At 70.0% G+C, this 55,724-nt stretch carries 55 protein-coding genes, 1 tRNA gene and 1 pseudogene (2 of these 57 cut by a window edge); 37 read left to right on the forward strand and 20 right to left on the reverse strand.

Translation table 11 applies throughout. From position 1 onward, the window contains the following. The 4 genes from sufD to AC4D2C_RS05460 form a co-directional block, all read left to right on the forward strand. Positions 1-588 carry the final stretch of a Fe-S cluster assembly protein SufD gene (gene sufD, locus AC4D2C_RS05445; RefSeq protein ID WP_490913241.1) on the forward strand. It extends 747 nt beyond the left edge of the window, so 588 of the gene's 1,335 nt are visible here — the last part of the coding sequence; its start codon lies off the left edge, out of view; its stop codon occupies positions 586-588. Continuing rightward, complete coding sequence (locus tag AC4D2C_RS05450) at positions 588-947, forward strand: non-heme iron oxygenase ferredoxin subunit (RefSeq protein ID WP_334209816.1); 360 nt, start codon at positions 588-590, stop codon at positions 945-947. Before sufD ends, AC4D2C_RS05450 begins: the two co-directional genes overlap by 1 nt. A 55-nt stretch (positions 948-1,002) precedes the next feature. Then, the gene (gene sufC, locus AC4D2C_RS05455) at positions 1,003-1,770 is read left to right on the forward strand and encodes a Fe-S cluster assembly ATPase SufC (RefSeq protein WP_490913243.1); all 768 of its coding nucleotides are present in this window, start codon (positions 1,003-1,005) and stop codon (positions 1,768-1,770) included. Positions 1,771-1,844: 74 nt separating this feature from the next. Then, a complete protein-coding gene (locus AC4D2C_RS05460; protein WP_334209818.1) occupies positions 1,845-2,174 on the forward strand; it encodes a metal-sulfur cluster assembly factor in 330 nt (109 codons plus the stop codon). A 100-nt stretch (positions 2,175-2,274) separates the two neighbouring features. Here AC4D2C_RS05460 and AC4D2C_RS05465 read toward each other — a convergent pair whose 3' ends face one another. The 3 genes from AC4D2C_RS05465 to AC4D2C_RS05475 are packed head-to-tail and all read right to left on the reverse strand — an operon-like array spanning position 2,275 to position 4,300. Continuing rightward, complete coding sequence (locus AC4D2C_RS05465; protein WP_490913245.1) at positions 2,275-2,961, reverse strand: energy-coupling factor transporter transmembrane component T family protein; 687 nt, start codon at positions 2,959-2,961, stop codon at positions 2,275-2,277. After that, positions 2,958-3,668, reverse strand: a complete 711-nt coding sequence (locus AC4D2C_RS05470) for an energy-coupling factor ABC transporter ATP-binding protein (protein ID WP_490913246.1) — start codon at positions 3,666-3,668, stop codon at positions 2,958-2,960. Before AC4D2C_RS05470 ends, AC4D2C_RS05465 begins: the two co-directional genes overlap by 4 nt. Beyond that, complete coding sequence (locus AC4D2C_RS05475) at positions 3,665-4,300, reverse strand: biotin transporter BioY (RefSeq protein WP_490913248.1); 636 nt, start codon at positions 4,298-4,300, stop codon at positions 3,665-3,667. The genes AC4D2C_RS05470 and AC4D2C_RS05475 overlap by 4 nt, the downstream gene beginning before the upstream one ends. Positions 4,301-4,467: 167 nt before the next feature. On the opposite strand from AC4D2C_RS05475, the gene AC4D2C_RS05480 reads away from it, so the two are divergent. Both AC4D2C_RS05480 and AC4D2C_RS05485 read left to right on the forward strand, forming a co-directional pair. Further along, the gene (locus tag AC4D2C_RS05480) at positions 4,468-6,066 is read left to right on the forward strand and encodes an ABC-F family ATP-binding cassette domain-containing protein (RefSeq protein ID WP_490906054.1); all 1,599 of its coding nucleotides are present in this window, start codon (positions 4,468-4,470) and stop codon (positions 6,064-6,066) included. Between the two features lie 71 nt (positions 6,067-6,137). Next, positions 6,138-6,536: an MmcQ/YjbR family DNA-binding protein gene (locus AC4D2C_RS05485; protein WP_490913250.1), complete on the forward strand. Its 399-nt coding sequence runs from the start codon at positions 6,138-6,140 to the stop codon at positions 6,534-6,536. A 13-nt stretch (positions 6,537-6,549) separates the two neighbouring features. Here the strand turns inward: AC4D2C_RS05485 and AC4D2C_RS05490 are convergent, their stop codons facing one another. From AC4D2C_RS05490 to AC4D2C_RS05500, 3 genes are read right to left on the reverse strand one after another with little or no spacing between them, the layout of a single operon-like run. Continuing rightward, on the reverse strand, positions 6,550-7,377 hold the full coding sequence (locus tag AC4D2C_RS05490; protein ID WP_490913251.1) for an SURF1 family cytochrome oxidase biogenesis protein: 828 nt from the start codon (positions 7,375-7,377) through the stop codon (positions 6,550-6,552). Beyond that, positions 7,378-7,668 carry a hypothetical protein gene (locus AC4D2C_RS05495; protein ID WP_490913252.1) on the reverse strand — a complete coding sequence of 97 codons (291 nt, stop codon included), beginning with the start codon at positions 7,666-7,668 and terminating at the stop codon, positions 7,378-7,380. It abuts the gene before it with no gap. Continuing rightward, positions 7,661-8,080: a DUF3099 domain-containing protein gene (locus tag AC4D2C_RS05500; RefSeq protein WP_490913254.1), complete on the reverse strand. Its 420-nt coding sequence runs from the start codon at positions 8,078-8,080 to the stop codon at positions 7,661-7,663. The genes AC4D2C_RS05495 and AC4D2C_RS05500 overlap by 8 nt, the downstream gene beginning before the upstream one ends. A 140-nt stretch (positions 8,081-8,220) precedes the next feature. Here AC4D2C_RS05500 and fabG point away from each other — a divergent pair, with 140 nt between their 5' ends. Together fabG and AC4D2C_RS05510 are read left to right on the forward strand one after the other, a co-directional pair. Next, positions 8,221-8,958 carry a 3-oxoacyl-ACP reductase FabG gene (fabG, locus tag AC4D2C_RS05505; protein ID WP_490913256.1) on the forward strand — a complete coding sequence of 246 codons (738 nt, stop codon included), beginning with the start codon at positions 8,221-8,223 and terminating at the stop codon, positions 8,956-8,958. A 79-nt stretch (positions 8,959-9,037) separates the two neighbouring features. Further along, complete coding sequence (locus tag AC4D2C_RS05510) at positions 9,038-9,787, forward strand: SDR family oxidoreductase (protein WP_490913258.1); 750 nt, start codon at positions 9,038-9,040, stop codon at positions 9,785-9,787. A 92-nt stretch (positions 9,788-9,879) separates the two neighbouring features. Here AC4D2C_RS05510 and serB read toward each other — a convergent pair whose 3' ends face one another. Then, entirely contained in the window at positions 9,880-10,767 is an 888-nt protein-coding gene (serB, locus tag AC4D2C_RS05515; protein ID WP_490914010.1) for a phosphoserine phosphatase SerB, read from the reverse strand. Positions 10,768-10,939: 172 nt separating this feature from the next. Between serB and AC4D2C_RS05520 the strand changes: the two genes are divergently transcribed. The 4 genes from AC4D2C_RS05520 (at position 10,940) to lplAB (ending at position 14,214) form a co-directional block, all read left to right on the forward strand. Further along, positions 10,940-11,725, forward strand: coding sequence for an ABC transporter ATP-binding protein (locus AC4D2C_RS05520; protein WP_490906047.1), 786 nt, complete (start codon positions 10,940-10,942; stop codon positions 11,723-11,725). A 43-nt stretch (positions 11,726-11,768) separates the two neighbouring features. After that, positions 11,769-12,608, forward strand: coding sequence for a TrmH family RNA methyltransferase (locus tag AC4D2C_RS05525; protein WP_490913259.1), 840 nt, complete (start codon positions 11,769-11,771; stop codon positions 12,606-12,608). A 101-nt stretch (positions 12,609-12,709) separates the two neighbouring features. Further along, a complete protein-coding gene (locus AC4D2C_RS05530) occupies positions 12,710-12,967 on the forward strand; it encodes a type B 50S ribosomal protein L31 (protein ID WP_104051131.1) in 258 nt (85 codons plus the stop codon). Between the two features lie 170 nt (positions 12,968-13,137). After that, positions 13,138-14,214, forward strand: a complete 1,077-nt coding sequence (gene lplAB, locus AC4D2C_RS05535; protein ID WP_490913261.1) for a lipoate-protein ligase LplAB — start codon at positions 13,138-13,140, stop codon at positions 14,212-14,214. Here the strand turns inward: lplAB and pepN are convergent. Continuing rightward, positions 14,199-16,847 carry an aminopeptidase N gene (gene pepN, locus AC4D2C_RS05540; RefSeq protein WP_490913262.1) on the reverse strand — a complete coding sequence of 883 codons (2,649 nt, stop codon included), beginning with the start codon at positions 16,845-16,847 and terminating at the stop codon, positions 14,199-14,201. The two genes, lplAB and pepN, sit on opposite strands and share 16 nt — an antisense overlap. Positions 16,848-16,956: 109 nt before the next feature. On the opposite strand from pepN, the gene AC4D2C_RS05545 reads away from it, so the two are divergent. From AC4D2C_RS05545 to AC4D2C_RS05555, 3 genes are read left to right on the forward strand one after another with little or no spacing between them, the layout of a single operon-like run. Next, positions 16,957-18,522, forward strand: a complete 1,566-nt coding sequence (locus AC4D2C_RS05545; RefSeq protein ID WP_490913264.1) for a circularly permuted type 2 ATP-grasp protein — start codon at positions 16,957-16,959, stop codon at positions 18,520-18,522. 36 nt (positions 18,523-18,558) lie between these two features. Further along, positions 18,559-19,485, forward strand: coding sequence for an alpha-E domain-containing protein (locus AC4D2C_RS05550; RefSeq protein ID WP_490913266.1), 927 nt, complete (start codon positions 18,559-18,561; stop codon positions 19,483-19,485). Beyond that, entirely contained in the window at positions 19,482-20,333 is an 852-nt protein-coding gene (locus tag AC4D2C_RS05555) for a transglutaminase family protein (protein WP_490913268.1), read from the forward strand. Before AC4D2C_RS05550 ends, AC4D2C_RS05555 begins: the two co-directional genes overlap by 4 nt. Positions 20,334-20,455: 122 nt before the next feature. On the opposite strand, the gene glgC is transcribed toward AC4D2C_RS05555, so the two are convergent. Next, complete coding sequence (glgC, locus tag AC4D2C_RS05560; RefSeq protein ID WP_490913269.1) at positions 20,456-21,700, reverse strand: glucose-1-phosphate adenylyltransferase; 1,245 nt, start codon at positions 21,698-21,700, stop codon at positions 20,456-20,458. Positions 21,701-21,834: 134 nt separating this feature from the next. Here glgC and glgA point away from each other — a divergent pair, with 134 nt between their 5' ends. Then, positions 21,835-23,028: a glycogen synthase gene (glgA, locus tag AC4D2C_RS05565; protein ID WP_490913271.1), complete on the forward strand. Its 1,194-nt coding sequence runs from the start codon at positions 21,835-21,837 to the stop codon at positions 23,026-23,028. A 96-nt stretch (positions 23,029-23,124) separates the two neighbouring features. Here glgA and AC4D2C_RS05570 read toward each other — a convergent pair whose 3' ends face one another. After that, the gene (locus AC4D2C_RS05570) at positions 23,125-25,245 is read right to left on the reverse strand and encodes an acyl-CoA dehydrogenase family protein (protein WP_490913273.1); all 2,121 of its coding nucleotides are present in this window, start codon (positions 25,243-25,245) and stop codon (positions 23,125-23,127) included. Next, positions 25,242-25,985 carry a TetR/AcrR family transcriptional regulator gene (locus AC4D2C_RS05575; RefSeq protein ID WP_490913275.1) on the reverse strand — a complete coding sequence of 248 codons (744 nt, stop codon included), beginning with the start codon at positions 25,983-25,985 and terminating at the stop codon, positions 25,242-25,244. The genes AC4D2C_RS05570 and AC4D2C_RS05575 overlap by 4 nt, the downstream gene beginning before the upstream one ends. 64 nt (positions 25,986-26,049) lie before the next feature. Here AC4D2C_RS05575 and AC4D2C_RS05580 point away from each other — a divergent pair, with 64 nt between their 5' ends. The 6 genes and pseudogenes from AC4D2C_RS05580 to AC4D2C_RS05605 all read left to right on the forward strand — a co-directional run bounded on the left by AC4D2C_RS05580 (position 26,050) and on the right by AC4D2C_RS05605 (position 32,972). Beyond that, entirely contained in the window at positions 26,050-27,363 is a 1,314-nt protein-coding gene (locus AC4D2C_RS05580) for an acetyl-CoA C-acetyltransferase (RefSeq protein ID WP_490913277.1), read from the forward strand. After that, positions 27,363-28,739 (forward strand): 3-oxoacyl-ACP reductase, encoded by a 1,377-nt coding sequence (locus AC4D2C_RS05585; RefSeq protein WP_490913279.1) that lies wholly within the window; start codon positions 27,363-27,365, stop codon positions 28,737-28,739. Before AC4D2C_RS05580 ends, AC4D2C_RS05585 begins: the two co-directional genes overlap by 1 nt. After that, positions 28,736-29,680: a MaoC/PaaZ C-terminal domain-containing protein gene (locus tag AC4D2C_RS05590; RefSeq protein WP_490913280.1), complete on the forward strand. Its 945-nt coding sequence runs from the start codon at positions 28,736-28,738 to the stop codon at positions 29,678-29,680. The genes AC4D2C_RS05585 and AC4D2C_RS05590 overlap by 4 nt, the downstream gene beginning before the upstream one ends. Positions 29,681-29,833: 153 nt before the next feature. Next, positions 29,834-30,811, forward strand: coding sequence for a trypsin-like serine peptidase (locus tag AC4D2C_RS05595; protein ID WP_490913281.1), 978 nt, complete (start codon positions 29,834-29,836; stop codon positions 30,809-30,811). A gap of 119 nt (positions 30,812-30,930) precedes the next feature. Further along, positions 30,931-32,217, forward strand: coding sequence for a kynureninase (locus AC4D2C_RS05600; RefSeq protein WP_490913282.1), 1,287 nt, complete (start codon positions 30,931-30,933; stop codon positions 32,215-32,217). A 110-nt stretch (positions 32,218-32,327) separates the two neighbouring features. Then, positions 32,328-32,972: pseudogene (locus tag AC4D2C_RS05605) on the forward strand (M50 family metallopeptidase). A gap of 39 nt (positions 32,973-33,011) precedes the next feature. Here the strand turns inward: AC4D2C_RS05605 and AC4D2C_RS05610 are convergent. Then, positions 33,012-33,284 (reverse strand): hypothetical protein, encoded by a 273-nt coding sequence (locus tag AC4D2C_RS05610; protein WP_490913283.1) that lies wholly within the window; start codon positions 33,282-33,284, stop codon positions 33,012-33,014. A 232-nt stretch (positions 33,285-33,516) separates the two neighbouring features. Here AC4D2C_RS05610 and AC4D2C_RS05615 point away from each other — a divergent pair. After that, positions 33,517-33,600, forward strand: a tRNA-Leu gene (locus tag AC4D2C_RS05615). Positions 33,601-33,952: 352 nt separating this feature from the next. Here the strand turns inward: AC4D2C_RS05615 and AC4D2C_RS05620 are convergent. Both AC4D2C_RS05620 and AC4D2C_RS05625 read right to left on the reverse strand, forming a co-directional pair. Continuing rightward, entirely contained in the window at positions 33,953-35,137 is a 1,185-nt protein-coding gene (locus AC4D2C_RS05620; protein WP_490913285.1) for an NtaA/DmoA family FMN-dependent monooxygenase, read from the reverse strand. Beyond that, entirely contained in the window at positions 35,101-35,286 is a 186-nt protein-coding gene (locus tag AC4D2C_RS05625) for a hypothetical protein (RefSeq protein WP_490913287.1), read from the reverse strand. Before AC4D2C_RS05625 ends, AC4D2C_RS05620 begins: the two co-directional genes overlap by 37 nt. Before the next feature lie 158 nt (positions 35,287-35,444). On the opposite strand from AC4D2C_RS05625, the gene AC4D2C_RS05630 reads away from it, so the two are divergent. Then, a complete protein-coding gene (locus tag AC4D2C_RS05630) occupies positions 35,445-35,837 on the forward strand; it encodes a MerR family transcriptional regulator (protein WP_490913288.1) in 393 nt (130 codons plus the stop codon). Here the strand turns inward: AC4D2C_RS05630 and AC4D2C_RS05635 are convergent. After that, the gene (locus AC4D2C_RS05635; RefSeq protein WP_490913289.1) at positions 35,834-37,330 is read right to left on the reverse strand and encodes a DHA2 family efflux MFS transporter permease subunit; all 1,497 of its coding nucleotides are present in this window, start codon (positions 37,328-37,330) and stop codon (positions 35,834-35,836) included. The two genes, AC4D2C_RS05630 and AC4D2C_RS05635, sit on opposite strands and share 4 nt — an antisense overlap. 123 nt (positions 37,331-37,453) lie before the next feature. Here AC4D2C_RS05635 and AC4D2C_RS05640 point away from each other — a divergent pair, with 123 nt between their 5' ends. From AC4D2C_RS05640 to AC4D2C_RS05650, 3 genes are all read left to right on the forward strand, one after another. After that, positions 37,454-38,272 (forward strand): NADPH-dependent F420 reductase, encoded by an 819-nt coding sequence (locus AC4D2C_RS05640; protein WP_490913291.1) that lies wholly within the window; start codon positions 37,454-37,456, stop codon positions 38,270-38,272. 271 nt (positions 38,273-38,543) lie between these two features. Then, positions 38,544-39,884: an NADP-specific glutamate dehydrogenase gene (gene gdhA / locus AC4D2C_RS05645; RefSeq protein ID WP_490913292.1), complete on the forward strand. Its 1,341-nt coding sequence runs from the start codon at positions 38,544-38,546 to the stop codon at positions 39,882-39,884. A gap of 175 nt (positions 39,885-40,059) precedes the next feature. Beyond that, positions 40,060-41,625 carry an alanine/glycine:cation symporter family protein gene (locus AC4D2C_RS05650; protein ID WP_490913294.1) on the forward strand — a complete coding sequence of 522 codons (1,566 nt, stop codon included), beginning with the start codon at positions 40,060-40,062 and terminating at the stop codon, positions 41,623-41,625. A gap of 102 nt (positions 41,626-41,727) precedes the next feature. Here the strand turns inward: AC4D2C_RS05650 and AC4D2C_RS05655 are convergent, their stop codons facing one another. After that, on the reverse strand, positions 41,728-42,393 hold the full coding sequence (locus AC4D2C_RS05655) for a GAP family protein (protein ID WP_490913296.1): 666 nt from the start codon (positions 42,391-42,393) through the stop codon (positions 41,728-41,730). 217 nt (positions 42,394-42,610) lie between these two features. On the opposite strand from AC4D2C_RS05655, the gene AC4D2C_RS05660 reads away from it, so the two are divergent. From AC4D2C_RS05660 to AC4D2C_RS05670, 3 genes are all read left to right on the forward strand, one after another. Then, positions 42,611-42,745, forward strand: coding sequence for a hypothetical protein (locus AC4D2C_RS05660; protein ID WP_490913298.1), 135 nt, complete (start codon positions 42,611-42,613; stop codon positions 42,743-42,745). 228 nt (positions 42,746-42,973) lie between these two features. Further along, positions 42,974-44,275, forward strand: coding sequence for a M20/M25/M40 family metallo-hydrolase (locus tag AC4D2C_RS05665; RefSeq protein ID WP_490913301.1), 1,302 nt, complete (start codon positions 42,974-42,976; stop codon positions 44,273-44,275). Positions 44,276-44,285: 10 nt separating this feature from the next. Beyond that, positions 44,286-45,449, forward strand: coding sequence for an acyl-CoA dehydrogenase family protein (locus tag AC4D2C_RS05670; protein ID WP_490913303.1), 1,164 nt, complete (start codon positions 44,286-44,288; stop codon positions 45,447-45,449). Between the two features lie 46 nt (positions 45,450-45,495). On the opposite strand, the gene AC4D2C_RS05675 is transcribed toward AC4D2C_RS05670, so the two are convergent. Further along, positions 45,496-45,729, reverse strand: a complete 234-nt coding sequence (locus AC4D2C_RS05675) for a DUF5703 family protein (protein WP_104051116.1) — start codon at positions 45,727-45,729, stop codon at positions 45,496-45,498. 41 nt (positions 45,730-45,770) lie between these two features. On the opposite strand from AC4D2C_RS05675, the gene AC4D2C_RS05680 reads away from it, so the two are divergent. After that, positions 45,771-46,070, forward strand: a complete 300-nt coding sequence (locus AC4D2C_RS05680; RefSeq protein WP_490913304.1) for a hypothetical protein — start codon at positions 45,771-45,773, stop codon at positions 46,068-46,070. 53 nt (positions 46,071-46,123) lie between these two features. On the opposite strand, the gene AC4D2C_RS05685 is transcribed toward AC4D2C_RS05680, so the two are convergent. Then, positions 46,124-47,056 (reverse strand): aldo/keto reductase, encoded by a 933-nt coding sequence (locus AC4D2C_RS05685; protein ID WP_490913306.1) that lies wholly within the window; start codon positions 47,054-47,056, stop codon positions 46,124-46,126. Between the two features lie 50 nt (positions 47,057-47,106). On the opposite strand from AC4D2C_RS05685, the gene AC4D2C_RS05690 reads away from it, so the two are divergent. Both AC4D2C_RS05690 and mshC read left to right on the forward strand, forming a co-directional pair. After that, complete coding sequence (locus tag AC4D2C_RS05690; RefSeq protein WP_490913307.1) at positions 47,107-47,931, forward strand: undecaprenyl-diphosphate phosphatase; 825 nt, start codon at positions 47,107-47,109, stop codon at positions 47,929-47,931. A 23-nt stretch (positions 47,932-47,954) separates the two neighbouring features. Continuing rightward, on the forward strand, positions 47,955-49,256 hold the full coding sequence (mshC, locus tag AC4D2C_RS05695) for a cysteine--1-D-myo-inosityl 2-amino-2-deoxy-alpha-D-glucopyranoside ligase (RefSeq protein WP_490913309.1): 1,302 nt from the start codon (positions 47,955-47,957) through the stop codon (positions 49,254-49,256). An 80-nt stretch (positions 49,257-49,336) separates the two neighbouring features. On the opposite strand, the gene AC4D2C_RS05700 is transcribed toward mshC, so the two are convergent. Together AC4D2C_RS05700 and AC4D2C_RS05705 are read right to left on the reverse strand one after the other, a co-directional pair. Further along, on the reverse strand, positions 49,337-49,600 hold the full coding sequence (locus AC4D2C_RS05700; RefSeq protein ID WP_490913310.1) for a hypothetical protein: 264 nt from the start codon (positions 49,598-49,600) through the stop codon (positions 49,337-49,339). Between the two features lie 150 nt (positions 49,601-49,750). Next, positions 49,751-50,641: a PAC2 family protein gene (locus tag AC4D2C_RS05705; protein WP_490905999.1), complete on the reverse strand. Its 891-nt coding sequence runs from the start codon at positions 50,639-50,641 to the stop codon at positions 49,751-49,753. A 105-nt stretch (positions 50,642-50,746) separates the two neighbouring features. Here AC4D2C_RS05705 and AC4D2C_RS05710 point away from each other — a divergent pair, with 105 nt between their 5' ends. From AC4D2C_RS05710 to arc, 4 genes are all read left to right on the forward strand, one after another. Beyond that, the gene (locus AC4D2C_RS05710) at positions 50,747-51,577 is read left to right on the forward strand and encodes an HAD family hydrolase (RefSeq protein WP_490913312.1); all 831 of its coding nucleotides are present in this window, start codon (positions 50,747-50,749) and stop codon (positions 51,575-51,577) included. Further along, entirely contained in the window at positions 51,570-52,724 is a 1,155-nt protein-coding gene (locus AC4D2C_RS05715) for a site-2 protease family protein (protein WP_490913314.1), read from the forward strand. Before AC4D2C_RS05710 ends, AC4D2C_RS05715 begins: the two co-directional genes overlap by 8 nt. Positions 52,725-52,850: 126 nt before the next feature. Beyond that, a complete protein-coding gene (locus tag AC4D2C_RS05720) occupies positions 52,851-53,930 on the forward strand; it encodes a tRNA (adenine-N1)-methyltransferase (RefSeq protein ID WP_490905996.1) in 1,080 nt (359 codons plus the stop codon). Between the two features lie 225 nt (positions 53,931-54,155). After that, positions 54,156-55,724, forward strand: the 5' portion of a protein-coding gene (gene arc / locus AC4D2C_RS05725) for a proteasome ATPase (RefSeq protein ID WP_490913316.1). Its footprint extends 201 nt past the window's final position; the window shows 1,569 of its 1,770 coding nt (coding positions 1-1,569); the start codon lies at positions 54,156-54,158; its stop codon lies off the right edge, out of view.

Consider the following 55,724-nt stretch of genomic DNA (forward strand, 5'->3'; position numbering starts at 1 on the left):
CAGCAGGCCAAGGTGGGCCGCGACGCCCGCTACAAGCACGTGGTCGTCAGCCTCGGCGGTGACCTCGTGCGGCTCACGCCGTCGTCGATCTTCACCGCCACCGGCGCCGAGGTCGAGATGTACGGGCTGTACTTCGCCGACGCCGGCCAGCACCTCGAGCAGCGCCTCCTCGTGGACCACGCCGTCCCCAACTGCAAGTCGCGCGTCACCTACAAGGGCGCGCTGCAGGGCGCCGACGCGCACACCGTCTGGGTCGGCGACGTGCTGATCCGCAAGGCCGCCGAGGGCACCGACACCTACGAGACGAACCGCAACCTGATCCTCACGGACGGTGCGCGCTCGGACTCCGTGCCGAACCTCGAGATCGAGACGGGCCTCATCGAGGGTGCCGGCCATGCCAGCGCCACCGGCCGCTTCGACGACGAGCACCTGTTCTACCTGATGGCCCGCGGCATCCCCGAGAAGGCCGCCCGCCGCCTCGTGGTCCGCGGCTTCCTCACCGAGGTCATCCAGCAGATCAAGGTCCCCGCCCTCGAGGAGCGCCTCTCCGAGTCAGTGGAGCGCGAGCTCGCGGCAGGTAACCTCTGATGGCCGACGCGCCCCGTGGCGAGCTGATCTGCAGTGTCGACGACATCCAGGTCAAGCAGGCGCTGCGCGTCCTGATCGACGACTACCCCGTGGTCGTCGTCCGCGACTCCGACGGCGAGATCCACGCGCTGGGCGACACGTGCTCCCACGCGGACATCTCCCTCTCCGAGGGCGACGTCGAGGGGTGCGCCATCGAATGCTGGGGCCACGGCTCCCAGTTCGACCTGCGCAGCGGCGCCCCGCTGCAGCTCCCGGCCTACGAGCCCGTCCCGGTGTTCGCCCTCGAGATCCACGACGGCGACGTCTACGTGGACGTCGCGACGGTCACCAACGGAGCACCCGCCCCGCAGCTCGGCTAGCAGCCGCCCCCTCCCGTCCCCCTCCCTGCCCAGCAGGCGACGAAGAAAGAACACCATGAGCACACTTGAAATCAAGGACCTGCACGTCAGCATCGACACCGAGCAGGGCAACGTCCCGATTCTCCGGGGCGTCACGCTGACCATCAACACCGGCGAGACCCACGCCATCATGGGCCCGAACGGCTCCGGCAAGTCGACCCTGGCGTCGACCATCGCCGGCCACCCGCGCTACAAGGTGGACAGCGGTTCCATCACGCTCGACGGCGAGGACGTCCTGTCCATGAGCGTCGACGAGCGGGCCCGCGCGGGTCTCTTCCTCGCCATGCAGTACCCCGTCGAGGTCCCCGGCGTGACCATGACCAACTTCCTGCGCACCGCGAAGACCGCGCTCGACGGCGAGGCCCCGAGCCTCCGCCACTGGACCAAGGACGTCAAGACCGCCATGGCGCAGCTGCGCATCGACGCGGATTTCGCCCAGCGCAACGTCAACGAGGGCTTCTCGGGCGGCGAGAAGAAGCGGGTGGAGATCCTCCAGCTCGAGCTCTTCCGCCCCAGGTTCGCCATCCTCGACGAGACCGACTCCGGCCTCGACGTCGACGCCCTCAAGGTCGTCTCCGAGGGAGTCAACCGCGAGCACTCCAAGGGTGGGATGGGCACGCTGCTCATCACCCACTACACGCGGATCCTGCGCTACATCAAGCCGGACTTCGTGCACGTCTTCGTCGCCGGGCGCATCGCCGAGGAGGGCGGACCGGAACTCGCGGACCGTCTCGAGGAAGAGGGCTACGATCGTTTCACGGCGCAGTCCGCGGTCGAGGCCTAGGACCACGTTCTCCGGCGTGGACGCGCGCCGACAGTTTGAAGATGGCTTGACCATCGCCTGAAAGGAAGAGTCGCATGAGTGATGTGCAGCAGGCGCCGACCGCGCTGGATGACATCGAGGAAGCGCTGCGGGACGTGATCGACCCGGAGCTCGGCGTGAACATTGTCGACCTCGGTCTCCTGTACGGCCTGAACTACGCGGAGGACGGCGCCCTCCTGATCGACATGACCCTCACCACCGCCGCCTGCCCGTTGACCGACGTGCTCGAGGAGCAGGTGGGCCAGGCGCTGGACGGCGTCGTCGACGAGTGGCGGCTCAACTGGGTGTGGATGCCGCCGTGGGGTCCCGAGCGGATCACCGAGGACGGCCGCGACCAGATGCGGGCCCTCGGCTTCAACATCTAAGCACCAGCACCAATAGCAGCACCAACGGTCGAAGGGCGGTTCCGGCATGCGCCGGGGCCGCCCTTCGGTCATCCCGGGAGAGCTGACTCCCGGCGGGCGGTCAGGGCCGGCTCCCGCCCCCCGCGTCCTGCCCGTGGTCATGCCCGTGGTCCTGCCCGTCGTCGTGCCCGTCGTCGCCCAGACCCCGCGCCGCGAGGGCCTCGCCCGTACGGTGCGCGTACGCCACGGCGCCGACCACCAGCGGCGTCACCGCGACGCGCGGATTGCGCTCCAGTCCCCGCGCGCGCGCCGCGTCGCGGACGTCGACGAACAGACCCGCGAGGTACGGGGTGCTGCGCAGCATGATGGACAGCGCGAGAGCGAACCGCTCCGGGTCGGCACCCACCGCGCGGAAAGGCTCCGCGAGGCGCGCCACGCCGTCGAGCAGGTCCTGCAGGGGCGTCGTGAGGGTCACGGCCCGCGCCGCGAGCAGGCACGCCGCGATACCGCCCACCACGGCCACCGCCTGCGGCCAGCCCTGGGTCACGCCCTGGTACACCGCGAGGATCCCCAGCACGGGGAGCGCCGGCAGGAGCATCCGGAGGACGCGTGCGGGGGAGCGGCGCGCGCCGACGGTCAGGGCCCCGAGCGCGAGCACGAGGGCGACGGCGCTCGTCGCGGGTGAGCGCCACGCGATCACGACGACGGCGCACGCGAGGGACACGACCGCCTTCGGCCACAGTGGCACCCGGTACAGGAAGCCCGAGCCGGGCCGGTACAGCCCGAGCGTGCTGCCGAAGCCCCTCACGTCGCGTCCGCTCCCGACGCCGGCGCGGATGCTGCAGCGACCGCGCGGTAGCGGGCCACCGCATCGGCCGGCGGCCCGTCGAAGACGATCCGGCCGTCGTCGACCACGAGCGTCCTGTCGCTCTCCAGGGCGAAGTCGAGGTTGTGCGTGGTGAACACCACCTGCTGGTCGAGGCCCGCGATGAGCGACCGTACGCGGGCGTCGTTCCGGAGGTCCAGCAGGGTGGTGGGCTCGTCGGCCACGAGGATGCGCGGCTCCACGGCCAGGACCACGGCGAGGGCGAGGATCTGCCGTTCCCCGCCCGAGAGGTCGTAGATGCTGCGGTCGGCCAGGTGCTCCACGCCGAAGCGGCGCAGGACGGCCTCACCCTGCCGCCGGCGCTCCGCCGCCGGCAGCTTCCGGGATCGCAGGGACAGCTCCACGTCCTCGCGCCCCGTGGGCAGAACGAGCTGCGAGAGCGGATCGGTGAACACGAAGCCGACGCTGCGCCGGACGGCGTGCCCCTCGGACCGGGTGTCCCGGCCGAGGACGGCGACGGACCCCCCGGAGGGCACGAGGAGGCCGTTGACGAGGCGGAGGAGTGTCGACTTGCCGGACCCGTTGGCCCCGATCACCGAGATCCGGTGCTCGGTCAGGGTCAGGCTGAGCGGGTGGAGGAGCGTCCTTCCGCCGTCGGCGCGGACGCTCGCGCCCCGGAACTCGATCACGCGTCCGCGCGCCGCCCGCCGAGCAGGCGCGGGAACGCCCGGTGGACGGACACGGCGAGCACCGCCGCCAGGAGGTTCTTCAGGACATCCCCGGGGAGGTAGGCGGCGTCGACGACGATCGCGTCCCGCAGGGGCAGCCCCGCGTTCACGACGAGTCCCGCGATGCCGAGCGGATGGACAGTCGTCAGGCTCGCAGCGAGGCAGGCGAGGAACAACAGGACCGTGCGGAAGCGCTCGGCCCTGCGCAGGACGAGGACGGCCAGCGACCCGGCGACGAGGGCGGCCAGCGGGAACGCCAGGAGGTACCCGGCCGACGGCCCGGCGAGGACGCCGAAGCCTCCGCTGAAGCCGCTGAACACCGGCAGGCCGATCAGCCCCGCGACGAGGTAGAGCAGGACGGCGGCCGTGCCGCGGCCCGGCCCGAGCACCACGCCGGCGAGCATCACGCCGAGGGTCTGGAGTGTGATGGGCACCCCGAGCGGGCCCACCGGTATTCCGGGTAGGATTGCCAGGGCGGCGATGAGGGCGGCGAAGACCGCGACCAGCGAGAGATCGGTGGTATCCCACCTCCGGCGGGACGACGGCCGGCGGCTGCGGGCCGGTCCTGCATCGGCTGTTCCGGCTGGCTGCATGGGACATCCTCCTTCAGCGGGCCGGAGTCGCACCGGCCACTCCGGTGATATGTCGGTTCCCTCCAGCCGCACCTGCTTCTGTACCGAGACTAGCGCCGGTCATCCGGGACTCCCTTGTGGGATTCCTACAACAAACGCCGTCTCCGGCACCATCGAAAGGCCCACCCGTGATTAGCGTATCGAACCTGGAGCTCCGGGCCGGAGCCCGCCTGCTCATGGACGAGGTCTCCTTCCGTGTGGACAGGGGCGACAAGATCGGGCTCGTGGGGCGCAACGGCGCCGGCAAGACGACGCTCACGAAGGTGCTGGCGGGCGAGTCGCTGCCCGCCGGCGGCACGGTGACCCGCTCGGGGGAGATCGGGTACCTGCCCCAGGACCCCCGGACGCCGAACATGGAACAGCTCGCCCGGGACCGCATCCTCTCGGCCCGCAACCTCGATGCCGTCGTCGGTGAACTGCGCCAGGCGCAGGAGGACATGGCGAGCGAGAAGACGTCCGTGCGCAACAAGGCGATGGCGCGCTACGACCGCATCGAGGCGGCCTTCCTCGCCGGCGGCGGCTACGCGGCGGAGGCCGAGGCCGCGTCCATCTCCTCGAACCTCTCGCTGCCCGAGCGCATCCTCAACCAGCCGCTCAAGACTCTCTCCGGCGGCCAGCGGCGACGCGTCGAGCTGGCCCGCATCCTGTTCTCCGGGGCCGAGACGATGCTCCTCGACGAGCCCACGAACCACCTCGACGCGGACTCCATCGCGTGGCTCCGCGACTTCCTCAAGAACCACCAGGGCGGGCTGATCGTCATCAGCCACGACGTCGAACTCCTCGAGGCCACCGTGAACAAGGTGTTCCAGCTCGACGCCAACCGCGGGACGATCGACATCTACAACATGGGCTGGAAGCGCTACCAGCTCCAGCGCGAGACGGACGAGCGGGCCCGCAAGCGCGAGCGCGCCAACGCGGAGAAGAAGGCCCAGGTCCTCATGGACCAGGCGAACAGGATGCGGGCGAAGGCGTCCAAGGCCGTCGCCGCCCAGAACATGGCCAAGCGTGCCGAGCGGCTGCTGGGCGGGCTCGACGCCGTGCGCGCGTCGGACCGTGTCGCGGCCCTGCGCTTCCCGGAACCGTCGCCGTGCGGCAAGACCCCCATGACGGCCGAGGGCCTCAGCAAGTCCTACGGTTCGCTCGAGATCTTCACCGACGTGGACCTGGCGATCGACCGTGGCTCGAAGGTGGTGATCCTCGGGCTCAACGGCGCGGGGAAGACGACCCTGCTGCGCATGCTCGCCGGGGTGGACAAGCCCGACACGGGGCAGGTCATCGCCGGCCACGGCCTGAAGGTCGGCTACTACGCGCAGGAGCACGAGACGCTCGACACCGAGCGGACCGTCCTCGAGAACATGAAGTCCTCGGCGCCGGACATGCAGGACGCCGAGGTGCGCGGCATCCTCGGGTCGTTCCTGTTCTCCGGCGACGACGTCGACAAGCCGGCCGGGGTGCTCTCCGGCGGCGAGAAGACCCGGCTCGCCCTCGCCACGATCGTCGCCTCCTCGGCGAACGTGCTGCTGCTCGACGAGCCGACGAACAACCTCGACCCCGCCAGCCGCGCCGAGATCCTCGGGGCGCTCAAGAACTACAGCGGGGCCGTGGTGATGGTCAGCCACGACGAGGGCGCGGTCGACGCCCTCGACCCGGAGCGCGTGGTCCTGCTTCCCGACGGCGTCGAGGACCTCTGGAACCAGGACTACCTGGAGCTCGTCACCCTGGCCTAGCCTCGACGGGACGGAGCGGCCGCCATCCCCGAGGCTGCTCGTGGCCGGCCGGCTGCCGCTAGGGTGATGACGTGGACTTCGACTGGCTGCGGACCTCGTGCCTGTCCTTCCGCGGCGCCTACGAGGACTACCCCTTCGGCCCGGACATCGCGGTGTTCCGGGTTCGGGCGGACCGGTGGAAGGGCTCCGGCATTCCGGGCAAGATCTTCGCCCTCGTCCCGGTGGACGCCGACCCGCCGTCGGTCTCGCTCAAATGCGAGCCGGCGCTGGCCCAGCAGCTGCGCGCCGCCCACCCCGAGGTCACGGGTGCCTGGCACCTGAACAAGAGGCACTGGAACGGGGTACGCCTCGACGGGGATCTTCCGGACGGGACCGTGCGCGACCTGATCGAGGACTCCTACGACCTGGTGGTCGCGTCGCTGCCCGCCGCGCACCGCCATGCGTTGGGCTGGCCGGGAGGCGCCCCGTGAGGGTTACGTGCGGTCAGCGGATGCCCTGCGAGTCGAGGATGGCGTCCTCCTCCTCCTCGGAGGAGGGTCGACGGCGCGGGCGGACAGGCCGGTCGGGAGCCGTGCCGTCCCGCTCCGCATCGCTCCTGCGCTGCATGCGCGCGGCATACCCGAGCCCCACGAACGCCAGCACACCGAACGCGAACCACTGCATGGAGTAGGAGAGGTGCGCGCCCTCGTCGATCGAGGGTTTGGGCGCCGCGACGGGCGTCTCGGCTGCCGCCGGCCGCTCCAGGGCGAGGAGGCCGTACGCCGCGTCCTGCACCGGGTAGTCGAGCCTCCCGGCGAGGGCGGGCAGGTCGATGGAGGCCACCTGGCCCTCGGGGGCGCCGCGGTTGACGGCGGGCTCGCCCGGCTTCGTCCTGGCCGTGACCTCGACCCGGCCGGGAGGCGGGGCGGGGATGGTGTCCGGGCGTCCCGCCTCGGCGTTGCCGATGGGCAGCCAGCCGCGGTCGATGATGACCGCCGTGCCGTCGTCGAGCCGCAGTGGTGTCAGGACCTCGTAGCCCGGCTGCCCGTTCAGCGGGCGGTTGCGGACCACCACCTGGTTCCCGACGTCGTAGGTCCCGGTGAACGTGACGGGCGTCCACTCACGGCTCGGGTCGTAGCTGTCGAAACCGTTCGTCCCGGGCACGTAGCGCTCGGGGGCGGCGTCGTAGTTCGCCTCGATCCGCTGGATGTTCTGCACGACCTCTTCGCGCCGGTCGAGCTGCCAGCGGCCGAGGCCCACGCAGCCCGCAGCGATCACGGCCACCACGGCGAGCCAGCCGAGCCAGCGCGCGGAGAAGAGGAAGCGGTACACCTATCGGGTCTCCATCGGTCGATCTGCGGTCAGGGGGAGGGTCTGCTTCCAGAGGCCGCGGTCCCGCAGGTACTCCTCGAACCATGCCACGTGGTCCGGGCACGACGCCCACGCCTTCCGGCGCTCGGGCGTGTGGATGCGCGGGTTGTTCCAGAGCAGCTGCCACTCGGCATCGTTCCGGCAGCCCTTGCGTGAGCACACCGGGGCTTCGCCGGCCGTCCGCCGGGGTGCGGCGAACAGCGCGAGACCGGCCGTCGATGCGGGTCCCGGAAGCGGCGATGCGTCACGCATCGGGCGTGCCGCGGCCGGCGGCGTGGGAGCCGTGCTGCGCCGGGTTCGGCGCGTCGTCGATGATCTCGCCGCTCAGGACGGTCTCGCCGTCGTCCGGGTCGGAGGCGAGGACCTTCGCCTCGATCTCGCGGACGGGGGCGCGGTCGATCAGCGCGTCGCTGTGCCGGATGTTGCTCGTGTCACTGCCGCCATTGGCCACGATCACGGCGAAGTACGGCAGGAACACCGCTCCGGCGATCATGACCCACTGCAGCCACACGTAGGGGACCACGAAGACCAGGACGAAGCAGACGAGACGGATGCTCATCGACACCGTGTACCTGATCATGCGCGTGCGCATCTCGTCGCTGTGACCGACACGAGCGTCGGAGATGCTGTGGACGTCTGTGTTGTGCTTCGATTTGTTGCTCATCACACTCCAAAAAGACTCCCTCAATTGTCTCACTCCGGGTCCCGTTCCCGAAGTCGAGGGATGCGCCGCTAGGATCGTCTTCGATAGTTTGACGGGAATGGCGTGGGCCGGTCCCGGCCCACAGACAGAGGAGTTTCCCCTTGGCACCTGGTGCAGACAGCACACCGACGGCGACCGGTCGGAGCGTCCTGATCACGGGCGGCAACCGGGGCATCGGCCTTGCTATCGCAAAGGTATTCGTAGCCAACGGCGACAAGGTTGCCATCACGTATCGAAGTGGCGAAGTGCCCGAGGGGATGCTCGGCGTCAGGGCCGACGTGACGAGCGAGGAGCAGATCGACGCGGCCTTCACGCAGGTGGAGGCGGAGCACGGCCCGGTGGAGGTCCTCGTCGCCAACGCCGGCATCACGCGGGACGTCCTGCTCCTGCGCATGACCGAGAGCGACTTCACCGACGTCATCGACACCAACCTCACCGGGGCGTTCCGGGTGGTCAGACGCGCGTCCCGAGGCATGATCCGACTCCGCCGCGGCCGTGTGATCCTGATCTCCAGCGTCACGGGGCTGTACGGCGCCCCGGGCCAGATCAACTACTCCGCCTCGAAGGCCGGCCTCGTCGGCATCGCGCGCTCCCTCACGCGGGAGCTGGGCTCGCGGGGGATCACCGCGAACGTGGTCGCCCCCGGCTTCATCGACACCGACATGACGGCGGAGCTCCCGGAAGAGACCCGCAAGAGCTACCTCGCCACCATCCCGGCCGGCCGCTTCGCGTCGCCGGACGAGGTGGCCGGCGTCGTTTCCTGGCTTGCCGGCGACGCCGCCGCGTACATCTCCGGCGCGGTCATCCCCGTCGACGGCGGCCTCGGCATGGGCCACTGACGCCCCGCCCGATCCGGCACCAGTACCGACACCAGTACCAGTACCAGCACCAGTCCTGATTCTGAGCAGAAGGAGCACCATGGCCACCCTCGAGGGAACCACAGCGATCGTCACCGGATCGTCCCGCGGCATCGGCGCCGACGTCGCGCAGCTGCTCGCCGGGCAGGGCACGGCAGTCGTCGTGAACTACCGGCAGAAGGCGCCGCGCGCGAACAAGGTGGTGGCCGGCATCGAGGCGTCCGGCGGCAGGGCCGTCGCCGTCGGCGCGGACCTGACCACGCCCGAGGGGCCGGCGGCGCTGGTCGACGCCGCGGTCACGACCTTCGGCGGGCTCGACCTGCTGGTGCTCAACGCCTCGGGCGGCATGGAGACGTCGATGGGGGAGGACTACGCCCTCCGCCTCAACCGCGACGCGCAGGTCGCCATGCTCACGGCCGCCGTCGAGGTCATGCCCGCGGGTTCCCGCGTGGTCTTCATCACGAGCCACCAGGCGCACTTCATCGAGAAGGTGGAGACGATGGACGCCTACGAGCCGGTGGCCCGCAGCAAGCGGGCCGGTGAGGACGCGCTGCGTGCCCTCATCCCGCAGCTCGACGAGAAGGGCATCACGCTCGTCGTCGTCTCCGGCGACATGATCGAGGGCACCGTCACAGCGACCCTGCTCGACCGCGCGACCCCGGGCGCCCTCGAGGCCCGCCGCCAGGAGGCCGGGCGCCTCTACTCGGTCGCCGAGTTCGCCGCCGAGATCGTCCGCATGGCGACCGCCGATGTCCCCACCGGACACACCGAGTACGTGGGCGGCGCCCAGGACTTCCTGGCCAAGGGCTGAACCGCCGGCGCCGTCGGGCGACGACGGCGCCTGCGGGCCCGGTGGAGGGGTTCGCCAGGGCAGCGGCGCCGTGTGCGCCACCTGGACGATGCTCAGAGGCCGGAGAAGTAGCGCACCACGTCGAGGTCGGGCAGGTCCAGCGCGGCGTCGGACGCGGCCCTCACGGCGGGTTTCGCCCTGAACGCCACACCGAGTCCCGCCGCCGCGAGCATGTCGAGGTCGTTCGCGCCGTCGCCCACGGCGATCGTCGCCACCAGCGGCACACCGGCGCTCCCGGCCTCGGCGCGGAGGACGCGTTCCTTCTCGCGGCGGTCGACGACGGCGCCGGCCACGCGGCCGGTGAGCACACCGCCATCGATCTCCAGGTCGTTCGCCCGCGCGAAGGAGAGGCGGAGGCGGGCGGCGAGAGGCGCCAGGACCTGGGAGAAGCCGCCCGAGACGACGCCCACCCGGTGGCCCGCGTCCAGGTACGCCGAGACGAGCTGCTCCGCGCCGTCGCTGAGTTCGATCCGCGCGACGACGTCGTCGATCACCGATGCGGGCAGGCCCGCGAGGGCGCGGACGCGGTGGTGCAGGGACTGGGCGAAATCGAGGTCGCCGCGCATCGCGGCCTCCGTCACGGCTGCCACCTCGGCCTCGCGCCCGGCGTGCGCGGCGAGCAGTTCGATGACCTCCTGCCTGATGAGCGTGGAGTCGACGTCCATGATCAGCAGCTTCGGGCCGGGTGCGTACACCGCAGCCGGGACGAGGGCCGCGCCGATTCCGGTCGCCGCGCTCCAGCGGGCGAGACCTACGCGCACCGGGGAGGACGCCCCGAAGGGGAGATCGACGTCGAGGGTCAGGACGTCATAGGTCGCCGCCTCCGCCGCGGACGCATCCCGCAAATCGGCCCCGAGCCCGCCTAGGGCCGCCGCCAGGTCGTCGCGGTGCCCGTCGTCGAGGTGCCGCGAGTAGGCGACCACCCTGGCCTGGTCCGGCATGTGCCACTCCTGTCCGCGCCGTGTCCGCGCTGTGTCCGCTCCGTGATCGGCGTCGTCGTCCCGTACCCGCGCGGCCGCCGCCGGGGTGGGGACGGCCGGGGCAAGGCGGCCACCGCCCGCAAGGCCCCACGGTTTCGCCACGGGGCCGTTCCTTAGCCTAGTGTCTAGGACCATGTGCAACGTTCTGGAACTGGCGGGAGTGAGCCTCGTCAGGGGCGGCAAGACCCTGCTCGATGACATCGACTGGCAGGTACGGGAGGGCGAGCGCTGGGTGGTCATGGGCCCCAACGGAGCGGGCAAGACCACGCTGCTCCAGCTCGCCGGAGCGCGCCTGCATCCCACGCGCGGCGTCGTCGGGATCCTCGACGAGGTCATGGGCGCCGTCGACGTCTTCGAGCTGCGGCCGCGGATCGGCCTCGCCTCCGCAGCCCTCGCATCCCAGGTGCCGGACCACGAGACCGTCCTCGACGTCGTCGTCACCGCCTCCTACGGCGTGACCGGGCGCTGGCGCGAACAGTACGAGCGCCTCGACGAGCGCCGGGCCTTCCGCCTGCTCGACGCCTGGGGCGTGTCCCGCTTCCTGAACCGCCGCTTCGGCTCCCTCAGCGAGGGGGAGCGCAAGCGCGTGCAGATCGCCCGGGCCCTCATGGCCGACCCGGAGCTGCTGCTCCTCGACGAACCCGCCGCGGGCCTCGACCTCGCCGGCCGCGAGGATCTGGTGAAGCGGCTCACCGAGTTCGCCCGCGACGAGGACGCGCCCGCGATGGTGCTCGTCACGCACCACCTCGAGGAGGTCCCGCCCGGATTCACGCACGCGCTGCTGCTCCGCGACGGCGCCGTCGTCTCCGCCGGACCGATCGGCGAGGTGCTGACCGAGGAGAACCTGGGGACCGCCTTCGACGTCGCCCTGAAAGTCACCGAGGAGAACGGCCGCTACAGCGCCGTCGCCCGGGCGTGAGCACGGTCACCTGCGCCCGCGCGGCGGACCAGGCCGGCCGCTGATGCCGCTCGTCGAGCTCCACGCGGCCGAGGATCCGCGGATCGCCGACTACCGGAACCTGACCGACGTGCAGCTGCGCCTGGCACGCGAGCCCGCCGAGGGCCTGTACATCGCGGAGAGTTCCAAGGTACTGCGCCGCGCCGTCGACGCCGGCCACACACCACGCTCCTTCCTCCTGGCGCCGAAATGGCTGCCGGACCTCGAGGACGTCCTCGGGCGGTTCCCGTCGGTGCCCGCCTTCGTCGCGCCGGAGGCGGTGCTCGAGGCCATCACGGGGTTCCACCTCCACCGCGGCGCCCTGGCCGCGATGCAGCGTCCCGCACCGCTGTCGCTGGAGGAGATCCTGGCGTCCGCCCGGCGCGTCGCGGTCATCGAGGACATGGTGGACCACACCAATCTCGGCGCCGTGTTCCGGTCCGCCGCCGCGCTCGGGATCGATGCCGTGCTGATCAGCCCGCGCAGCGCCGATCCGCTCTACCGTCGCGCCGTGCGCGTCAGCATGGGCAGTGTCTTCCAGGTTCCGTGGGCTCGGCTCCGCTCCTGGCCGGAGGACCTCGCCGCCGTCCGCGCCGCGGGGTTCACGCTCGCGGCCCTCGCCCTAACGCCCGGCGCGGTGGCGCTCGGCGCGTTCCCCGCCCGGGACCACGAGCGGCTCGCCCTGCTGCTCGGCACCGAGGGGGACGGCCTCACGGACGCGGCCCTCGCCGAGGCCGACGTCGCCCTGACCATCCCGATGCACGGGGGCGTGGACTCCCTGAACGTCGCGGCGGCTGCCGCCGTCGCCTTCTGGGAGTGCCGGTACGACAGCACGGCAGGAACGAGGGGCACCGCCGCGGTTTAGCGGCGGTGCGGCTCCTGGGCTAGTATTGGTAGCTGGCGCTGACGCCAACCTTTCCATCCCCCGTGCCTGGCAAAATCCAGGCAACCAGAGAAGGTAGTCCCGTGAAGTCTGATATCCACCCCAAGTACCAGTCCGTCGTGTTCCGCGACCTGGCCTCCGACAAGGCGTTCCTGACCAAGTCCACGGTCGGCTCCGCCAAGACCATCGAGTGGGAAGACGGCAACACCTACCCCCTCATCGAGGTCGAGATCTCCTCGGAGTCCCACCCGTTCTACACGGGCAAGCAGCGCATCATGGACTCCGCCGGTCGCGTCGAGCGCTTCAACGCCCGCTTCAAGGGCTTCGGCGCCAAGAAGTAGTCCAGCTCCGCACGGGGCACGAGCCTGTTCTCGAGGAAAAGCCACGCCCACCCGGCGTGGCTTTTCCCGCTTAAGGCAGCCCCTGACGACATTCGGTACGACACCCGGCAAGACATCACCCATCACGACACCGATGCACCCGGCGGCGGGCGGCACGGAGAGGTCCGGCAATGACCCAGGAACGCGGCACGTCCCGCCTGCACGGTGAGTTCAAGACGCCCGGCGGCAAGCTCACGGCCGTGGATCTCTCGGTCCGCGACGGGCGCCTCGCCGACGTCTCCGTCAACGGCGACTTCTTCCTCGAACCCGACGAGGCCCTCCTAGACATCAACGCGGCCCTCGAGGGGCTGCCCGCCGACACGGCCCCCGGGGAACTCGCCGCAGCCGTCACGGCGCGCCTGGACCCGTCCGCCGTCCTGTTCGGGTTCTCGCCCGAGGCGATCACCACCGCCGTCCGTCGCGCGCTGGGCCGGGCCACCGGCTTCGCCGACCACGTGTGGGAGATCATCCCGCCCACCCCGCTGTCCACGGCGATGCACGTCGCCATGGACGAGGTCCTCACGCACGACGTCGGCACGGGCGCCCGCAACCCCGTCCTGCGGTTCTGGGAATGGCAGTCGCCCTCCGTGGTGATCGGCAGCTTCCAGTCCATGCGAAACGAGGTGGATCCCGACGGCGCTGCCCGTCACGGCGTCACGGTGGTCCGGCGGATCAGCGGCGGGGGAGCGATGTTCATGGAGCACGGCAACGCCATCACCTACTCCCTCTACGTGCCCCAGTCCCTCGTGGACGGCATGAGCTTCGCCGACTCCTACCCCTTCCTCGACGCGTGGGTGATGGAGGCCCTGCAGGAGCTCGGCATCTCGGCCTGGTACCAGCCCCTCAACGACATCGCCACCGAGCTCGGGAAGATCGGCGGTGCCGCGCAGAAGCGGCTCGCCAACGGCGGCATGCTGCACCACGTGACCATGAGCTACGACATCGACGCGGACAAGATGCTCGAGGTACTGCGCATCGGCAAGGAGAAGATGTCGGACAAGGGGACGCGGAGTGCGAAGAAGCGCGTGGATCCGCTGCGCCGCCAGACCGGGCGGACCCGCGAGGAGATCATCGACGTCCTGATGTCCACCTTCCGCCGGCGCTACGGTGCCGTGGACACCACCCTGTCCGAGGACGAGCTCCGCCGGGCCGGGGAGCTCGTGGAGACCAAGTTCGGCACCGACGAGTGGCTCTACCGGGTGCCCTGAGCCTGGGCCCTCAGCGACCGCACCAGGTGGTCGCGTTCCTCGACGATGATGCGGCGCAGCGCCGCGGGTGCGTCGGCGTGCTCGGCGAGCCATGCGTCCGTCCGCACGACGACGGGGTGCCGGTCGGGTGCGCCGTCGAGGTCCTGGTGCCCCGGATACAGCCCGCGGACGATCCTGCTGGCCATCTCGATGCCGCGCGTGGCCCAGACCCCGCGCACGGCCTCGAAGTAGGGCTCCTCGTACCGCCCCAGGAGATCACGCGGACCGATCATGAAGCCCTCGATCGCGGCGCCGAGCAGTTCGTTGGACAGCCGCTCGCCCCGGACGGCCTCCGCCCAGGTGGCCTGCTTGATGGCGGCGTCGGGGACGGCGGCCGAGGCCAGGGTGAAGCCCACGCGCCCCGACGCCGTCGGGTCCTCGCTGCGCTGCGCCTCCAGCTCCCCGGGGCGTACCCGCTGCTGCGCGGCGAGGCCCTGGAGCAGGAACCAGCGCAGCTCGGCGTCGAGGCGCAGGCCGCCGATCACCTCGTCGCCGTCGAGGATGGACCGTGAGACGTCGGCCGCGCGCGGAGCGGTCCGGGCGGAGTCCGCGAGGGCACGGGCCCACGCGAGCTGCAGGTCGGACCCGGCCTCCGCGGCCCGGAGGCCGGCGGCGAGGAAGTCGCTCAGGCGGTCGCGGAGCCCGGCCCGTCCCTCCGCGGGGGCGAAGCGCTCCACCGCGGTCCGCGCGTTGGCCAGCAGGACCTGCAGCACGCCGACGCCGGTCTCCGCCGGGGCCGCGAGCATCACGGCGTCGAGGTAGGACGCTGCCGGCATGCCCGCGTCCCGGGTCGAGGACCACAGGGCGGTGAGGCAGGTAGCGCGGGCGAGGGGGTCGCGCAGGCGGTGGATCGACGCCAGGAGGGTCGCGAGGGACCGGTCGTCGAAGGAGACCTTCGCGTAGGTCAGGTCGTCGTCGTTGACCAGCAGCAGGTCGGGCTGCGCGGCACCGGCGAGCCCCGGCACCGGCGTGCGGCCGCCCTCGACGGTCACGGCCTCGGTCGCCGAGCGGACCAGCCAGCCGTCGTCGTCGAACGAGTACAGGCCCAGCCGGATCCGGTGCGGCCGGGGCTCGTCCCGCCCGGTCACCGGGTCGACGGCGTCCTGCACGATGGTCACCCCGCGGAGGACACCGTCCTCCGCGGTCACCTCAGGGCGCAGCGAGGGGACACCCGAGGTCTCCAGCCAGGCGCGGGACCAGCCCGCGAGGTCCTGGCCCGTCGCGTCCACGAGGACGTCGAGGAGATCGGCGAGCGTCGTGTTCCCGTACTCGTGCCTCCGGAAGTACTGCCGCGCGGCGGAGGTGAAGGCGTCCCTGCCCACGAAGGCCACCAGCTGCTTCAGTACCGAGGCGCCCTTGGCGTAGGTGATGCCGTCGAAGTTCTGCTTCGCCGCCTCGAGGTCCGGGATGTCGGCGACGATCGGGTGCGTCGTCGGGAGTTGGTCCTGCACGTACGCCCAGGTCTTCCGGCGGTTCGCGAAGCTCACCCACGAGGTCTCCCACCGCGTGGCCTCGGCCACCGCGAGGGCACCCATGTAGTCGGCGAAGGACTCCTTGAGCCACAGGTCGTCCCACCAGGACATCGTCACGAGGTCCCCGAACCACATGTGCGCCATCTCGTGCATGATCGTGTTCGCGCGTGCCTCGCGCTGTGCCTCGGTGGCGGCGGACTGGAACACGTAGTTCTCCGTGAACGTCACGAGTCCCGGGTTCTCCATGGCCCCGAGGTTGTACTCGGGCACGAACGCCTGGTCGTACTTGCCGAACGGGTAGGGGTAGTCGAAGAGGTCGTGGAAGAAGCCGAGGCCGCGCCGGGTGGTGTCGAAGATCTCCGGGGCGTCGAACGACGGCGCCAGGGACCGGCGGCAGTAGAGGGCGAGCGGGACGACGAGCCCCTCCGCCGACGTCCCGGGCGCCCCGGTCCACACGTCCGTCTCCCGGTGGTACGGGCCGGCGAGCACCGTGGTGATGTAGGTCGAGATGCGCTCGGTCGGCGCGAACGTCCACCGCGCGATGCCGGCGGCCCCGTCAGTGGCGCCCGTGGCATCCCTGGCGTCCGTGGCCGCGGCGGCCTCCACGGCCTCGACCGCTTCTTCAGTGCCGTTCGAGGCGACCGTCCAGTCGGCGGGTGCGAGGACGCTGAAGGAGAAGGACGCCTTGAGGTCGGGCTGCTCGAAGCACGCGAAGACACGGCGGGCATCGGCGGGCTCGAACTGCGTGTAGAGGTAGGTCTCGCCGTCCGCGGGATCCACGAACCGGTGGAGCCCCTCACCGCTCGAACTGTAGCGGGCCAGCCCCTCCACCCTCACCGTGTTGCGTGCGGCGAGGTCGTGCAGCGCCACCCGGGCGCCGTCGGCCGCCGCAGGGTCCAGCGCCTGCCCGTTGAGTTCCAGCGCCGTGACGTCCCCGATGAAATCGAGGAACGTGGAGCTGCCCGGCTGCCGGCAGGAGAAGACCACGGTGGTCACCGTGCGATAGGTGGCGGCCTCCGGGTCGCGCGCCGCGGAGAGGTCCAGTTCGACGGCGTAGCTCTCGGTCCGCAGCAGTGCGGACCGGGCGGCCGCCTCGTCGCGGCGCAGATTCTCGTTCTCCATCCGGCCATTCAATCACGCAGCCGGGACGCGATGTTTCCGGCGGATTAACTGCGCGTGTACCGGTGTGTGCGCGTGTGTACCGAGGGGTGATCCATGGCACTGTTGTCCCATGTCCGAGCTTTTCGCTGACTATGCAGCCGCCGCCCGCAAGACGCCCGCGTTCGATGAGATGTTCGGCGCCGGGCAGCTGCCGCGCACCGAGTACGGCCAGGTCGCCGCAGCGCTGGACGAGCTCAACCTCGCGGCCGTCACGGCGCGGGCCGACTCGATGGCCCGCACGTTCCTGGACCGCGGCGTCACCTTCGACTTCGCCGGGGAGGAGCGGCCCTTCCCGCTCGACATCGTGCCGCGGGTCATCGCCGGGGACGACTGGGACGTCCTCGAGCGCGGTGTCGCCCAGCGCGTGAGGGCGCTCGAGGCGTTCCTGGACGATGTCTACGACAGGATGGCGGTCGTGTCCGACGGCGTCATCCCCCGCCGGCTGGTCACCTCCAGCGCACACTTCCACCGCGAGGTCGCCGGCTTCGCGCCCGCCGGCGGGGTCCGCGTCCACATCTCCGGGATCGACGTGGTCCGCGACCAGCAGGGCACCTTCCGCGTGCTCGAGGACAACGTCCGCGTCCCCAGCGGCGTCAGCTACGTGCTCGAGAACCGCCGAGCCATGGCCAAGGGCCTGCCCGAGGCGTTCGGCCAGCAGCGCATCCGTCCCGTCGAGGAGTACCCGCGCCGCCTGCTCGCCGCCCTCCGGAAGACCGCACCTCCCGGTGTCGAGGACCCCACCGTCGTCGTGCTGACGCCGGGCGTGTTCAACTCCGCGTACTTCGAGCACACGCTGCTCGCCGGTCTCATGGGCGTGGAGCTCGTCGAGGGCCGGGACCTGATCGTCCGCGGGAACCGCGTCTACATGCGGACGACGGCGGGGGAGCAGCGCGTCGACGTCATCTACAAGCGCATCGACGACGAGTTCCTCGACCCGCTGCAGTTCCGCGCGGACTCGGTGCTCGGGTGCCCTGGGATCGTCAACGCGGCGCGCGCGGGCATGGTGACCATCGCGAACGCCGTCGGCAACGGCGTCGCCGACGACAAGCTCGTGTACACCTACGTGCCCGACCTCATCCGGTACTACCTGGGCGAGGACCCGATCATCGCGAACGTGGACACCTACCGGCTCGAGGACGCCCCGGCCCGCGAGGAGGTCCTCGACCGCCTCGACGAGCTGGTCGTCAAGCCCGTCGACGGCTCCGGCGGGAAGGGTCTCGTCATCGGCCCGGACGCCACGAGGGCCGAGCTCGAGACGCTCCGCGCGAAGATCCTCGAGGACCCGCGCGGCTGGATCGCGCAGCCCGTCCTGCAACTCTCCACCGTGCCCACGATGTCCGGCGGGCAGTTCAGCCCCCGCCACGTGGACCTGCGCCCCTTCGCCGTGAACGACGGCGAGGACGTCTGGGTGCTGCCCGGCGGCCTCACCCGCGTCGCCATGAAGGAGGGTTCCCTGATCGTGAACTCCAGCCAGGGCGGGGGGTCCAAGGACACGTGGGTGGTCGACGGGGAGGTCCGCGCGCCGGTGGAGGGCGCAGCGCCCCCGGAGCGCCCTGTCGTGACGGTCCGCGAGCGCACCAGCGTCTGGCCGATCGAGACCAACTGGCAGGACAAGCAGTCGGAGCAGCAGCAATGACGACCCCCACCACCGACCTACGGGAAGGCAGCACCCATGCTCAGCCGCATCGCTGAATCCCTCTTCTGGATCGGCCGCTACGTCGAACGGGCCGACGGCACGGCGCGCATCCTCGACGTCCACCTCGAACGGCTCAACCAGATGCCCCTGCCCCAGCAGCGGGAGACCTCCCGCCAGCTCATGGGGGTGATGGGCAGCAGGCCCGAGAAGGAGGACGCCGAACTGTCGGATCTCCTGCAGGCCCTCGCCTACGACCGCACGAGCGCCACCTCCATCGCCGGCGCCCTGGGGGCCGCGCGGGAGAACGCGCGGCGGGCCCGCGAGACCGTCTCGAGCAGCGTCTGGGAATCCCTGAACACCACCTGGTACGGGCTGACCCAGCACCGCAAGGACGTCGTCGGCACCTACCGGTTCTGCCACTGGGTGGTGGAGCGCACCGCCATGGTGCGCGGGCTCTCGGACACCACCATGAGCCACGACGAGTCCTGGCAGTTCCTCGTGCTCGGACGCAGCCTGGAACGGGCCGACATGACCGCCCGGATGCTCTCCACCCACGACGTGCATGCGGCGGGACTCTCCTGGGTCAACATGCTGCGCTGCGCGGGCGCCTACGAATCCTTCCTGCGGACGCGCCGGGCGTCCTTCGGCGACCAGCAGGCCGCCGAGTTCCTGCTGCTGGACCGCCTGTTCCCGCGCTCGATCGTCTACGCGCTGAGCGACGCCGAGAAGTGCCTGACGCAGCTGAACCCCGCGTACCAGCGCGTCGGCTTCATCAACGACGCGAGCCGCATCGTCGGGCAGGCGCGGACGTTCCTGGAGTTCCACCAGACCCGGGACCTGATGTCCGAGCTGCCCGAGCACATGGACCGCGTCCAGAAGGCCTGCGCCAGGGCCTCCGATGCCGTCTCCCGCACCTATTTCTCCCAGGCCGACGAGCTGTCCTGGGTCGGAGAGGTCTCATGACACGCCTGCTGATCGAACACCGCACCGGCTACGACTACCTGCGCCGCGTCTCGCTGTCCTACAACGAGGCGCGCATGACGCCGCTCACCGATCCGCAGCAGGTGGTCCTCGAGTCCACGCTGAAGGTCAGTCCCTCGAGCGCGGCCGTCGCCGCCTACCGGGACTATTGGGGCACCCGTGTCACGTCCTTCGACGTCCACGTGCCGCACGAGCACCTCGAGGTCACCGCCGTCTCCACCGTGGAGGTGAGCCGGATCGAGCGTGTGCCCGGTGAGGGTGACATCCTCTCGTGGCAGGACCTCGCCTCCCCGGAGATCTCCGACGCGCTCGCGGACTGGCTCGGCCAGACCTCCCTCAGCGAACCGGGCGAGGAGGTACGGGACCTCGTAGCGGGTGTGGCACGCGGCCTCGACCCCCACGAGGCCGCACGGGCCGTGTTCGGCTGGCTGCGCACGCAGATGGACTACGTCCAGGGCGCCACGGGCGTGCAGACGAATGCCCAGGACGCCTGGGCGGAGCGCAAGGGCGTGTGCCAGGACCTGGCCCACGTGGCCATCGGGGCCCTGCGCAGCCTCGGCATACCCGCCCGCTACATCTCCGGCTACCTGCACCCGCGGCGCAGCGCCGGGATCGGGGAGACCGTCGCCGGCCAGTCGCACGCCTGGGTGGAGTGGTACGACGGCGAGTGGCGGGGCTGGGACCCGACCAACAGCGGACCGGTCAGCGACTTCCACGTCTCCGTGGCGCGCGGCCGCGACTACCGCGACGTCTCACCGCTCAAGGGCATCCTGTCCGGCGGCGGAGGCTCCACGCTCAACGTGACCGTCTCGATCACGCGCGTCGCGTAGCAGCGCTGCCGGGCCTGCCCGGCAGTGTGTCAGGCGGCGCCTCAGCTGACGTCTCCCGGACGGACAGGAGGCCCCGGCGCACCGCCGGGGCCTCCTGTCCGTCCCCTGGAACGTGGTCCCCGTCAGTCAGGGGCGACGGTCTGGCCCTTGCTGACGATCGTCAGTCCCGAATCCGTCACGGAGAACCCGCGGCGGCGGTCGAGTTCCGGGTCCACCCCGATGGTCGCCCCCGCAGGGATCCGCACGTTCTTGTCGATGATGGCGCGCCGCACCACGGCCCCGGGTCCCACGTTGACCTTGTCGAGGAGGACGGACCCGGTGACCTCGGCGGATTCCGCGATGTAGACGTCGGTGGCCAGCACGGACTTCCGGACCGCTCCACCGGTGATGACCGCGCCCGCCGAGACGATCGAGTCGTGGGCCTCGCCCGGCTGCCCCGAGGAGCTGCGGACGAACTTGGCCGGTGGTGAGACGCTCTGCCGCGTGTAGATGGGCCACTGCAGGTTGTAGAGGTTGAACAGCGGCAGGGGTGAGATGAGGTCCATGTTGGCGTCGTAGTACGAGTCCATGGTGCCGACGTCGCGCCAGTACTGGCGGTCGCGGTCGGTGGCTCCCGGGATGTCGTTCGTCGTGAAGTCGTACACCGCGGCGTCGTTGCGCTCCACGAAGTAGGGGATGATGTCCCCGCCCATGTCGTGCTTCGTGTCGAGCCGCGCGGCGTCGTCCTCGAGCGCCTTGACGAGGGCGTCCGTCGTGAACACGTAGTTGCCCATCGACGCGAGGAAGCTGTTCGGATCGTCGGGCAGGCCGGGTGTCGTCGCCGGCTTCTCGACGAACGCGGCGATCCGGCCGGGGTCGTCCTGCGCCGTCTCGATCACACCGAACTGGTCCACGAGGTTCATCGGCTGGCGGACGGCGGCGACGCTGACGGACGCCCCGCTCTTCACGTGTGCGTCCACCATCTGTTCGAAGTCCATGCGGTAGACGTGGTCCGCGCCGATCACGACCACGATGTCCGGCTGGGCGTCGTGGATGAGGTTCAGGGACTGGTAGATGGCGTTCGCGCTGCCGAGGAACCAGCTCTTGCCCCGGCGCTGCTGCGCCGGCACGGAGGCGATGTAGTTCTGCAGCTGCGTGGACATCCTCCACGTCTCGGAGATGTGCCGGTCGAGGCTGTGGGACTTGTACTGGGTGAGCACCACGATCTGCAGGTACCCCGAGTTGACGAGGTTGGACAGCGCGAAGTCGATGAGGCGGTAACTTCCGGCGAACGGTACAGCCGGTTTGGCCCTGTCCGCGGTCAACGGCATCAGCCGTTTGCCTTCTCCGCCTGCCAACACCACGGCAAGTACTTTCTTCGGTGCCACTTCTGACCCCCCGCTCTTCCTTGAGTGTTCTGCGTTCCCGATGGACGGTCGATCACGCGTGGATCCACGTATCCCGGAACCCTTCCGGTTTCCTCACACTAGAGGACTCCGACGCACTGCACTACGTTGGGGTGGTGCGAATAGACATTGTGACCAAGGAGTTCCCGCCCGAGATCTACGGTGGCGCAGGAGTGCACGTCGCCGAGCTGAGCCGGGTTCTCGCCCCGCAGGTCGACCTGCGCGTCCACGCGTTCGGCGCTCCCCGCCCGGAGGACTACCACGGCGCCTCGGTGCTCTCCTACGGCGTGCCCGCGGGCCTCACGGCGGCGAACGCCGCGGTGCAGACACTCGGCACGGACCTGCAGATGCTGGAGGGGATCGGCGGCGCCGACCTCGTGCATTCGCACACCTGGTACGCCAACATGGCCGGGCACCTGGCCTCGCTCCTGCACGGCATCCCGCACGTCCTGAGCGCCCACAGCCTCGAGCCGCTGCGCCCGTGGAAGGCCGAGCAGCTCGGCGGCGGGTACGCGCTCTCCTCCTGGGTGGAGAAGACCTCCTACGAGGCGGCCGCCGCCGTCATCGCCGTCTCCGCGGGCATGCGCGCGGACATCCTGCGCAGCTATCCGGATGTGGACCCCGGGCGGGTGCACGTGGTGCACAACGGCATCGACGTGTCCCTGTGGTCGCGCGACGAGGACGACGACGCCCTCCGCGCCCACGGCATCGACCCGGATCGGCCGAGCGTGGTGTTTGTGGGGCGCAACACCCGGCAGAAGGGCGTGCCCTACCTCCTGCGGGCGGCCGCGCACCTGCCGGCCGACGTGCAGCTGGTCCTCTGCCTGGGCGCCGCCGACACCCCGGAGCTCGCGGCGGAGACGGAGGTGCTGATCTCGGACCTGCGGGAGAAGCGGGGCTCGGTGGTGCTCATCGAGAAGATGCTGCCGCGCCGCGAGGTCGTCCAGATCCTCAGCCATGCCACGGTGTTCGCCTGCCCGTCCATCTACGAGCCGCTCGGCATCGTGAACCTCGAGGCCATGGCGTGCGGCGCCGCCGTCGTCGCCTCCGCGACCGGCGGCATCCCCGAGGTGATCGACGACGGCGTGACCGGCACCCTCGTGCCCCTCGAGCAGGTCCAGGACGGCACGGGCACGCCACTGGACCCGGAGAGGTTCGTCGCCGATTTCGCGGCGGCCGTGAACGCCCTCGTCGCGGATCCGGCCAGGGCCGCCGCCATGGGCGCGGCCGGGCGGGAGCGGGCGGAGCGGCACTTCGGCTGGGACTCGATCGCCGAGACGACCCTCGGCGTGTACCGCAGCGTCCTCTAGCAGCACCCATCGCCGCCTCGACGTCCACCTCGAGGCGGACGGGAACAGGAACGGGAGCCGGGACGCTTGTCCCGGCTCCCGCTCCTGCGTGGACGATTAGCGCTGCGCGCGTACCTTGGCGGCCTTCTTCGCCTTCTTCTCCTTGGCCTGGCGGGCCAGGAGCGTCTTCTCGTCGATCGGGGCGTCCCCGCTCGCGCGACGGCGGCGCAGGTACTCCGCCGCCTCCTCCTGGCGCTGCTGCTCGGCACCGCTGGCGACGACGGACCGCAGGTGTTCCGGACCGTAGCCGAACGCCTCCACCAGGTCGAGCGCGTGCGGGCGGATCTTCACCAGCAGCCGGTTGATGTAGCCGTCGAGGGTCCGGGCCCGCTGCGAGGACAGCCGCCCGTTCATCAGGAACCAGGCCAGGTCCTTCTCGATCAGGCACAGGCCGAACAGGTCACGGAGGCGCGTGAGGACCTCGCGCGTGCCCGGATCCTGGAGCTTCCGCAGGCCGCGCGTGAACGCCTCCCACTGCAGCAGCTCGGCGTGGGCGTGGGCCACCTCGATGAGCTCGTTCTGGTGCTCGTTGAAGAGCGCGGCGGACCGCTCCTGCGACATGCCCTTCGCGCCCCGCAGCACGGCGGCGACGTCGGCAACGCGCGCCTGCACGCGGTCGGTCAGCAGCTCGCGCTGCGTGTCCTCGTCACGGAGGGCGATCGCGGACTTCTTGCCCGATCCCGTGTCCGCCACCGTCTGCGCGACACGGCGGAGCCCGGAGCGGTGCAGGGTCTTCCCCGCGGCCTGGGAGACGGCATAGCGGGCGAGCACGCCGAAGTCCACGCCCTTGAACTCCTTGGCGTAGTCGGTGAGCAGGCGCTTGGCGACGAGCTGCAGCAGGACGGTGTTGTCGCCCTCGAACGTCACATACACGTCGAGGTCCGCGCGGAGCGAGGCGAACCGGTTCTCGATGAGGAACCCCTGACCGCCGGTCGCCTCGCGGCATTCCTGCAGCGTGTCGAGGGCCAGCCACGTGCTGAGGGGCTTGAGGGCCGCGGCCAGGGTCTCGAGGTCCTGGCGGTCCTCGTCGGTGTCGAGCTCGCCCGAGAACACGCCGTCGAGCTTCTCGAGGAGTTCCTCGTGCGCGAAGGCGGCCGCGTAGGTTGCGGCCAGGCGGGGCAGGAGCCGGCGCTGGTGCCGCTGGTAGTCCATCAGCACCTCCTCGCGGAGGTTCGAGGACGCGTTGAACTGGCGGCGCTGGGTCGCGTAGGTGATGGCGGCGGTGAGGGCCAGCTTGCTCGCGGCCACGGCTGCCCCGTCGAGGGAGACGCGCCCCTGGACGAGGGTGCCGAGCATCGTGAAGAAGCGGCGGCCGGGGGAGGCGATGGACGAGCTGTAGGTGCCGTCCGCGGCGACGGCGCCGTAGCGGTTCAGCAGGTTGGTCCGCGGTACCCGGACGTCGGTGAAGTGCAGCCGACCGTTGTCGATGCCGTTGAGGCCGCCCTTGATGCCGTCGTCCTCCCCGCCCACGCCGGGCTTGAAGGAGCCGTCCTCGTTGCGCAGTTCCACGTAGAAGCCGTGGACGCCGTGGTTCACGCCGTTGGTGATGAGCTGAGCGAAGACGACCGCGGCCCGCCCGTCGATGGCGCCGTTGCCGATGTAGTCCTTCCATGCGGCACGGAAGGGGGTGTCGATGACGAACTCGTCCGTCGCCGGGTCGAACGTGGCGGTCGTGGCGATGCTGGCCACGTCGCTGCCGTGACCGGTCTCGGTCATGGCGAAGCAGCCCGGGATCTCCATGTTCATGATGCCCGGGAGCCACGCCTCGTGGTGCTGCTCGGTACCGAGGTGCAGGACGGCGGACCCGAAGAGGCCCCACTGCACGCCGGCCTTGATCTGCAGTGAGGGGTCGGCCACGACGAGCTCCTCGAACCCGGCGATGTTGCCGCCGTTGTCGCCGTCGCCCCCGAAGGCCTTCGGGAAGGCGCGGTGCACGGCCTTCTGGCCCACGAGGTAGTGGAGCTGGTCGAAGCAGCGCAGGCGGTGCTCGGTGTGGGTGAGGCCCTCGATCTTGTGCAGCTCGGGGCGTCCCGCGAGCTCACGGGCCACACGGCGGACGTGCGCCCACCGGCCGAGGAGCAGTTCGCCGAGCTCGGCGATGTCGATGGCGGCGCGGTCGTCGTCCCGGATATCCGCGGTGGCGGGAATCTGCTGGGGCCTGGAGAGGATGTCGGTCATGGCGTGTCCTTCGCTGATCGGCGGGTGGCGGGGTCAAGCGGGGCGGCCGGTACGAGGTCCTCGTACCGGCTGATGCCGTCGAAGAGCCAGCCCGTGATGTGGCGGGCCATCTGCTCCTCACTGGGTCTGTCGGGGCCGTCGGGCGTGGAGAGCCAGCGCTCGCCGGCGGCCCGGACCATGCCGATCGCCGCCGCGGGCCAGTAGTCGGGTGCGGCATCGTCGGGGCCGGCGGGGCGGTCGGGGGAGCGCAGGAAGGCGTGCATGGGACGCGAGATCATCTCCGTGATCGCGGCGAGGAAGTGCGCGAGGGTGTCCTGCGCGTCGTCGTCGGTCGTCGTGGACTCGGCGATCCCCACGCGCGTGACGAAGGCGTACACGTTGGGGGAGGTCTGGGCCATCTGCAGGTAGGCGAGCACCATCGAGTACAGGCCCTCCCGCGGCGTCGACGCCGCCTTCGCCGCGTCGAGCACCTTCTGCTGCATCTGTCCGATGACCACCTCGGCCATGGCCCGCTGCAGCCCGGTCTTGTCGCCGAAGTAGCGGTAGTAGACCGACTTGGACGTGTCGGCGGCCGCGGCGATGTCCTCCATGGACGCTCCCGGCCCGAGTGCGCTGACGGCCCGTCGTGCGGTCTTGATGAGCTGCCGCCGCCGCTCCGCGCGGTGCTGCTCCCAGCGGCTGGACCGGCCGTCGGACGCGGTCTGCGTGGAGGCGCTCTTCAGGGCGGCGGCGAGCTTCATGATACCCAGCGTATCAGGTACGCTTGGTATCGGTAATCCACCCTCTCGCACCAGGAGCATCTCCATGGCAGATCAGGCCGGAGCGCAGACCACTGCCTCCCCCCGCACCGCAGTCGTCATCGGCGGCAACCGCATCCCCTTCGCGCGCTCGGGCGGCGCGTACGCCTACTCGTCCAACAAGGACATGCTCATCGCGGCACTGGACGGCCTGGTCGCCCGGTTCGGCCTGCAGGGCGAGCGCATCGGTGAAGTCGCCGCGGGCGCCGTCCTCAAGCACTCCCGCGACTTCAACCTGACGCGGGAAGCCGTCCTCGGTTCCGCCCTGTCGCCCGCGACCCCGGCCTACGACCTGCAGCAGGCCTGCGCCACCGGCCTCGAGACCGTGGTGGGTCTCTCCAACAAGATCAGGCTCGGGCAGATCGAGTCGGGCATCGCGGGCGGCGTCGACTCCGCGTCGGATGCACCGATCGCGGTGAGCGAGGGGCTGCGGCGCGTGCTGCTCGACCTCTCCCGCGCGAAGACGACGCAGCAGAAGCTGAAGACCCTCGCCACGCTCCGACCGAAGGACCTCTCGCCCAACGCCCCCACCACCGGTGAGCCCCGCACGGGCCTGTCCATGGGCGAGCACCAGGCGCTCACGACGGCGGCATGGAAGATCACGCGGGAGGCACAGGACGAGCTGGCCTACCGCAGCCACCACAACCTCGCGGCAGCCTACGAGCGCGGATTCCTCTCCGACCTCATGACGCCGTACCGCGGTCTCACCAGGGATGCCAACCTCCGCGCCGACACGTCGCCGGAGAAGCTGGCGGCGCTCAAGCCCGTGTTCGGCAGGTACCTCGACACTCCTGCGACGATGACTGCAGGCAACTCGACGCCCCTGACCGACGGCGCCGCCCTCGTCCTGCTCGGCAGTGAGGAATACGCCACCGCCAACAACCTCCCGATGCTCGCGAACATCGTCGATGCCGAAGCGGCCGCGGTCGACTTCGTCCATGGCGAGGAGGGCCTGCTCATGGCGGGCGTCCACGCCGTACCCCGCCTGCTGGAGCGCAACGGGCTCACCTTCGACGACTTCGACTTCTTCGAGATCCACGAGGCCTTCGCCGGGACGGTGCTCAGCGCACTGGCCGCCTGGGAGGACGAGGACTACTGCAAGCGGATCCTGGGGCTCGACGGTGCCCTCGGCAGGATCGACCCCTCGAAGCTCAACGTCAACGGCTCCTCGCTCGCAGCCGGGCACCCCTTCGCGGCGACCGGAGGCCGCATCGTCGCGTCGCTCGCCAAGACGCTCTCGGAGCAGGGCGGACGAGGCCTCATCTCGATCTGTGCCGCCGGCGGCCAGGGCGTCGCCGCGATCCTCGAGGCGAGGAACTGATGGCCGACAAGTATCTGGACCTGGTCAATACCCCGCTGCCAGGAAGACTCGCCAAGGCCCTCGGGCTGCCTCGCCCCTCGGTACTCCGCCGCTACACGCCGGGCGAGGCCATCGCATCCCGGCCCGTCCTGGTCGCGGGCTCCGGCGCCGGGGCGGATGCGCTCGCCGACGTGCTGCTCGGTTGGGACGTCGAGGTGCGGCGCCATGTCCTGCCCGGCGAGAAGCTGAGCGCCGCCGTCGTCGTCCTCGACGCCGCAGCCGCGCCGGCGGACCTGGCAGCTCCCATGCTGGAGCTCGGGCAGGCGGTGAAACTGCTGGTGCCGGGCGGGCGCGTCGTCGCGCTCTCCCGCTCGGCCGCGGACACCACCGATCCCGCCGAAGCTGCCGCCCGGCAGGGCATCGACGGCGCCGTCCGATCTGTGGCGCACGAGGTGCGCGGGGGCGCGACGGCGAACGGCATCGTGCTGCGCGGGGATGCGACGACCACGGACCCCACTACCCTCGGCGCCCTCAGGTTCCTCCTCTCCGGCAGGAGCGCCTACGTGGACGGCCAGTTCATCGAGGTGTCCGCCACTCCTGCCGAGAGCATCGCGGACCTCGCCGCCGCGACGACCGCGGTGGGGGAGGGCGTGCCCGACCAGCCGCTGGCCGGCAGGACCGCGGTGGTCACCGGGGCCGCGCGCGGCATCGGCGCGAAGATCGCCGAGGTCCTCGCCCGTGACGGGGCCCGCGTGGTCGCCGTCGACGTGCCCGCGGCCGGCGAGCAGCTCGCCCGGGTGGCGAACACCGTGCACGGCACCGCCCTGCAGCTCGACATCACCGCGCCCGACGCCGCGGAACGCATCCTCGAGCACGTGGGGCAGCGCTACGGCGTCCTGGACATCGTGGTGCACAACGCGGGCATCACGCGGGACAAGCTGCTCGCCAACATGGACGCGTCCCGCTGGGACTCCGTCATCGCCGTGAACATCGCCTCGCAGCTGCGCATGAACGAGCAGATCCTGGCCTCCCCGGTGTTCTCCGGCACCGGTCGCATCATCAGCCTCGCCTCGACGAGCGGCATCGCGGGCAACCGCGGGCAGAGCAACTACGCCGCGTCGAAGGCCGGGGTCATCGGCATGGTCCGGGCGCAGGCGGCGGCGTTCGACGGCGACGGCCGCACCATCAACGCCGTGGCGCCGGGTTTCATCGAGACGGACATGACGGCGAAGATCCCGCCGCTGACGCGTCAGGTGGCACGACGTCTCAGCAGCCTGCAGCAGGGCGGTCTCCCCGTCGACGTCGCCGAGACGATCGCGTTCCTGGCCTCCGACGCGGCGGCCGGGATCAACGGCCAGGTGGTCCGCGTGTGCGGGCAGAACCTGGTGGGCGCGTGAGTGGCGCGCTCGCGGCAGACGTCACCCTGCCCGGGAGGCCGGGCCTCCCCGCGCTGTACCGTCAGGCGATCCTGCTCGCCGCGGAGCGCTCCGTCCGGCGGGCCGGCCCGCCGGACGGTCTGCCCGCCGCCCGCCACCGCGTGGATGGCATCGTGGCGGAGCTCGGCGCGCTGACGCGCTTCCAGCAGCTGCTCGGCTCCGCCGCCCGCGACGTCCTCCCATCGGCGTATGTGCATACGCTCGCCTTCCCGGTGGCCATGAGCATCCTCGCGCGGCCGGACTTCCCGCTGCCCCTGCTCGGCATGGTCCACCTCAGCAACGAGGTGCACCAGGGCCGGCAGATCGGCGCGTCCGAGGCCATCGACGTCGTGGCCTGGGCCGAGGACCTGCGCCCGCACGCGGCCGGCACGCAGGTGGACCTCGTCACGGAGGCCTCCGTCGACGGCGAGCGGGTCTGGATGGGCCGGTCGGTCTACCTGGCTCGGGGCGTCCGCGCCGCGGGCAGCGCCGGTACGGCGCCGGTCCCGCGCGACGACGAACGGCCCGTCTTCTCGGCGCCCACGCCGACGGGCCTCTGGCGGCTCGGCGCGGACACGGGACGGCGCTACGCCGCCGTCTCGGGCGACTGGAACCCCATCCATCTCAGCGGGCCCACTGCACGGATGCTCGGCATGAAGACGGCGATCGCGCACGGCATGTACCTCGCCGCGCGCATGGTCGACGAGGCGGTACCCGCCCCACAGGGCGCCCTGGCGTGGCGCATCGACTTCGCGGCTCCGGTCCTCCTGCCCGGGACCGTGACGATGTCGTTCGCGCGCGCGGTGCGCAGTGACGGCCGTGTGAGTGACGGCAGTGTGAGCGACGGCAGTGACGTCGAGGTGGTCGGATGGTCCGCGAAGCGCCGGCGGCCGCACTTCACTGGCTGGGTGCGGGCGGAATAGTTGCATGGCGACGCGGCCCTGTCCAGAGTGCCGACGATTTTCAGGGTGAGTTCCCCCGAAGTCGTCCTTTGCACTGGCAGGGCCGCCGCCCGCAGGGCACACTCCAGGGACCAGCCCACGAGGGCTGACCCACAGTATGGAAAGAGGAGTGTCGTGAACTCTCGAGGTCTCAAAGCCGGCCTGATCGCGGCGTCGGCCCTGATGGCATCAGCGCTGATGGCAGCAGGTCCCGTCCAGGCAGCACCCGCCGGGCCCTCCGTCGTCGCCGTCGTCGCCGGTACCCCCAGCACCCAGTCCCACACGCAGGACGAGAGCCAGGCGGCGCTCGACGCGTACTGGACCGCCGATCGCATGAGGAGCGCCAAGCCGGCGAACACCATCAAGTCCGGCTGGGCCGCCGAAGGGCGCTCCGTTCTGCCGAAGGCCGGCCAGGAAACGGTCGCGAAGGCTCCCGGCGAGCCCGTCGTCCAGCCGCGGGCCATCTCCCAGCCTGCCGTCTCGCGCATCGGCAAGGTCTTCTTCACGCAGGCCGGGCAGAACTACGTCTGCTCCGCCAACTCCGTACAGAGCGGCAACCAGAGCACGGTCGCCACGGCCGGCCACTGCACCTACGACGTCGCGACGGGCTGGGTCACCAACTTCGTCTTCGTCCCCGCCTACAACAACGGCGCGGCACCGTACGGCAAGTGGACGGCCCGCTCGCTCCACGCCGCCACCGAGTGGGTGTCGCGCGGTGACATCAACTACGACGGCGCCTTCGCGGTCGTCAACACCCTCGGCGGCAGGACGCTCGCCGCGACCGTCGGCGCGTCGAGCATCGGTTTCAACCTGGCACGCAACCTCACCTACACCGCGTACGGTTACCCCGCGGCGGCGCCCTACAACGGCGAGCGCCTCTTCAGCTGCTCCGGCACGTCCTCCCGGGACCGCGTGGGCGGCACCCAGTCGCAGGGCATCCCGTGCGACATGAACGGCGGGTCCTCGGGCGGCCCCTGGTTCGTCGGCTCCGGTGCCGCCGGTACGCAGAACTCGGTCAACAGCTTCGGCTACTCCACGCAGGCGAACGTGATGTACGGCCCGTACTTCGGCACCTCCATCCAGGCCGCGTACTCCACCGCGGCGAGCCGGTAGGCCGGCGGGACGTCCCACAGCACGACGGCACGGGCGGTCCCCTCGCGGGACCGCCCGTGCCGTCGTCCGGGCACTGCGCCTTCGCGGGCGACGCGGAGGCGCCCGCCTAGACTGGGGCCATGACCGGCTCCACCCTCGCCGCGCGCGCGGCAGACCTCGACACCGCCGACCCGCTCGCGCACCACCGCAAGCTCTTCCTCGGCGCCGACGCCGTGCAGTCCTACCTCGACGGCAACTCTCTCGGCCGCCCCCTCGCGAGCACGGTGGACAGCCTCACCTCTTTCGTGGAGGAGCAGTGGGGCGGGCGCCTGATCCGGGGCTGGGACGAAGGCTGGCTCGAGCTGCCCCAGCGGATCGGTGACCAGCTCGGCCGCGTGACGCTCGGTGCCGACGCCGGACAGTGCATCGTGGCCGACTCCACGAGCGTCCTGCTGTACAAGCTGGCGCGCGCGGCGGTGGCTGCGCGCCCGGACCGCACCGAGATCGTGATCGACCGCGACAACTTCCCCACGGACCGCTTCATCGTCGAGGGGATCGCACGGGAGCGCGGACTCACACTGCGCTGGATCGACGTCGCGTACGACGGCGGCGCCACCCCCGCGGACGTCGCCGAGGCTGTGGGGCCGCGGACCGCGCTCGTGCTGCTGAGCCATGTCGCCTACCGGTCGGGGTTCATCGCCGACGTCCCCGCCATCACGGCCATCGCGCACGACGCCGGAGCCCTCGTCCTGTGGGACCTCAGCCACTCCGTGGGGTCGGTGCCCGCGGAGCTGGACGCCTGGGGCGTCGACTTCGCGGCCGGCTGCAGCTACAAGTACCTCAACGGGGGGCCCGGCGCCCCCGCCTGGGCCTACGTGGCGCAGCGCCACCTCGCCGCCCTCGACCAGCCGATCCTCGGCTGGCTCGGCAGCGCGGATCCCTTCGCGATGGGCTCCGCCTACCAGCCCGCGGACGGCATCCGCCGGCTGGTCTCGGGGACTCCGCCCATCCTCGGGATGCTGGCCATGCGCGAGATGCTGAACCTCATCGAGGAGTCAGGCATGGCAGCCGTCCGCCGGAAGTCGGAACTCCTGACGGCGTTCGCCGTCGAGGCTGTCGAGGAGCGGCTGGCCCCGTACGGCGTCGTCCTCGCCTCGCCGCGCACCGCGTCGGAGCGGGGCGGCCACATCACCATCGACCATCCGGCGTTCTCCGCGATGGTGCCCGAGCTGTGGCGGGAGGGCGTCATCCCCGACTACCGCAACCCCGATGGGATCCGGCTGGGCCTGTCACCGCTCTCGACGTCGTTCGCCGAGATCGCGGTGGCGGTCGACGCCATCGCGGCACGCCTGGCGGACGCAGGCGGGCACGTCGGTGAGGACACGCCCGGCACCCAGCGGCACAGCGGGCCGGCTGTGGGCCGGTAGCGCCGGTGGTGCCTCCCGACCCCGCCCTGCTCTGGGACCGGATCACCGACGGCTTCACGCGCGGGATCCCGCCGGTGGTCGGAGTACCCGGGCTCGTCGCGATCGTGCTGGTGGCCGTCGCGCTGTCCGTGCCCCGCCGCTCATGGCGGATCTTCGGGCTCTTCGTCACGGTGGTGCACGAACTCGGCCACGCCGCCGCGGCACTCCTGACCCTGCAGCGCGTCACCGGGATCACGCTGCGCCTCGACCATTCCGGCACCACCACGAGCAGGGGGCGCCGCGGCTGGCGCGCCGCCTTCACGACGTTCTGGGGCTACCCCGTGCCCGCCGTCGTCGGCGCCATCCTTGTCTGGAGTGCCGCCACCGGCTGGGCCGCGGCGGCACTCTCGGCCGGCGCGCTGGTGCTGGTGGCAGCGCTCGTCCTGGTCCGCAACGCCCAGGGCATCCTCATCCTGGGGGGCAGCGCCGCCGCGTCGCTCGCGCTCGTCTGATTCGGGGGGCCCGTGACCGCCGGCTACGTTTGCCTCGTCCTCGGCCTCGCGCTGCTGGTAGGCTCCTGCCGGGACTGGGTCAAGGTGGTGCGCGTCCATGTGCGACGCCGTGACCTCAGCTTCTCCGACGCGTTCCTGCTGCAGGGCGCCACACGGGTCCCGTCACCGGTCTGGCTCGGTGCGTTCGCGCTCGTGATCGGGGCAGCGCTCGCGCAGTCCGTGGAGCCGCTGGCGCTCATTGCAGAGCGGTCTGCACGCGGCTGACGCGTCCGGTGTCCGGCGACCGGCCTGTGCGGCGGCGGATCAGTCGCAGTGCCGGGTGTGGCCCGAGCTGTACGGCGCGCCCCGCTCGCGGCACAGGTCGTCGAACAGTTCGTTGACGGCCTGGGAGATGCAGTCCCGCTCGTGGTCGGGCAGCTCGATCAGGCCGTGCAGGTACGCATTGACCTCGTACTCGTCCACGCCGCCGCCCATGCCGAAGTAGTGCATCCAGAGCTCGCCGGGGGAGATGTTGGCGCGCTTCATCGCGTCATACGTTAGGGCGTACTGCTCCTGGTCGGGGTTCGTCTCGTCCACGTCGTCCAACTCCATGCACTCGGGCGCCGTCCGGCCGGCGCTTCGGCGGTGTTGAAAAACAGCATACGCACGCCCCGGGCGCCGGAAAGCCCCGCGACGCGATGTCGTGCCGGTTGCCACCGGGACGACGACATCGGCCCACCCCCGGCGCCGGCCGATTCAACAACCGGGCAGGAGTCGTGCTAGAGTCTTTCTCGTTGCTTTCACCGGTTTATACGGTGAAAAACCACCCGCGCGGGTGGCGGAATGGCAGACGCGCTAGCTTGAGGTGCTAGTCCTCTTATTGAGGGTGGGGGTTCAAGTCCCCCTCCGCGCACAAAGAAAACCCCGGTTCGCCGGGGTTTTTTTGTGCCCTCGATCACGGGATTGCTGCTCGACCACGCGAGTGCCGAGTCCCGCCGGCAGTGGCCCTGCGGTTCGCAGCGTGATCTGCAGGACAGACCCAGGAAGAGGCCCCGCAAGAACGGCCGGACGGCCTACCTCCGGCCCGCAGGCAGCCCGTCGAGGTCATGCCATCGAGTTCTGCTTCCGAGAACGAGCCTGCCCGCCGGCTCACGGTGCAGTCGTCGATGGCGGGAGGTGTGGCGCGGATTCGGGGGTAGGTGGTGCTGGTCTTCATGATGCTGTCGCTCGCGTTGCTGCTGTCTCCGTAGTGGTCCTGGTGGTTGTCATGAGGCGGGGTCCCTGAGGCGTGGGTCCAGTCCGTATTGCCCGGGGGCGCCGAGGTGGTCGCGGAGCGTGGTGCCGTCGTAATCGTGGTGGTAGATGCCGCGGTCCTGGAGGAGAGGGACGACCTCGTCGACGAAGGTGTCGATGCCGTCTTCGTTGATGTCGATGGAGACCCAGAACCCGTCGCAGGCGCCGGCGTCGAACCATTCCTGCATATGGTCCGCGGTGACGGATGCCTTCCCGACGGGGGTGGGGTGGTAGTCGATGACGCCGTGGGCGAAGATGTCGCGGATGGTCCATCCTTCGCGCGCGACCTCCAGCGCCCGTGCGGAGCGGGGGTCGAACGGGCTCGGGGATGCGACGGCCAGCTGGGCGGGTGTGAGGGGTTGGTCGAGCTGCCCGGCATCGAGCTGGAGGTTCAGCATCGAGCCGAGGTAGGGGACACGGGATGCTGCTGTGAACCCACCCAGCTGGATACGTCGGTCCAGGGCGGCACGTTTGGTCCTGCCGATGGCGGGCATGACCCCGGCGAAGAACTTGATCTCATCCGGGTTTCGTCCTGCCCGGCGGGCGTCGTCACGGTAGGCCTGGCGTTGCTTGCGGGCATCGTCGATGGTGAACGTGGCCCCGATGACCCCGTTGGCGTAGCGTCCGGCCAGGTCGAGACCGTTCGCGCCTCCTCCGGCGGAGAAGATGACGGGCTGGCCCTGTTCCGATGGCGGGATGGGCAGCGGCCCGCGGGAGGCCACGTACTCGCCCTGCATGTTGATGGGCAGGATCTTCTCGGAGTGGGCGAACCGACCGGTCTTCTGGTCCTTGACCCATGCGTCCTGCTGCCAGCTCCCCCAGAGGGCCTGGGCGATCTGGATGGTTTCGTGGGCGCGCTGGTATCGCTGCGGCCGGGGCGCGACGGCTTGGCCGAAGTTCGCTGCCGCGCCAGGATCGCTGGTCGTGACCGCGTTCCATCCGGCACGGCCGCGGCTCATCACATCCAGGGCCTTGAACTGGCGGGCGATGTTGAAGGGCTCGTTGAAGGTCGTGGAACCGGTGGCGACGAGGCCGATGCGCTCGGTGGCCCGGGCGATCGCCGCGAAGGTCATCATGGGATCGAGCGTGATCTGTGGTGCCTCGTGGTCGACGTCGGCCATCAGGCCGGGGAAGTCCGGAAGGAACAGGAAGGCCATTTTCCGCGTTCTGCGGCCTGCGCGTAACGGACCTGCGCATCGAAGCTCGCGTAGTTCGCCGGATCGACGCCGGGGGCGCGCCAGGCTGAGCTCTGTGATCCGTATCCGTTGCCCAGGTGCATACCCAGGATCATCTGTGGCTTGGTCATTGCTTCTCCTCGTCCTGCTGTCGTTCGTGAGCGGTTCTGTTGTCGGTGCCGCTCCCGGTGCAAGCCGACACTGCCGTTCCTGATCGCTTGGCCGATCTCAACATTGCCATTAGTGTGAAGGTCCAACCCGTGTGAAGCATCGGGACCCAGGAGGTCGTATGCGTATTGGTGAGCTGGCGACGATGACCGGGGTTCCTTCCCGGATGCTGCGGTATTACGAGGAACAGGGCCTGATCTCACCTCGTCGCCTGGAGAACGGGTACCGGACATATGACGAGTACCTGGTCGATCGGGTGCGGAAGATCCGTGGGCTGGTCGATTCCGGGATCCCGACGCGGATCATCTCGGACATCCTGCCGTGCCTGGACCAGCCGCAGGCCATCGTCGTGAGGAACGCCGAACCCGGGTTGCGGGAGCTGCTGGTGACGGAGCGGGACCGCATGACCGAAAAGATCGACTTCCTGATCCACAACCGGGACTCGATCACCCGGTACATCGAAGCGATCGACAGTGCCACCGTTTCTCCACGCCGGACGTCCAAGGCCGGCTAGCTTTCGTCTGGTGCGGATGGGGCCTTGCTGACGAACAGGGTGCCGATGACTGCACCGAGGGCGAGGATCGCGGCGACGGTGAAGGCGGCCTGTCCGGCGTCGATGCTCTGCGTGATGCTGAGGGCACCTGCCTGGGTGACGTTCGCGCCGATGGTGAAGGCGGAGATGAGGATCGCGCCTCCCGCGGCTCCGGCCAACTGCTGGACGGTGGAGAACGCTGCCGTGCCGTGGGCGTACAGCTCGGTGGGCAGTGAGCCGAGGGCCGAGGTGGTCATGGAGGCCCACATCAGTGCCTGCGTTCCGGTGATCACCAGGTAGGTGCCCAGGGCCAGCCAGACGCTGGTGTTCTCGTCGATGGTGGTCAGGAACCAGATGGCCGCCGCCCAGATGATCGAGCCGGGGATCGCCAGGGGCTTCGGTCCGACCCTGTCGTAGATGCGTCCGCCGAGCGCGGAGACGATCGCGATCATCGCCCCGCCGGGGAAGAGGAACAGGCCCATCTGCAGGGTGTCCAGTCCGAGGACGGCCGTGAGGATGAGAGGCAGGACGAGGACGACGCCGAAGCCGTTCATCGCGACGAAGGTCATGACGATCGTGGGTAGGACGTAGGAGCGCGTCCTGAAGATCCGCATGTCCAGGAAGGGGTCCCGGTAGCGCTGCAGGCGGACCTGACGGTGGACGAACACGCCCACGCCGATCAGACCGATGAGGATCGGGATGGCGGGGGAGACCGGTGCGTGGCCGGAGACGGATTCGCCGATGGCTGCCAGCCCGAAGACCAGTCCGCCGAACCCGATGATCGACAGCAGCACGGACACCACGTCCAGGGTCACCCGCTCAGGCACGGTGACGTTCCGCAGCTTCACGGCCGCGAGAACCAGTGTCGCGACGATGATCGGCAGCATGAGGATGAACAGCCACCGCCAGGAAAGCTGGGACAGGATCAGCCCGGAGAGTGCGGGCCCGACGGCCGGCGCGATCGCCGGGACCGCCGTGACGAGGGCCATCATCCTGCCCCGCCGCGAGACCGGCACCAGGCGCATGGTCGTCGTGATCAGCAGGGGCACGAACACCGCAGTACCGATTGCCTGAATGATCCGGCCGGCGAAGAGCACGCCGAAGCCAGGAGCGATCACAGCGATGGCCGTCCCGATCAGGAACAGCGTCATGGAACCCAGGAAGATCGTGCGGGTGTGGAACCTGCGCATCACGAACCCGGTGGCGGGAATGAGCACGGCCAGGGTCAGCAGGTACCCCGTCGTCAGCCACTGACCGGTCGTCGGAGTGATGTCCAGATCGTTGATCAGTGTCGGCAGGGCAACGCCGAGCATCATCTCGTTCAGCAGGACGACGAAGGTCGAGACCATCAGCAGCCCGATGATCATCGCGCTACCCGGGGCCAACCGGCCATCGGACGGAGCCGCAGGGGTGCCGACGGCCGCCCCGGGAGAAACGGATTCCCGCGCGGACTCGTTCGGACTGGCTACCGACATTGGGCTCTCCTGACAATTGGATGGGGAAGTTGCCAGATCATCGTGCAACCTTGCCACTAGTGTGAAGGTCAAGTTCACCGGGCGGCTGTGACGGACTGCACTCTGCGGCGTGTGGTGCTTTCGGTGTCGCTACTTGACCCTGACACTGCTGGAAGGTCGGACACTTGGAGGGCTCAGTCACTCCACGGAAGGATTCTCATGAGAATCGGCATTCTCGGCGCAGGCTCAATCGGTTCGACGCTGGCGCGCAAGCTCGCTGCAGCAGGCCACGAGGTCAAGGTCGCCAACTCGCGCGGGCCGGAGACGATCGACTCCGACGTCCTCGCGACACGCGCGACTGCAGTCGAAGCGTCCAGCGTGGTGCACGACGTCGAGGTCCTCATCACTTCGATCCCGCTCAGCGCCATGCCGGCGATCAAGGACCTCGTCGCAGAGCTGCCCGCGGATGTCGTCGTCATCGACACGTCGAACTACTACCCAGCCAGGGACGGGCGGCTACAGGCCCTCGATGAGGGACAGGTCGAAAGCGTCTGGGTCGCCGAGCAGATCGGCCGTCCCGTCGCGAAAGCGTGGAACTCGATCCTCTCCGGGACCTTTGATGCCAAAGGGCTTGCAGCAGCACAAGTAGGCCGTCTCGCCATCCCCGTCGCAGCCGACCACGAGGCGGATCAGCAGATCACGCTGCGCCTGGTGGAGGAGACCGGTTTCGATGCCGTCTACGCCGGTAGCCTTGCCGATTCCTGGCGCCAGCAACCCGGTGCGCCCGCCTACTGCACCGAACTCACCCGTGACGAGCTTCCCGGCGCCCTGGCTCGCGCGGACAGGGACCTCCTGCCCGGTCGGCGGGATCAGGCGATGGCGACCATCGGCGAGAAGTTCGACTCCCTCACCACCGACGACATCGTCGTCCTCAACCGAACGACCTACGCCTGGAGGGGCTGACGGGCTTCGCTGCAGCTCGCCGCCGTGATCACGGAGGATCTGGGTGACAGAACACCGATCCTGCGACCTTGTTCTCAGGAATCGTATGGTCCGGTCGGTAGATCATCTGCGCAAGATCCGGTGGTGGAATGAAGTGGCTGCCGGTGGGGACTCCAGGATGTACGGTGCACTCAGGACCTGCTGGTCTGCGGCCTCTCGTGCTGCAGATGCGCCAGGGAAGTGCTCGTCCTTCGCCCCGCGGAGGATCCCGTTCTAGAGATCGGTGGGTGTCATGGATTCGGCATTGTCTGCTGTGCGCGATCAGGTGTTCCGGCGTAACCCGGGTGAGACGGAGTTCCATCAGGCTGTGGTCGAGGTCTTCGACTCACTGGGGCCGGTGTTGAGAAAACACCCCGAGTTCGTCGATGCGGCGGTGCTGGAGCGGTTGTGCGAACCCGAGCGGCAGATCATCTTCCGGGTTCCCTGGGTCGATGATGCCGGGACCGTGCAGATCAACCGCGGGTTCCGGGTGGAGTTCAATTCCGCGCTGGGACCGTTCAAGGGCGGCCTGCGATTCCACCCCTCGGTGTACCTGGGGATCGTGAAGTTCCTCGGTTTCGAGCAGGTCTTCAAGAATGCGCTCACCGGGATGCCGATCGGCGGGGGAAAGGGCGGCTCGGATTTCGACCCCAAGGGCAAGTCGGATGCGGAGGTCATGCGGTTCTGCCAGTCCTTCATGACGGAGTTGTACCGGCATATCGGCGAATACACAGACGTCCCCGCCGGTGATATCGGGGTCGGCGGACGGGAGATCGGTTACCTGTTCGGGCAGTACAAGCGGATCACGAACCGGTATGAGTCAGGGGTGCTGACCGGCAAGGGGATCAGTTGGGGAGGATCACTGGTCCGTCCGGAGGCGACAGGTTACGGAGCGGTCTTGTTCGCTCGTGAGATGCTTCGGGCGCAGGGACTCGACTTCGAGGGACAGCGGGTCATTGTGTCCGGTTCGGGCAATGTCGCTGTTCACGCCATTGCGAAGGCACAGCACTTCGGTGCGAGCGTCGTCGCCTGTTCGGACTCCTCCGGATATGTCGTAGACGAGGCGGGCGTCGATGTGGACCTGCTGCGCGAGGTGAAGGAGCATGAGCGCGGACGGATCTCCGAGTACGCGCGGCGGCGAGGATCTGGTGCGCACTTCGTAGCGGGTGGGTCGATCTGGGATGTAGGTGCGACCGTCGCCCTGCCGTGCGCGACGCAGAATGAACTCGACGAAGCAGCAGCAGGGGCGCTCATCCGCTCCGAGGTGCTGGCGGTTGCAGAAGGGGCGAATATGCCGTGCACTCCTCAGGCCGTCGAAGCCTTCCAGCAGGCCGGTGTGCTGTTCGGTCCCGGCAAGGCTGCCAACGCCGGTGGTGTTGCAACCTCCGCACTGGAGATGCAGCAGAACGCCAGCCGCGATTCCTGGACCTTCGAGCACACCGAACAGCGCCTCACCGAGATCATGGTGGGCATCCATGACAGGTGCGCGGCGACAGCGGAGGAGTACGGCCTCCCGGGGGACTATGTAGCAGGTGCCAATATCAGCGGCTTCGTGAAGGTCGCGGACGCCATGCTCGCACTCGGTGTGGTTTGACGTCGCCGGGTCCATCCAGTCCGGCAGGGACCGGACGAGGATGTCAGGAGTTCGTGCAGTACATCGTTCGGTGACCTCCTACAGGATGAAAGCAAAGCGTTACAGTCGCGTGACATTCGGACTGCAGGTTCGCGGTGTGATTGCCTTCACAGGCCGAACGCGGTTCAGTTGACGAATGCACATTCAGATCACACTTCCCAGGACGACGGTTGCCGAGGACGTCGGGTGGCTCGCAGCCATCGATGAGGCAATCAACACGGCTTTCGCGAAGCCCACCGAGATCTTCTCCAGCATCGTGTTCTTCCCGATCACGATCGGGGATGTCAGTTTCCCCGCCGTGGTGGCGTGGCTCATCCTCGCCGGCATCATCTTCACGATCTACTTCGGGGTCCCGCAGCTGCGCGGCCTCAAGGTCGGGTACGAGGTGGTCCGCGGTCGCTACTCCTCGAAGAACGACCCAGGCGAGGTGCCCCACTTCCAGGCGCTCACATCGGCGCTCTCCGGCACCGTCGGGCTCGGCAACATCGCCGGCGTGGGTGCGGCGATGGCCCTCGGTGGCCCAGGGGCCACGTTCTGGATGATCTGTGCCGGACTCATCGGCATGGCGACGAAATTCGCCGAGTGTACGCTCGGCGTGAAGTACCGCGAGGTGCACGAGGACGGCACTGTCAGCGGCGGTCCCTTCAAGTACCTCCCCATCGCCTTCCACAAGCTCGGCCGCATCCCGGCGAAGATCCTCACCGGGATCTTCGCCGTCGCGATCCTCATCTTCGGCATCGCCGGCGGCAACATGTTCCAGGCCAACCAGACGTTCGCTCAGGTGCAGAACGTCACGGGTGGTGCCGACGGCTTCCTTGGCAGCGCCGGAGCCGCCCTCATCTTCGGGCTGGTTCTCGCCTTCTTCGTTGCCATCGTGATCCTCGGCGGCATCAAGTCCATCGGCGCCACGACGTCGCGTCTCGTCCCGGCGATGGGCGGCATCTACGTCCTGGCATGCCTGTTCGTCATCATCGTCAATATCGACCAAGTACCTGCCGCGATCGGCGCCATCATCGGCGGCGCCTTCAATCCGCAGGGCATCGCGGGTGGCATCCTCGGCGTGCTGATCGTCGGTTTCCAGCGGGCGTCGTTCTCCAACGAGGCCGGTATCGGTTCCGCGGCCATCGCGCACTCCGCCGTGAAGACCCGCCGTCCGGTCAGCGAGGGCTTCGTGGCTCTCTACGAGCCGCTGGTCGACACCGTGCTCATCTGTACCATGACGGCGCTCGCGATCGTCATCGCGGGAGCCCCCAGCTTCCAGGCCGGTATCGACCAGGTGCAGGGCGGAGGAGACGTGCCCGACGGCGTGATCCTCACCTCGGACGCGTTCGCCACCGTCCTTCCCTGGTTCCCGATCGTCCTCGCCATCGCGGTCGTCCTCTTTGCCTACTCCACGCTGATCACCTGGTCCTACTACGGGCTCAAGGCGTGGGAGTTCCTGTTCGGTCGCGGAAAGACGGCGGAGATCACGTACAAGATCGTCTTCCTGTTCTTCACCGTTGCGGGCTGTGTCCTCACGTTCAGTCAGGTCATCAGCTTCGCCGATGCCGCACTGTTCGTCTGCGCATTCGTGAACCTGCTCGGCGTCTACTTCCTGCTCCCCGTCATCAAGCGGGAGATGCGTGAATACCTCGCCGACCGCAAGAGCGGCAAGCTCCTCATCCTCGGAATCGAGAACGACGAGCTCCAGGCGGAGAAGTAGGCATCGCCTGGTCGGTGAAGGGTGTGTGACGGCCGTTGGGGTCGACGACTGTAGAGCAGAACGCTCTGCCCAGATCGCCCTGCGCCGGCCCCGCACCGGACATCAGAGCCGCGCGACACTTACACCGGCGATGAACAGCCCGACCACCATGAGGGTGACGCCGGTGATCGTCTTGCTATGACGCCGCAGCCAAGCATTGAGCCGGGTCAGCATCGCGTCCGCGCGCTCGGGCCTGCGCATTTGGAGGAGGATCGGCACGAGGATCTGTGACTGAGCAACGAGGACATAGCCGAGAACCACCAGCGTCCCGGCCGGCAGCGGAAGGCCCTGAAGGCCGATGAGGGCACCTGCGGTCAGCGAGAGCAGGATCGCTTTCGGCCGCAGGTTCAGGGCGACACCCAGGGCGACGAACTCCCACGGGCGGGCCGAGGCGACCCGGGTGCGCAGTCTGCCCAGCGCGGCGCTGTTCGTCGTGCTCCTGCCCGACAGGACGTAGACGGCGTAGGCGATCACGAGAACTGCCACGCCGAGGCCGATCAGGGCCAGCCGGACGTGCTGGTCCACGCTCTCCCTGAGCGGCGGGAAGCGCAGTCCCATCGCCGCACCGCCCACCAGCAGGACGGCGCCGATGACGCTCCCGACGAGGAACGACAGGGCGCCCCGTTGGGCCTTCGGGGAGAGCAGGATGATGATGGTCATGCTGGCGGGTACCGTGCTGATCGCCCCCGCCAGTGCGACCGGCACGAGGCTGATCAGCAGACTCAGCATGCGGGACTCGGGCGGTACCTGTGGTGTCCAGGGGGAGACATCATGCCTGCTCCTCGCGGGGCGAGGGACGTGGCGCGCCCCTCTGGGCCCGCCGGGTCCTGATCTCGCTCTCCTCGTCCTTGAGGATCTCCTCGAGAGCTGTCCTGTCCCCGGTCATGCCCATATCGTCCCATCCTGCTTACGCTCCGAGTAGTACCTGTCATCTCACAGAGGCGAGGTGTTCGGGCAGTACGGCGCCGATACCTTCACCGACCTGGGGGCGCTCCACGACCACACGGTCGAGCGCCTCGCCCTGCAACTGGGCTTCAGCGCCGGCGCCGAAGGCGGCTGGGGCGCCGGCAGGAGAACCTGAGCCGTGCGTGGTGCCAGAGTCGATGTCGACGATCAGGGGTGCAAACCTTCAGCGGTTGCAGGCGCTGGCCTGGTGATATCGCATGCGTCCGGGCCTGGCCGGGGCCTTGTCGTCGTCTCCCGCCAGGAGCCCGACGGCGCGTCGCGGCACGCGGCACGCGGTACACAACCGCACGCGGTGGGCACGAACCTCAGTAGGCTGGGAGAAACCGCAACCCAGGAGGACCACGTGGGCATCTCACCCGACGATGAAGTTGTCAGGATCTGCCAGGAACTGATCCGGATCGACACCTCGAACTTCGGGGACAACGTGGGGCCGGGGGAGCGCAGGGCCGCCGAGTACACGGCGGGCCTGATCGAGGAGGTCGGGCTCTCCACGCAGCTCTTCGAATCCGCCCCGGGCCGTACGTCCGTCGTCGCGCGCATGGAAGGCTCCGACCCGTCGCTGCCCGCACTCGTGGTCCACGGCCACCTCGACGTGGTGCCGGCGCAGAAGGAGGACTGGACGGTCGACCCGTTCGGCGGCGAGGAGAAGGACGGCCTGATCTGGGGCCGCGGGGCCGTCGACATGAAGGACATGGACGCCATGATCCTGTCCGTCCTGCGGTCGATGCAGCGGGACGGCGTCAAGCCGCAGCGCGACCTCATCTTCGGGTTCTTCGCCGACGAGGAGGCAGGCGGCGCGTACGGGGCCTCCTGGCTCGTCGACAACAAGCCGGAGGTGTTCGAGGGGGCCACGGAGGCCATCTCCGAGGTCGGCGGTTTCTCGGCGACCATCGGGGGCCAGCGGACGTATCTGCTGCAGACCGCGGAGAAGGGCATCTCCTGGCTGCGCCTCGTCGCCCACGGCCGCGCGGGCCACGGGTCGCAGATCAACACCGACAACGCCGTGACCGCGCTGGCCCGCGCCGTCACCCGGATCGGCGAGCACTCCTGGCCCATCGAGCTGACGCCGACCACGCGCCAGTTCCTCGACGGCGTCACCGAACTCACCGGCGTCGAGTTCGATCCGGACAACCCCGACATCATCCTCAAGGAACTGGGGACCGTGGCGCGCTTCGTGGGGGCGACCCTGCAGAACACCGCGAACCCGACCGTCCTGAAGGGCGGCTACAAGCACAACGTCATTCCCGGCACGGCCGAAGCGCTCATCGACGTGCGCACGCTGCCGGGCCAGCAGGACCAGGTCCTGGAGATCATCCGCGGGCTCGCTGGCGAGGGAGTGGACGTGAGCTACGAGCACAAGGACACCTCGCTCGAAGTGCCGTTCGCCGGCAATCTGGTCGACTCGATGATCGATGCCCTGCAGGCGGAGGACCCCGGGGCGAAGGTGCTGCCCTACACGCTCTCGGGCGGCACGGACAACAAGTCGCTGAGCCGCCTGGGCATCACCGGCTACGGCTTCGCGCCCCTGCAGCTGCCCGACGAGCTCGACTTCACGGGCATGTTCCACGGCGTCGACGAACGCGTGCCGACGGATTCCCTGCGCTTCGGCGCCAAAGTGCTCTCCCGACTGCTGACGACCTACTGAGCGGGCCGGGATGACGGCGACGACGGATGCGGGCGGACTGCTGCCCGCGGACCTGCTGGAACGCTTCCGGGCACGCGCGGCCGGCTACGACGCGGCGAACACGTTCTTCGCGGAGGACTTCGCCGACCTCCAGGAGGCGGGCTACCTCCGCATCCTGGCGGACACGCGGCCGGGGGACGCAGGCGGCATGGCCGGCGCCGCGGCCGCCCAGCGCCGGCTCGCCGCGGCCGCCCCCGCGACGGCCCTCGGCATCAACATGCACCTGGTGTGGACGGCGGTCGCGGGCCTGCTCGCGGACCGCGGGGACCTCTCGCTGGAATCGGTCCTCAACGAGGCGGGGCGGGGCGAGGTGTTCGCCTTCGGTGTCTCGGAGCCCGGCAACGACGCCGTCCTGTTCGATTCGCTGACCCGCGTGGACCGCCTGCCCGACGGCGCGTACAGCTTCACCGGCACCAAGGTCTTCACGAGCCTGTCGCCGGTGTGGACCCGCCTCGGGATCTTCGGCAAGCTGGACGGACGCGACGGCGACGACGTGATCCTCCATGCCTTCGTGCCCCGCGGGACGCCCGGGGTGGAAATCGTCGAGGACTGGGATCCGCTCGGCATGCGCGCCACGCAGTCCCACACGACGCGGCTCTCCGGCGTCCGCGTGCCGGCCGATGACGTGTTCCGGCGCGTCCCGGTGGGACCGAACGCCGACCTCCTGGTGTTCGGGATCTTCGCGGCGTTCGAGACCTTCATCGCCGCGGTGTACCTCGGGATCGCGGACCGGGCGCTCGACCTCTCGGCGCAGGCGCTGAGCCGGCGGCGGAGCATGGTCGCCGATCGCCCGCTGTCCGACGATCCGGTCCTCCGGAACACGCTCGCGGCGGCAGCGATGCAGCGCACCGCGGCCGAGGCGCAGCTTCGCGGCGTGGTGCAGGATCTGGACGCCAGGGTCGATGAAGGGCCGGCGTGGTTCTCCCGCCTCGTGACCCTGAAGACCCACGCGGTGGAGGCGGCGGTCGCTGCGACGAGGACTGCGCTGCACGTGGGCGGCGGATCGGGTTTCTCGGCGTCGTCGGAAGCGGTGCGCCTGCACCGCGACGCCCTCGCCGGGCAGTTCCATCCCTCCACCGAGGAATCGGCCCGGGCCACGGTGGCCACGGCCCTCCTCGGGCCGCCCTCGGGCTGAGTCGGCCCACCCGCGTCCGGAGTGGAGGCATCCTGCCGGTGCGGCGCTACGCCGTGCGTTCGACCCGGAGGACCTTGCGCCGCAGCCAGTACCGCCTGCCGCCGCCCATGTAGATGCAGCTGCGTTCGAGTTCCCACTTGCCGTACTCGGCGTGCTCGGTGAGCAGTTTGCGGGCCGCGGGCAGGGGTTCACCTGCGCTCACGGTGAGGACGAGGTACTCGTACTGCCGCCCGTAATCACGCTCGCGGACGGCGGTGGCATTCAGAAAATGTTCTCGCATATCCCTCCAATTCTGATCACTTTACCGATAACGTCTAGGCCATGAGCATAGATCCGCGTGTCGCGCTCCAGTCCCTCGTGACGGCCCTCGAAGAGCACCTGGCGGCCGCGGCGTCACCGCGGGACGACAACGATCCCGCGGTGGAAGCGGCGTACCTCGGGATCGCGGATGCCTTCGAGGTCTACGAGGAAGCCCTCTACGACGCCTTCGGTGAGGTCACCCCGCTCGAGATCTACGAGGACACCGACGAGGAGGATTCCGACGAGGACTCCGACGAGGATCCTGACGACGAGGACTCCGATTACGCCTCCGATCTGGTCGATGCCGAAGTGGAGCACTGACCGGACCGGACCCGTCCGCCGGGAGGAACGGCACCACGTTCCGGAGCAGGGCGTCAGAGCAGGGCGGAGACCTCATCCAGGACCTCGGCGATGGGCTCGGCCACCGGGGCGCCGCTCGTCTGCAGGATCTCCTTGAGTTGCTGCGGGGTCCGTGCGCCCACGATCGCGGCGGCGACGCCGGGTCGGTGGAGGAGCCAGCGCAGCGCGAGTTCGTGCGGCTGCAGGTCGAGGCCCCGCGACGCTGTGCACAGGGCCTCCGTGATGCGCTGCGGTTTCCCCGTGAGGTACGGCTCCACGTAGGGAGCCCACACATCGGACGCGCCACGGGACTCCGACGGGATCCTGCCGCGGTACTTGCCGGTGAGGACGCCCCGGCCCAGCGGACCCCACGCCAGGATCGCCGCGCCGACTGCCTCCGCGGCCGGCAGGACATCGCGCTCGGCACCACGGCTGACGAGCGAGTACTCGACGTCGTTCACCAGCAGCGGGAACGACGCCGTCGCCGCCGCCCGAGCGAACTCCCAGCCCGCGTAGTTGGAGACGCCCACGTAGCGTGCGCGGCCGCTGGCGTATGCGACGTCGAGCGCGCTCAGGGTCTCCTCCAGCGGAACGGACGCATCGGGAGAGGGCGCGAGCCACACGTCGACGTGGTCCGTGCCGAGCAGCGACAGGGATGCGTCGAGCGAGTCCAGCAGTCCCCGGCGTGAGCTGTCGAGGCGCCGGCTGCCCGAGCGCGTCGTGCCGCCCTGCACCACCAGCACGAGCTCCGAGCGCGCCACGGTGTCGCCGATGAAGCCGCCCAGCATCGCCTCGGCCTGGCCCTCGCCGTAGCGGGCCGCGGTCTCCACGAGCGTGCCCCCGGCGTCGGTGAAGAGGCGGAGCTGCTCGCGGGCGGCCTCCTCGCTGACTTCCTGCCCCCAGGTCATGGTGCCGAGTCCCAGCGCCGAGACGGTCAGGCCGCTCGCTCCCACGTTTCGCCGTTGCATGGAGCCAAGCCTAAAGCCTGAGCCCGGCCGCATGGCTTAGGGTCGTAAGGGTGCATTGGATAGAAGCAGTCGTCCTGGGGTTCGTCCAGGGTCTCACCGAATTCCTGCCCATCTCCTCGAGTGCGCACCTGCGCATCGTCGGCGAGCTCCTGCCGAACGCGCAGGACCCGGGCGCGGCGTTCACGGCGATCACCCAGCTGGGGACGGAGACCGCCGTCGTCGTCTTCTTCTGGCGGGACATCGTCCGGATCATCAAGGCCTGGTTCGGCGCCCTCGCGGGCAGGATCCCGCGGAACCACCCGGATGTCCGCATGGGCTGGCTGGTCATCCTCGGCAGCGTGCCGATCGTGCTGCTCGGGCTCCTCTTCCAGGACCAGATCGAGAGCACGTTCCGCAGCATGTGGCTCGTGGCGACCATGCTGATCGTGTTCGGGCTGTTCCTCGCCGTCGCCGACCACGTCGGACGCCAGACGCGCGACCTCCAGAGCCTCACCTACCGGCACGGCATCCTGTTCGGACTGGCGCAGGCACTGGCCCTCGTCCCGGGCGTGTCGCGCTCGGGCGGGACCATCACGGCGGGCCTGCTGATGGGCTACACCCGTGAGGCGGCGGCCCGCTACTCGTTCCTCCTCGCCATCCCCGCCGTGTTCGGCAGCGGTGTGTACCAGCTCGTGAAGAGCTACGACGAGGCCGGGCCGTACTCCCTGCCGGAGACGGCCCTGGCCACGGTGGTCGCGTTCCTCGTCGGCTTCGCGATCATCGGCTGGTTCCTCCGGTACGTCACGACCCGCGGCTACGGGCTCTTCGTCTGGTACCGCATCCTGCTCGGTCTCGCGCTCTACGTGCTGCTCGGACTCGGCGTCATCAGCGCCTGACGCCGGGCCGTAAGGTAGAACGTGTGATTGCGTGGAACTCGACTCCTGTCCCAGAACTCGACGGCACCCAGTCGGACATCACCCTGTTCGACACCGCCCGCCAGGAGCCGGCACTCCTTCCCAGACGTCCCGAGCAGAGCCTCTACGTCTGCGGCATCACCCCCTATGACGCGACCCACCTCGGCCATGCGGCCACCTACGTGGCCTTCGACCTGCTCAACAGGACCTGGCGCGACGCCGGGTCAACCGTGCACTACGTCCAGAACGTCACCGACGTCGACGACCCCCTCCTCGAACGTGCGACAGCCACCGGGGTGGACTGGCGCGACCTCGCCGCAGGCCAGATCGCCCTCTTCCGCGAGGACATGGAAGCCCTGAACGTGCTGCCGCCGGAGCAGTACGTGGGAGCGGTCGAGGCGATCGACTGGATCGTCCCCGTCGTCGAGGACCTCGTGGCACGCGGCCTCGCCTACTCCGTCCCCGGCGTGGACGGCGAGCCCGACGGCGACGTCTACTTCTCCCTGGACGCCTGCGCCACGCTCGACGAGGCCGACGAGGCCCACTGGTTCCTCGGCCAGGTCTCGCACCTGGACGGCGGCACGATGCTCGAGCTCTCGGCGGAGCGCGGCGGCGACCCGGCCCGCCCCGGGAAGCGCAACGCCCTCGATCCTCTCCTCTGGCGGGCCGCCCGCCAGGGCGAGCCCAGCTGGCCCGGCGGGTCGCTGGGCGACGGCCGGCCCGGCTGGCACATCGAGTGCTCGGTGATCGCCCAGCGCTTCCTCCCGTCCCCCTTCACGGTGCAGGGCGGCGGCTCCGACCTCGTGTTCCCCCACCACGAGATGAGCGCCTCCCACGCCTGGGCGGCCGCCGGCACCCCGCTCGCCCGGCACTACGCCCACGCAGGCATGGTGGGCTACGACGGCGGGAAGATGAGCAAGTCCCGCGGGAATCTCGTGCTCGTCTCCGTGCTGCGCCGCTCCGGCATCGACCCCGCGGCCATCCGTCTCGCTATCCTGGCGCACCACTACCGCGGGGACTGGGCGTGGACCGACGGCGTCCTGGACCGGGCCGTCGACCGCCTCGCCACCTGGCGTGCGGCCGTCGGCGGGGCGACGCAGGACGACGTCGACGCCATCCGCGAACAGATCCGGGCACACCTGGCGGACGATCTCGACGCGCCGTCCGCCCTGGCCGCAGTGGACGCCCGGGCGGCGGAGATCCACCGGCGGGCGGCCTCCGGGGGGCCTGCGGAGGTCCCCGCCGACGGGGAAGCTCGGCGCGGCCTGGCCGACGTCGTCGACGCCCTGCTCGGCGTCCGGCTCTAGCCGGACGGCGCCCCAGGGATGTCCGGGCGGGACCGGTGTCCGGCCCGACGGGTCGTCCCCGGGCGCCCGCCGCTCCCGGACTACTGGAGCACGACCCTCAGGATGCCGAACACCAGCGCGGCCACGCCGAAGATCGTCGCGATCCAGCCGAGGACGCGCCCGGCGCTGGAACGCTCGCCGAGGCGCTCGGCCTTGTTGGCCTGCATGATGGCGAGCGGCCCGAGGACGATGCCGAGGAAGAAGATCCCGACGATGCCCAGGACGAGGGACGCCGTCCTCGCCTTGCCCGCCTCCGGGGGAAGCGGTCCGGCACCGGATGTGTGCTCGTATGGCTGCTGTGACACGGGGGCCTCCGATCAGCCCGGCCGGCACGGATCCCGGCGCGGGGCGGGTGGGTGGGTGCTGGCGCGGCGGTTCGTCCGCGCGCCCTGCCGCGACTCTACTCCGCTCCGCCGCTCGCGCCACCTGCATCCGGCGCGCCTGGCGGTTCGCGCTCACTGCTCGCGGCGGCGCTTCTTCAGGTAGCGCTCGAACTCGCGAGCGATCGATTCGCCGCTCGCCTCCGGCAGGTCCACCGTGTCCTTCGCCTCCTCGAGCTGGCGCACGTAGGCGGCCACCTCCGGGTCCTCGGTGGCGAGCTCGTCGACGCCGCGTTCCCAGGCTTCCGACTCCTCCGTCAGGACGTGGGTGTCCACCGTGATCTGCAGGATCTCTTCCAGCTTGTTGAGCAGGGCGAGCTGCGCCTTCGGGGAGGGGGACTGCCCCACGTAGTGGGGGACGGCCGCCCAGAGCGACATCGTGGGGATGTCCGCGAGCAGCCCCATCTCCGCCAGGACGCCCACGATCCCGATCGGCCCCTCGTAGGTGGAGGGTTCCACGTCCAGGCTCTCGCGCACGAGGTCGTCGTCCGAGGTCACGGTCACGGGGATGGGACGGGAATGCGGCACATCCGCGAGCAGGGCACCTACGAGGACGATGCAGTCCACGCTCAGCTCCTTGGCGAGCGCGACCAGTTCGGCAGTGTACGCACGCCACTTGTACGACGGCTCGACGCCGTTGACGAGGATCAGGTCCACATTGGAATCAGGGACCACCGTCTTGCTGATGCGGGTGTTGGGCCACTTGATCCGGCGCTGGCCCGTGGAGTTGCGCTTGATCATGGGGCGCGTGAACTGGAAGTCGTAGAACTCGTCGGCGTCGATCGTCGAGATCCGCTCGCTGCCGAAGAACCGGCCCATGTACTTCAGCGCATCGCTGGCGGCCTCGCCGGCGTCGTTCCAGCCCTCGAACGCGGCGAGCAGGATCGTGGTCCGTCGCTCGGGCTCGCCGGCATCCTGGAAGATGTCCTGTATGCCGTTCGGCTGGTTCTCTTCGAAGCTGTCCACGCTCTCACCCTAAACCCCGGCGCGCGGGCATGTCAGGCAGGCTTCAGCCGCTACGCGCACAGCTGACGTACGGCCCTCCCGGGGCTCCACCGTAGACTTGAAGGTATGGCCTACCACCCCACCGGCACTGTCCGCACCCTGTCCCGCACGGACCCCGACGGCGACGGCCGGGCCCCCGGAGGGAACCTCCACGGGCTTCAGGGCGTGCTGTGGGACATGGACGGGACGATCGTCGACACGGAGCCGTACTGGATCAGGGCCGAGAAGGACCTCGTCGAGTCGCACGGCGGGACGTGGACCACCGAGCAGGCCACGGCGCTCGTGGGCCAGGCGCTCGAGTACTCCGCAGGGCGCCTCCAGGAGGCAGGCGTGGCGCTGGGCATCCGCGCCATCATCGAGCACCTCACCGAGCGGGTGGCGGCGGACGTGCGCGCCGCCGTCCCGTGGCGCCCCGGGGCCAGGGAACTCCTGGCCGCGCTCCGCGAGGAGGGCATCCCGTGTGCGATGGTGACCATGTCCGAGACCCTGCTCGCCACGGCCGTCGCCTCCCGGCTCCCCGAGGGCACCTTCCAGCACCTCGTGACGGGCGACCGGGTGAGCGCCGGCAAGCCCGACCCCGAGGCCTACCAGCTCGGATTCGACCTGCTCGCCGCCGACCACCCGGGCCTGAGCAAGGACCGCGTGGTCGCCGTCGAGGACTCACTGCCGGGCGTGACGTCCGCGCTCGCCGCCGGGCTCGTCACGCTCGCGGTCCCGCACTTCGTCCCCCTGCCCCCCGATGACCGCCGCACCGACTGGGACACCCTGGCCGGCCGCACGGCGGCCGATCTCGCGGCGCTCCTGCCCCCCATGGCCGGGACGGACGCCGGGCACGACGCCGGGACGAACACCGGACGAGGCGACCTGCGCGAGGGGGGAGTGGCGGCGCATGAGTGACGCTGAGCAGCCGGTCCGGACCGAGCCGAGGCCCGGCCTGTCCCTCGGCCGGATCGCCGGTATCCCCGTCGTCCTGGCCTGGTCCTGGTTCATCATCACCCTCTTCATCGTGGTGGTGTTCGGACCCCGCGTCGCCGATGCCTTCCCCGGGATCGGGGCCGGCGCCTACGCCGTCGCCCTGGGCTACGCCCTGCTCCTCGCCGCCTCGGTGCTCCTCCACGAGCTCGCACACGCCCTCACGGCGCGCGCCTTCGGGTGGCCCACCACGCGCATCGTGCTCAACCTCTGGGGCGGCCACACGCAGTTCGCGAGCTTCAACGCCTCACCCGGGCGGTCGCTCCTCGTGGCCCTCGCCGGCCCGGCGGCCAATTTCGTCCTCGCCGCGATCGGCTGGGGTGCCCTGCAGGCCATGAACCCCGGGTCGGTCGCCTACCTCCTGATCACGATCCTCGTGTGGGCGAACCTCCTGGTCGCTCTCTTCAACGTGCTGCCGGGCCTTCCGCTCGACGGCGGCCGCCTCGTGGAGAGCGCGGTCTGGAAGGCCACCGGGAGCCAGGAGAAGGGGACGGTGGCGGCCGGCTGGGCCGGCCGAATCATCGTGATCCTCCTCCTCGGCGTCGTGGTCGGGATCCCGCTGGTCCGCGGGCTGCAGCCGGACCTCACGGTCATCGTCATCGCCGTCGTCATGGGCGCCTTCCTCTGGATGGGCGCGTCGGCGGCCATCGAGAATGCGCGCATGCGCCTGCGCCTCCCTGCGATCAGCGCCGGACGGCTGCAGCAGCGCGCCATCGGGCTGCCCGCGGGTACGAGCATCGCCGCTGCCCGCCGCCTGCTGCGCGAGAACCCCGGTGCCGCCGTGGTCGTCACCGGTGCCTCGGGAATTCCGGAGGCCGTCGTCGACGAAGCCGCGCTGCTCGCCGTCCCCGAGGAGGCCGCAGGCACGACGCCGGTCAACGCGGCCGCGCGGCGCCTCGCCGCAGGCGCCTACGTCCCCGAGTCGGCGGAGGGGCAGGAGCTCGTCCAGTTCCTCGCGCGGCTCGAGGGCAACGAGTACGCCGTCATCAACCGGCAGGGCGCCGTCACCGGACTCCTGCACCAGCGGACCGTCGTCCATGCCATCACCGGCAAGGGCACCCCCGGTCCCTGACGGCAGCCCGGCGCCCCCGAATCACAGACTCCACGCCCCGTTCCCACCTGCTTCCACCGTTCGCCCCACCCGTTCGCCCCACCGCCTGTTCACGCCGGTTCCGCCGGCCCCTGCCGAAGGACCTCCATGAGCACCGTCCCCACGTCACCCGCCCCCGAGACCCCTTCCACACCGCACGGAGCGGCGGCCCGGCGTGGCCCGTTCCGGGCGGGGGAGCGGGTGCAGCTGACCGACGAGAAGGGGCGGATGAACACGATCACCCTGACGCCCGGCGGCGCGTTCCACACGCACAAGGGATTCCTGCAGCACGACACCCTCATCGGCGCCACCGAAGGCACCATCCTCGAGAACACCACCGGGCAGCTCTACCAGGCGTTGCGGCCCCTCCTGTCCGACTTCGTGCTGTCCATGCCGCGCGGCGCGGCCGTGGTGTACCCGAAGGACGCCGGACAGATCGTGACCATGGCCGACATCTACCCCGGCGCGCGCGTCGTCGAAGCCGGCGTCGGCTCCGGCGCCCTCTCCATCTCGCTCCTGCGGGCCGTCGGCGACGCCGGCTCCCTCCATTCGTTCGAGCGTCGTGAGGAGTTCGCGGACATCGCCCGCGGCAACGTGGAGACGATCTTCGGCGGACCCCACCCGGCCTGGCAGATCACGCTCGGCGATTTCCAGGAGCAGGTGCTCGAGCACGAGGAAGCGGGCACCGTGGACCGGGTGGTGCTCGACATGCTGGCCCCGTGGGAGTGCCTGGACGCCGTCGCCACCGTCCTCGCCCCCGGCGGCGTGTGGATCAGCTATGTGGCCACCGTCACGCAGCTGTCCCGGACGGCCGAAGCCATCCGTGCGGACGGCCGCTTCACCGAACCCGAGGGGTGGGAGTCCATGGTGCGCGGCTGGCACCTCGAGGGCCTCGCCGTCCGCCCCGACCACCGCATGGTCGCGCACACGGGGTTTCTCATCACCACGCGCAGGCTCGCCCCCGGCGCCACGGGCTTCACCCCGAAGCGCAGGCCCTCGAAGACCGGGTTCAGCGAGGAGGATCTCAATGCCTGGACGCCCCAGGCCGTGGGGGAGCGCGACGTCTCCGACAAGCGCCTCCGCCGGGTGGCCCGCGACGCGGCATCCACCATCCAGCGCGGATCCCTGCCCCCGGAGGAGGCCCAGGCCCGGCGCGACGCGATCGCCGACGGCGGTTCCGTCGAGTAGGCGCGGGCGGGTAGCGGGGGCGCCGCGGACAACGGGTCGGTCTCACCGCGTGCGCCCCACGCCGATGCAGTCCTGGATGCAGTATCAACAGCGGGATCGACTGCGGGTCGACTGCGGGATGACATTGCATCGGAAGACTCCGGACGGAACTCGGCAGACCGGGGGCCCGGCTCTGCGCTAAGGTCGAAAGACAGCCGAATGTCGATCACGAGGTGGCGAACCAGAATGCCGGAATCAGACGACTACGCTCCTGCCGCCGACCAGGGCGGCCCCAACCCGCCTGCCGCCGAACTCCCCGCCGACCGCTCGATCACCCAGCGCCAGCTGAACGTGCTGCGGGACAAGCTCCGCCATATCGACCGGCAGCTCGCATCGGCCACGCAGAACAACGCCAAGCTGGTCTCCGCGCTCGAGTCCGCCCGCACGGAGATCGTCCGGCTGAAGGCGGCCCTCGAGAAGGAGGGTGCCGCCCCGTTCAGCTTCGCCACCGTGATGCAGGTGAACCCGAAGCGCCCGTCCGAGCCCGGGACCACCACCGAGGCGACAGTGCAGGACACGGCCGACATCCTGCAGTCGGGGCGCAAGCTCCGCGTCACTGTCAGTCCTCTCATCAACGTCCGCCAGCTCGCTCCCGGCCAGGAGGTGCTGCTCAACGAGTCGCTCACCATCGTCGCCGCGCTCGGCTTCGAGCGGGCCGGGGAGATCGTCACCGTCAAGGAGCTCCTCGGCGCGGACCGCGCGCTCGTGGTGGGCCGCACCGACGACGAGCGCGTCATCAGGCTCAGCGGGCCGCTGCGCGCGGAGAAGATCCGGGTGGGCGACGCCCTCGCCGTCGACACGAAGTCCGGATACGGTCTCGAGAAGGTCCCCCGCAGCGAGGTGGAGAACCTCGTGCTCGAGGAAGTGCCCGACATCGCGTACGGCGACATCGGTGGGCTCGGCCCGCAGATCGAGCAGATCCGCGACGCCGTCGAGCTGCCCTTCCTGCACCCCGACCTCTACCGCGAGCACGGGCTCAAGCCGCCCAAGGGGATCCTGCTCTACGGCCCGCCCGGCTGCGGCAAGACGCTGATCGCCAAGGCTGTGGCCAACTCGCTCGCCGCGCGGGCCGCCGAGCGCGCCGGCGTCGAGCAGATCCGCAGCTATTTCCTCAACATCAAGGGACCGGAGCTGCTGGACAAGTACGTGGGTGAGACGGAACGCCACATCCGGCTCATCTTCGCCCGGGCGCGCGAGAAGGCCTCCGACGGCAGCCCTGTCGTCGTGTTCTTCGACGAGATGGACTCGCTCTTCCGCACCCGTGGCACCGGGGTGTCCTCCGACGTGGAGACCACCATCGTGCCGCAGCTGCTGAGCGAGATCGACGGCGTCGAGAAGCTCGAGAACGTGATCGTCATCGGTGCCTCCAACCGTGAGGACATGATCGACCCGGCCATCCTGCGCCCGGGCCGGCTGGACGTGAAGATCAAGATCCAGCGGCCCGACGCGGAGGGCGCTGCGGAGATCTTCGCGAAGTACGTCACCGCCGACCTCCCGCTGCACGCCGACGACCTCGCCGAGAACGGCAACGATCCGCAGAGCACCATCGCCGAGATGATCCGCCGCACGGTGGAGCAGATGTACTCGACGGACAAGTCCAACGAGTACCTCGAGGTGACCTACGCGAACGGCGACACCGAGATGCTGTACTTCAAGGACTTCAACTCCGGGGCCGTCATCCAGAACGTGGTGGACCGCGCCAAGAAGTACGCCATCAAGGACCTCCTTCTCGACGGCAGCCGGGGTCTGCGCATC

Source organism: Arthrobacter sp. TJ-240, assembly GCF_058269195.1.

Bases quoted from the DNA above. Each gene is read 5' to 3' on its own strand.
- gdhA (WP_490913292.1), top strand. From the start codon at position 38,544: ATGGATTCGGCATTGTCTGCTGTGCGCGATCAGGTGTTCCGGCGTAAC.
- AC4D2C_RS05720 (WP_490905996.1), top strand. From the start codon at position 52,851: ATGAGCACCGTCCCCACGTCACCCGCCCCCGAGACCCCTTCCACACCG.
- AC4D2C_RS05620 (WP_490913285.1), bottom strand. From the start codon at position 35,137: ATGGCCTTCCTGTTCCTTCCGGACTTCCCCGGCCTGATGGCCGACGTC.
- AC4D2C_RS05710 (WP_490913312.1), top strand. From the start codon at position 50,747: ATGGCCTACCACCCCACCGGCACTGTCCGCACCCTGTCCCGCACGGAC.
- AC4D2C_RS05570 (WP_490913273.1), bottom strand. From the start codon at position 25,245: ATGACCGACATCCTCTCCAGGCCCCAGCAGATTCCCGCCACCGCGGAT.
- AC4D2C_RS05635 (WP_490913289.1), bottom strand. From the start codon at position 37,330: ATGTCGGTAGCCAGTCCGAACGAGTCCGCGCGGGAATCCGTTTCTCCC.
- AC4D2C_RS05520 (WP_490906047.1), top strand. From the start codon at position 10,940: ATGTGCAACGTTCTGGAACTGGCGGGAGTGAGCCTCGTCAGGGGCGGC.
- pepN (WP_490913262.1), bottom strand. From the start codon at position 16,847: ATGGAGAACGAGAATCTGCGCCGCGACGAGGCGGCCGCCCGGTCCGCA.
- AC4D2C_RS05580 (WP_490913277.1), top strand. From the start codon at position 26,050: ATGGCAGATCAGGCCGGAGCGCAGACCACTGCCTCCCCCCGCACCGCA.
- AC4D2C_RS05600 (WP_490913282.1), top strand. From the start codon at position 30,931: ATGACCGGCTCCACCCTCGCCGCGCGCGCGGCAGACCTCGACACCGCC.
- AC4D2C_RS05715 (WP_490913314.1), top strand. From the start codon at position 51,570: ATGAGTGACGCTGAGCAGCCGGTCCGGACCGAGCCGAGGCCCGGCCTG.
- AC4D2C_RS05575 (WP_490913275.1), bottom strand. From the start codon at position 25,985: ATGAAGCTCGCCGCCGCCCTGAAGAGCGCCTCCACGCAGACCGCGTCC.
- AC4D2C_RS05680 (WP_490913304.1), top strand. From the start codon at position 45,771: ATGAGCATAGATCCGCGTGTCGCGCTCCAGTCCCTCGTGACGGCCCTC.
- serB (WP_490914010.1), bottom strand. From the start codon at position 10,767: ATGCCGGACCAGGCCAGGGTGGTCGCCTACTCGCGGCACCTCGACGAC.
- lplAB (WP_490913261.1), top strand. From the start codon at position 13,138: ATGACCCAGGAACGCGGCACGTCCCGCCTGCACGGTGAGTTCAAGACG.
- AC4D2C_RS05670 (WP_490913303.1), top strand. From the start codon at position 44,286: ATGACGGCGACGACGGATGCGGGCGGACTGCTGCCCGCGGACCTGCTG.
- AC4D2C_RS05650 (WP_490913294.1), top strand. From the start codon at position 40,060: ATGCACATTCAGATCACACTTCCCAGGACGACGGTTGCCGAGGACGTC.
- AC4D2C_RS05685 (WP_490913306.1), bottom strand. From the start codon at position 47,056: ATGCAACGGCGAAACGTGGGAGCGAGCGGCCTGACCGTCTCGGCGCTG.
- AC4D2C_RS05495 (WP_490913252.1), bottom strand. From the start codon at position 7,668: ATGCGTGACGCATCGCCGCTTCCGGGACCCGCATCGACGGCCGGTCTC.
- AC4D2C_RS05525 (WP_490913259.1), top strand. From the start codon at position 11,769: ATGCCGCTCGTCGAGCTCCACGCGGCCGAGGATCCGCGGATCGCCGAC.
- sufC (WP_490913243.1), top strand. From the start codon at position 1,003: ATGAGCACACTTGAAATCAAGGACCTGCACGTCAGCATCGACACCGAG.
- AC4D2C_RS05450 (WP_334209816.1), top strand. From the start codon at position 588: ATGGCCGACGCGCCCCGTGGCGAGCTGATCTGCAGTGTCGACGACATC.
- AC4D2C_RS05655 (WP_490913296.1), bottom strand. From the start codon at position 42,393: ATGCTGAGTCTGCTGATCAGCCTCGTGCCGGTCGCACTGGCGGGGGCG.
- AC4D2C_RS05675 (WP_104051116.1), bottom strand. From the start codon at position 45,729: ATGCGAGAACATTTTCTGAATGCCACCGCCGTCCGCGAGCGTGATTAC.
- AC4D2C_RS05500 (WP_490913254.1), bottom strand. From the start codon at position 8,080: ATGAGCAACAAATCGAAGCACAACACAGACGTCCACAGCATCTCCGAC.
- AC4D2C_RS05460 (WP_334209818.1), top strand. From the start codon at position 1,845: ATGAGTGATGTGCAGCAGGCGCCGACCGCGCTGGATGACATCGAGGAA.
- AC4D2C_RS05625 (WP_490913287.1), bottom strand. From the start codon at position 35,286: ATGACCAAGCCACAGATGATCCTGGGTATGCACCTGGGCAACGGATAC.
- AC4D2C_RS05630 (WP_490913288.1), top strand. From the start codon at position 35,445: ATGCGTATTGGTGAGCTGGCGACGATGACCGGGGTTCCTTCCCGGATG.
- AC4D2C_RS05555 (WP_490913268.1), top strand. From the start codon at position 19,482: ATGACACGCCTGCTGATCGAACACCGCACCGGCTACGACTACCTGCGC.
- AC4D2C_RS05585 (WP_490913279.1), top strand. From the start codon at position 27,363: ATGGCCGACAAGTATCTGGACCTGGTCAATACCCCGCTGCCAGGAAGA.
- AC4D2C_RS05475 (WP_490913248.1), bottom strand. From the start codon at position 4,300: ATGCAGCCAGCCGGAACAGCCGATGCAGGACCGGCCCGCAGCCGCCGG.
- AC4D2C_RS05510 (WP_490913258.1), top strand. From the start codon at position 9,038: ATGGCCACCCTCGAGGGAACCACAGCGATCGTCACCGGATCGTCCCGC.
- AC4D2C_RS05545 (WP_490913264.1), top strand. From the start codon at position 16,957: ATGTCCGAGCTTTTCGCTGACTATGCAGCCGCCGCCCGCAAGACGCCC.
- AC4D2C_RS05550 (WP_490913266.1), top strand. From the start codon at position 18,559: ATGCTCAGCCGCATCGCTGAATCCCTCTTCTGGATCGGCCGCTACGTC.